Raw genomic sequence first — 56992 nt, forward strand, 5'->3', positions numbered from 1 at the left:
CCCGCGACGTGCTGGCGCTGGCGCTGTCCGCCGCCCTGAACGCCCCTATCGAGCCGAGCCGCTTCGGCGTGTTCCGCATGTAATCGGAGCTGTACCCATGAGCGATTTCAACACCCTCGAACTGATCACCGACCCCCGTGGCTTTGCCACGCTGTGGCTCAGTCGCGAAGCCAAGAACAACGCGTTCAACGCGCAGATGATCCGCGAACTGATCATCGCCCTCGACCACGTACAGGGCGACCCGTCCCTGCGCTTTCTGGTGCTGCGCGGGCGCGGCAAGCACTTCAGCGCCGGTGCCGACCTGGCCTGGATGCAGCAGTCGGCCGAGCTGGACTATCACACCAACCTGGACGACGCCCGTGAACTGGCCGAGCTGATGTACAACCTGGCCAAGCTGAAAATCCCCACGCTGGCGGTGGTGCAAGGCGCGGCCTACGGCGGCGCGTTGGGCTTGATCAGCTGCTGCGACATGGCGATTGGCGCGGATGACGCGCAGTTCTGTCTGTCGGAGGTGCGTATCGGCCTGGCGCCGGCGGTGATCAGCCCATTCGTGGTGCAGGCCATCGGTGAACGCGCGGCCCGTCGCTATGCCTTGACGGCCGAGCGGTTCGGCGGTCAGCGTGCGCGCGAGATCGGGTTGTTGGCGGAAAGCTACCCGGCCGATGCGCTGGACCAACAGGCAGACACGTGGGTCGCCAATCTGCTGCAAAACAGCCCGGCAGCGATGCGCTCGAGCAAAGACTTGTTGCGCGAGGTGGGCAACGGCGCCCTCACCCCGGCGCTGCGGCGCTACTGTGAAAATGCCATCACACGTATCCGGGTGAGTGCCGAGGGCCAGGAAGGCTTGCGCGCCTTTCTGCAAAAGCGCGCGCCGAGCTGGCAGTCCAAGGAGCCGCACCCATGACGACACTCACTACCGTATTGGTGGCCAACCGTGGCGAAATCGCTTGCCGGGTGATGCGCACCGCCAAGGCGATGGGGCTGACCACCGTGGCCGTGCACAGCGCGATCGACCGTGATGCCCGGCACAGCCGCGAAGCGGATATTTGCGTCGACCTGGGTGGCAGCAAGGCCACGGACAGCTACCTGCAGATCGACAAACTGATTGCCGCCGCCCACGCCAGCGGCGCCCAGGCGATTCATCCGGGCTATGGCTTCCTCTCGGAAAACGCCGGGTTCGCTCGGGCCATCGAAGCCTCGGGCTTGATCTTCCTCGGCCCGCCCGCCTCGGCAATCGACGCCATGGGCAGCAAGTCGGCGGCCAAGGCGCTGATGGAAACCGCAGGCGTGCCGCTGGTGCCCGGTTATCACGGCGAAGCCCAGGACCTGGAGACTTTCCGCGAGGCCTGTGCGCGCATCGGTTACCCCGTGCTGCTCAAGGCCACGGCCGGCGGTGGCGGCAAGGGCATGAAGGTGGTCGAGGAGGTCAGCCAGTTGGCAGAAGCCCTGGCCTCCGCCCAGCGGGAGGCGCTGTCGTCATTTGGCAACGGGCAGATGCTGGTGGAGAAATACCTGCTCAAACCGCGCCATGTGGAAATCCAGGTGTTTGCCGATCAACACGGCAACTGCCTCTACCTCAATGAGCGTGATTGCTCGATCCAGCGGCGTCATCAAAAGGTCGTGGAAGAAGCCCCCGCGCCGGGGCTCAGTAGCGATCAGCGCAAGGCCATGGGCGAAGCAGCGGTGCGCGCGGCGCAGGCTATAGGCTATGTAGGCGCGGGGACGGTGGAGTTTTTGCTGGATGCCCGCGGCGAGTTTTTCTTCATGGAAATGAATACGCGCCTGCAAGTGGAACACCCGGTCACCGAGGCGATTACCGGCCTCGACCTGGTGGCCTGGCAGATCCGCGTGGCCCAGGGCGAGGCGCTGCCGATCACCCAGGCGCAGGTGCCGCTGAGGGGCCATGCGATCGAGGTACGGCTGTACGCCGAAGACCCGGCCAATGATTTCCTGCCGGCGACCGGGCGGCTGACGGTGTATCGCGAGTCCAGCCCAGGTCCGGGTCGACGCGTGGACAGCGGCGTCGAACAAGGGGACAGCGTTTCGCCCTTCTACGACCCGATGCTGGGCAAGCTGATTGCCTGGGGCGAGGACCGTGAGCAGGCGCGACTGCGGCTGCTGAGCATGCTCGACGAATTTGCAGTGGGCGGGCTCAAGACCAACCTGGGCTTCCTGCGGCGTATCATCGGTCATCCGGCATTTGCCGCGGCTGAGCTGGATACCGGATTCATTCCGCGCTATCAGGAACAGCTACTGCCAGCAGTCGGTGCGCTGAGCGATGAGTTCTGGCAGGCGGCGGGTTCGGCCTTCATCCAGAGTTTGCCCAGCGGTGACGGACCCTGGGCCGCCACCCAGGGCTTTCGCGCCGGGTTGCCGGCGCAGGTCTCGCTGCATTTGAGCTGCAATGGGCAGGATCGGCTGGTCACGCTGACAGGGCCATCATTGCCACTCAAGGGTGAGCAACTAATGCTCGAACACCAAGGTGTACGCCGCTCACATCTGGCGGTGCGCAATGAGGAAACGGTGTACCTGCGCTGGGATGGCGAGATGCAGGCAATCAGCCTGTTCGACCCGATTGCGGCGGTCGATGCCAGCCACTCCCATCAGGGCGGTCTCAGCGCGCCCATGAACGGCAGCATCGTGCGGGTGCTGGTGGACATCGGGCAACGCGTGGAAGCCGGTGCGCAACTGGTGGTACTTGAAGCGATGAAGATGGAACACAGCATCCGCGCTCCCGAGGCGGGTGTGGTCAAGGCGCTGTTTTGCCAGGAAGGCGAGATGGTCGCCGAAGGCAGTGCGCTGGTGGAACTGGAAACGGCGGACTAGAACTTCGCCGTGGCTTGCACGACGACGCCAAGGATTCGGCAATCGTCGGTGAACAGCAGCTTGGGATAGGTCGGATTGAGCGGCGCCAGGTAAAGCTGGCCGCTGTCCGCCTGCAACTGGCGAAAAGTGGCCTGGGGGTTGTCGAGCCACTGCGCAACCACCAGTTTGCCGGGCTCGGCAGCGATGGCCGGGTCGACCAGGATCAACATGCCGGCGCTGATGCTCAGGCCGCTGGGGGCGGTCATGGCGTCGCCGATCACCGGCAGCCAGAAGGCTTCGCCGTGGGCGTGGTAATCGGTCAATTCGAAGCGTGCCGGCCCATAGCTGGCGCGTGCTTCACGCAGCTCGCACAGGCCGTTCCAATCGCTGACCGGGTAACGAAAATACGGGTTGTAGTGGTGCACCCGTGGCGCCTCTGCCTGCACCCTCTCGCGAATCTCCAGCGCCACCTCCAGGTCGCCCAGCCCCAGCTCCGCCAGCACCCGGTTCATGTCCGCAAGGCTCGGCACGCGGCGCTTGTTGAGCCAATGGCCCACGCCGCCCTGGGACATGCCCAGGCGCTCTGCCAGTTCATCCTGCGTGACCTTGCGGTCTTTCATGTTGGCTCGCACCAACGCTATCCAGTTATCCATGGCGCTGACAATACGTTGCGTATTTTTCAGGGCAATAAACAGTTTGTAGTAATCCATAAAACGACATAAATACGATACGTACTATCATCGACATAAGGTTTTCGACACCCACCCGGAGTACCCCGCCTTATGACGACAAGCCCGTATCACCTGCCTGAAACACCTGAACACACTGAGTTGAACGACCTGCGCTGCAGCGGCGCGGCTCAGCGCGCGCTCGACTATTACTTGAAAGAAGATATGTCTGCACCCGCTGCCGACGCGGCCTTCTTCACCATCAAGTCAGGCATCAGCCAGGAGGAAGCGCTGGTGCATGCCTCGGACCTGCTGCGCAGTGCCGCGGCAACCGCCTACGAGTCGGCAAGCAGCCATCAAGGCAACCATCGCGACCTGGCGTTTTCAGTGGTGTATTTGATCGATATGGCGAAGGCGATGGTGGAGCGGTCGTTACGAGCACCAGAGGCTCAGACCCAAGTGTGAGGCGCGCACGAAAAAAAATTCTATCGAGCGGCTAAAAACATTTGACTTGCAAATGATAATGATTATTATTGGACCCAGCTGATCGCGAGATCAGTCGATAGACCAAGAGACCTTAGGTCGGACTCTTGGAATATCTCCTCATCAGGCTAATCACGGTTTTTGACCCGGCTCTTTGGCCGGGTCTTTTTTTTGCCAGTCGTTCCTGGCATGGCTTCAGGCTAATGAAGACTGTGTGTTGCTTGATGGCGCGCATGGTAGCAAAAGACCATCGCGAAAAGAAAGACGCACCAAGGCTCTAGCCTGGATCTTTGCGATTTAGCGCTTGAGAATCAATCTCATAGACTCTAAGCTGCTGCGGCGTCACGGATGACGCCCCCCTCCCCCGCGCAATAATTTTGCTTCCAGAATTTACCTGCCGTCTGTGTAAGATAGCCGCCACATCCTCATATTCAGGCAACCAGACTATGACCGTGGCCTTGACTTCCATCAAGATCAGCACTGATTTCGACAGCGGCAATATCCAGGTACTGGATGCCAGCGATGCCTACCAGTTGTTGCTGGCAATCAAACCCGATACCCGTAGCCAACACTTCCAGTGGTTCCACTTCAAGGCCGAAGGCATGCATGTGGGTCACACCCATATTTTTCGCCTGAGCAACGCGGGCCGCTCATCTTACAAGCATGCATGGAGCGGCTATAACGCCGTGGCGTCCTATGACCATGTCAATTGGTTCCGCGTGCCGTCGCGCTTTGATGGCGAGATCCTGCACATCAGCCTCCAAACTCAAGAAAAGCACGCGTGGTTCGCCTACTTCGAGCCGTACAGCCGTGAACGTCACGACTGGCTGATCGAGCAGGCCTTGAAGTACGCCGGCGTGAAGCTGCTCGCCACCGGCAAGAGTGTCGAGGGTCGGGATATCCAGCTGCTGCGCCGTGGCAAAGGCGGCGAAGGTCGCCGCAAGGTGTGGATCATCGCCCAGCAACACCCCGGCGAGCACATGGCCGAATGGTTTATGGAAGGCGTCATCGAACGCCTGCAACAGGACGGTGACGCCGAATTGAAGAAACTGCTGGCGGTGGCCGACCTGTACCTGGTGCCCAACATGAACCCCGATGGCGCGTTCCATGGCCACCTGCGCACCAACGCCATGGGCCAGGACCTCAACCGCGCCTGGCAGAGCGCCAGCGAGGAACTCAGCCCGGAAGTCCTGTTCGTGCAACAGCAGATGGAGAAATACGGGGTCGACCTGTTTCTCGATATCCATGGCGACGAAGAGATCCCCTACGTCTTCACCGCCGGCTGCGAAGGCAACCCCGGCTACACCCCGCGTATCGAAGCCCTGGAAAAACATTTCCGCAGCCACCTGAGCCACTTGACCCGTGACTTCCAGACCACCCACGGCTATACCCGCGACCTGCCCGGCCAGGCCAATATGACCCTGGCCTGCAACGCAGTGGGTGAGAAGTACGATTGCCTGTCCCTGACCCTGGAGATGCCCTTCAAGGACAACGACGACGCGCCCAACCCGAAAACCGGTTGGTCCGGCGATCGCTCCAAGCAACTGGGCAAGGACGTCCTGAGCAGCGTGGCCGATATTATCGGCCACGTGCGTTAACCGTCGATCAAACGCCTGATCAGTGCCGGGTGCCCGTCATGCTTTGCAGCACGCCATCACGACGGATCAACCCATGGAACAGGGCGGCCGCCAAATGCACCAGCACGGTCAGGAACAGCAGGTAGGCAAGGTAACCGTGGGCCTTGCGCAACAGTGCAAATAACGGTGCATTCGCCGACACCAGTGCCGGCAGTTGCACCGAGCTGCTGAGCATGACCGGGTCACCGGCCGCCGAAATCATTGCCCAACCCAGCAATGGCAACACCAGCATCAGCCCGTACAAGACCACGTGGGAAGCCTTAGCTGCCAGCACTTGCCACAGCGGCAAGTCCGCTGGCAGCGGCGGTTGGCGCGTGGAAAAACGCACTGCCAGACGCACAATGACCAGCGCCAGAATGGCGATCCCCAGCGGCTTGTGCAGGTGAATCAGCCACTCGTGGCGCTCAGACACCGACGCCGCCAGGCCCGCGCCGATAAACAGCATGGCGATGATCATCAGCGCCATCAGCCAGTGCAGCAAACGCGCCAACGGGGCGAAAAACCTTGGTTGAACCTTCATGGCTTCGACTCCTGGGAGGCACTGTGCAACGGGCTGACTTCACCGGCACGGCGCAGATAAGAACTGGCATAGGCAGCTGAGCGTGCAGCCAGCAGCGGGTCATTGGAGGCCTCGATACCGCTGGGCAGAATCAGCGGGTCGAAGTTGATATCGCGGCAATCGCCATCAGCTTGCGGCTGGCTGCTCTGCAACACCAGGCTGCCGGCGTTGAGCACCTTGTGTTCACCGGTCCAGGTCTTGCTCGCGTCATCCAGTGGATCGCCAGGGTTGGCCAGCGTCATGTTCAGCTGCCAACGCAGAGGCCCGGCAGCCAGGCGCTGCACCAGGTCTTTTTCCAGGAAGTCGCCGCCCTCTGGCACGGTATCGCCTGCGGCGTCCTGGCTCTGCGGCACCACGGCCCAACGCACGGCCTGGCGCTGGCCATCGGCGCTCACCAGGTAAAACGCATTGATGCCGTTATAGGTCTCGGTCGCGTAACTGGCCGATGGCTTGGCGGTTTTAACCCATGCCAGGAACGGTGCCGTCTCAGGGTGTGCGGCAAAAAACGCCGGCATACTCGCCGGGTTCGGCTTGCCCGTGGCGGGGTCCGGTGCGCCGGCCTTGAGTAACTGGTAGAACGCCTCGGGCGTGCCCACCGGGAACACCGGCATGCTGTTCATCCCCGTACGCCATTGCTGGCCGTTGGCCTGGCTGAACTGTACGGCGAAACTGCGGATCGGCACGCTGCTGTCCGGTGCATAAGGGTTGCCGCTGGGCAACGCAAACCGCCCGATCACCGGGGTTTTTGCCTCGTTGAACAACTGGGCGCTGGAGTAAGGGCGCACCTCGGGGCTGCTCTCGAAATACCCGGCCACGCACACACCCTTGGCATGGTTACGTCGAAACCCGGGGTGCACGCCGTTATTGGTTTCCAGGGCATTGACCAAGGTTTTTGGGCGAAGGCGTTGTGGGTCAAGGGTGCCGTTGACGTAGGCAAATGCCCCGGCAACAACGGCAACCACGGCACCGATACCCACGAGCCGTGCGATCAGGCTCGCAGTGCTCAACGGAGGACGAGGCGGTGATGAGTGATCTACCATGAATGAACTCCAGGCCAGAGGCCTAAGGGGATGAAACACAAGGTCGGAGCATTGAGACGTACGCCGATAAGCTCTATTCCACGGCTGCGTTTTATTTCTTCAGCCCAAGGAATAACCTTTAGCGCCGGACGTCTCCCTAGTCCCAGCGTAGCGACCAGCCAGACGCCCATGCATGAACTCGACGAACCGTTACGTGAAATCATCCCCAGGCTGCGGCGCTTCGCCGTGTCCCTGACCCGTAACACCAGCAGCGCCGACGACCTGGTGCAGTCGACCCTGGAACGGGCGATCATCGCGTGGGCCGACAAGCGCATCGAAGGCGACCTGCGCGCCTGGCTGTTTTCGATCCTCTACCGGCAGTTCCTCGATGCCCATCGGCGCAGCCGACGCTACGCACGCATGCTCGAATTCTTCACCGGCCGCGACGATGCGCAGCCGTCGGTGGAACGCACGGTGATGGCCCAATCCACCCTGAAAGCCTTTGATCAACTCAATACCGAGCAGCGCGCACTGCTGCTGTGGGTGTCGGTCGAAGGTTTGAGCTACAAGGAAGTCGCCAACATTCTCGAAGTGCCCATCGGTACGGTGATGTCGCGGCTGTCCCGCGCCCGCCAGGCCCTGCGTCAACTCAGTGATGGCGAAATTGCCAGCCCTTCCCTGCGGATACTCAAATGATCAGCCTGCCCCCCAGCGAACGCGACCTGCACGCCTACGTCGATCACCAGTTACTGGACAGCGATCGCCGAATGCTTGAAACCTGGCTGGCGAGCCACCCCGACGTGGCCGCCCAGGTGCACGCCTGGCAACAGGATGCGCAGTTGCTGCGCGCCTCGTTAAGCGGTGCCCTGCAACAGCCGAGCAACCCGGCACTGGACCCGGCGCTGATTCGCCAGCGCATCAGGCAGCAGTCCCGCCGCCACCTCGCCACTGCGGCGCTGCTGCTGATTGCCGTCAGCCTCGGCGGGCTGGGCGGCTGGCACGCGCGCGAAGCCACCCAGCCGCCGCTGTTGCCAATGGCCGATGCCATGCAGGCATATCGCTTGTTTGCCCAGGACGGCATCATGCCCGCGGACTACAACGCCCAGGACCGCAGCACGATGCAAGCCTGGCTCGACCGCTATTTCAACCAGGCCCATCGCTTGCCCGACCTCAGCCAGGCCGGGTTCAAGCCGGTCAGCGGGCGCTTGCTCACCACCGATCAAGGCGCGGCGGCCATGGTGCTGTACGAAGACGCGCAAGGTCGTCGCATCAGCTTCTACATCCGTCCGCCTGGCCCGAACAACGGCTTCCTGCCGCGCGGCAGCCGCAGCGCCGACGGCTTGCAGGCCGACTACTGGTCGGGCGGTGGCTACAACTACGCGATGGTCAGCCCGGTCGATCAGGTCACCGCGCCACACATGGAATTCTAGAAGCCCACGTCCAGCACCACGTTGTCCACATAGGTGCCGGCGGGCGGCGTGGGCTGGTCGGTGTAGACCCGGGCGTTGTAGTTGTACACCTGGCTGCCCGTGCCCAAGCCATTGCCGGGATTGACCTCCGCCGTGGAACTGTCCCGCCGCGCCGCGCCAACGCTGCCCCAACGGGTGGTACCGGCACTTTTGAACAGGTCGTAGGCCAGGTAGTTGGCGCCGGAAATCATCCGCCGCCGCCCACCGACGCTGACCGGGTTCTGGCCGTCACTCAGCCCCACGGTGTAGGCACTGCCCTTGGTGCAGGCGATATTGATGGTCTGCCCGGTGACGGCGGTGAACCCGCTCACCACCGGCGCGCTGCCGAAGCTGACATTGGGGGCGGTGATCTGGCAGTCATTGGTCACGTTCATGCTCACCGTCAGTGAACCCGTGCCGCTGCCGATGTCACGTCCCAGGCAGATGCCGCCCAGGCCGATCCCCGAACAATAATTCCAGTTCCAGGCGATGCTCAGCGTCTCGGTATACAAACCCGCGGCAACATTGCTGCCGGTGATGCTGCTCACATACAGCGGCACGGTTTTCGCACCTGGCCCGGCAATCAGGCCGAGGATCTGCGCAATGCCGCCCGAGCCACCAAAATCGAACTGCGCGCCTCGGGTGATCGGGTAACTGGTGCTGTTAGTGCCGTAAATCGTGTAGCCAATCACATCACCGGTCGGCCCGACCATGCCGGTTTTGGTCGAGGTGATGGTGGCGTAGAAATGGTCAGTCGACACCAGCAGCGATATCAGCGCCGAGGTGCAACTGAGCCCGGCGTTGGTGGTGGAACTGGTCTGCGCGGCGGTGCGCACAGTCATCGAACTGATCGAGCCAAAACTGGCCGGCACCGTAGACACCACCGAACATGCCGCCATTGCCGGGCCCGAACACAGCAGCCCTATCCCATACAGCCATCCCTTGCCTCTCACTCGCACGCTCCCTGTGCATCCGCTCATTGACAGACTAACGGCCCGATCAGCGGCACGTCCTGTTGTTGCTCATCGATGGTGAAGGTCGCCTGGCAGGTGCGGCCCTCGCCCAGGGTCACCTGCAGCGTGTTGTGGGCGCTGAGGTTTTCCAGGTAAACCAGGCCATCCCACCCCACCACCGCCTGGGTGTTGCTCTGTTCATGCACCACCAGGCTGCCCAGCGGCAACTCCTGATGCTGGCTGTCGACCAGAGTGATGCTCGCGGCGAGCACCCGGCGCAGTGGAAACTCCAACAGGTAGCCACTGCCACGGCGTACCGACACGCGCTGTTCCACGTTCGGGCTCTGCACATTCGGCGGCAGGTTAAGCGGGTCGATTTCATATTTGGCGCGGTAGTAGGCGCTGCTCCACGGCACCAGCAAGTGGCCCTTGCTGTCGGTCTCGCCGACCAACTGGTTTTCATAGCGCACCGGAATCCCGGCGAACCCCTGGGTGCTCACCACCACAAAGGCATCGTTGATACGGTTGGCGGCGAAGACGTTACCGCCCATCCACACCAGCGAACCGCTGGCATCCGCCCAGCGCGTCTCGGCGTCGCTGCTGCCGTACACGCCGGCCTGCAATTGCACCGACTGCAAACGCCAGGTCAGGTCGGCCTGGCGATAGGTGGGGCCGTCGCCCTGGGCGTAGCCAAGGTTGTAGCCCACCCCGCCTTCGCTGGGCACCGCACGACTGTAGTTGATGCGCTGGCGACTGGCGCCGGCCTTGCTGCGCTCGGTGCTCAAGGCCAGGCTGCCATTGAGATCGAAGGGCACCACCAGTTGCGCCTGCATCGCCCAGTTGCTGTCACCGATTTCGCGGTTGGCCGACAGGTACACGCTGGAGTTGCGCCACAGCGGTTTGCTCCAGCTCAGGTTGAGCAGGCGCGTGCGCGAATCGTCCGCCGCCTGCACATCGAAATACCCCACGCCAAGGCTGCCGAACCGCTCCAGATTGAGGCTCAGGGTGACTTGTTCGCTGCGCTTGCTGAGGCTGGCGTACGGCGTGTCGACCAGGGTCAGGTCGGCATACGCGTCGCGCCGTTCGACGCGCTGATACATCAGGCTGTAGCGCGTACTGTTGTACTGATAGCCCAGGCTCAGTTGCTGGCCGCTGCGGCTGTCGAACTGGCTTTGGCTGACGGCGGTATTGAGCACGCCGAAATTGCCCAGGCGCAGGTTGCCGCCAAGCCCGCCGAGGGTCAGGTCACTGGACGCTTCGGCGTGGCTTTCCAAGGTCAGGTTGTCGGAATACCCATAGCGGAACGTACCGCTGGCCACACCCGGTCCGTAGCCGAAATCACGCACGGTGTAGTCGCGACGCAAGGTACCGGCAGCCACGGAAAAATCGGTCAGGCCTTGCTGCAACAAGGTGCTGGTGACATAGAACGGTACGGTGGTCGACACCTGGCGACCGAGGGCGTCGGTGGTGACCACCACGGCCTCGCCGGCACCATTGATAAAGGGAATGTTGGTCAGGGTATAGGGCCCGGGTTGCAGCTGCGCGCTTTCGGATTTATAGCCGTTGATAAACAGGTCGACCGACGAAGGCACCGCTGCCTCACCGGCAAATTGCGGCAAGGGGTACGTCACCAAGTCCGGGCGCACGGCAAAATCGCGCGACAGCTGTACTCCGCCCAGGCGCACCGAGCTGCTCCAGGGCAAGGCACCGCTGATCACATCCCCGGCTTCATAGGTGAGCAGTCGTTCATCATCGGAGAAGCGCCACGTGGTGTCGTAGCGCCGGTAACCGTTATTGAGCGTGCTGTCGCTGAGCCCACGGGTTAGGGTCTGGCGCAACTGCCCGGTGTTGGACAAGGTGCCCCAGTTATCGAACAGACGCACCTCGTTCCAGGCCGCGAGGTAGCTGCCGCCTTCGTCGGTGTCGTTGAAATACACGTCGTAGTTGAGCAAGGCGCCGAAGCTGCTCATGGCTTGGGTGCGCGGGTAGGTATTGCGGTTGCCGATAAATTGTTCCTGCAACCATCCCGGCGGCACATCCAGCAGCAGGCGCTGGCCGTTGCTGTCGTAATCGCTGTGCAGGCCAGGCACCTTGTCCAGCGCCACGCTGCCGTCGGGGTCACCGGGCAGCTTCATGCCCACGTCCTGCAAGGCGCTGGCCGGCACATAAAGCTGCCCGGCCCGTTGATCGACCGCGATGACACGGCCGGTGTCCATCTGGTTGACCACCAGTTGCAAAAACAGCTGTGCATCGGCGACCGCCTCCATACTGCTCGGCGGCGGCGGCAGGTCGCCCGCTACGGCAGCGCCCCACAGCCCGCTAGCCACTGCCACCGATGGCCATATACCACGAGCCCAACCACGACTCAGCATGGCGTTGCGTCCTTCAATGGACATCTCCATCCTGTCAAAACCCGGGCGTGCGCCCGTCCCGCGACACGCTGTTTAGCGTTTCGGCGCCAGGCTCTCCAACTGCGCTGCGCCGTTGACCCTGACCTGCAACGGCTGGTCGGCCGACACGGCGTCCGGCACCGGCCAACGCATGGTTGCGCCCGGCAGCACATAGCCGAGCAACCCCTCTACCAGCGGTCGCGTCTGCCCACTTTGTTTGAACGAGGCATCCGTCAACCGCGCATGCACGGCGCCCTGGTTATGTACCTCGATATAGCTGCGCCCGGCCACATTGACTTTGCGCCAGCTCAATTGCGGCTTGCCCGCGCCTTTGGGGTCGCGCTGGCGGGTCGCGTCGTCCTTGCTCCACAGGCCGGCGCCGTAGGCAAACAACGGCACCGAGTAGCGCATCTGGAAACGAATCGCCGCCGCCGTGTTCTTGCCTTCTGGTGGCGCGGGCACCTGCAGCGCCGAGGGGATTTCATCAATGATGATGCGATAGGCCAATTCCTGTCCGGGCGGCACTTCACGGGTACGGGTCAGGCGCACCAGTTGCTTCTGCCCCGGCTCGATCTTCGCCACCGGCGGGCTGCCGATCACATCGCGCTGGTTCTGGTATTGCTCGTCGAAGCCATTCTGGCTCCAGGCGAATACGCGCACCTGCAGGTTGGCCGTTTCGCTGCCACGGTTCTCCAGCCACAGCGCGCTGGCCTGTTGGTCGGCCTCCAGCACCGGGTCGATGGGCCAGATCAGCACCGAGCTGGCCGCCTGCGCGAGCCCGGCCGTGCCCAGGGCACTCAAGACAACACCCGCGGCCCACAACCGCCGGGAAGGTGAACGCATAAAACCACTCCTTATACCGATAGCCCTACCACGACAGCTGCACCTGCAGCGTGTCGCTGTATATCCCCCCAGGCTGATTGCCCGGTAGTACCACCCGCCCGTAAATCGGCAGGCTGATGTTGTTCGCATCGCTGTAGCTCACGCTGACGCTCTGGCTGATCCCCAGGCTCTGGCTGAACGCCGCATCGCGAAACAATTGGTAAGCCACCCGCGCGCTGCCGCTATTGAGCTGCAGGTTGCGCCCGGTGCTGCTGTGCAGCCCGCCGTCGACACTCATGCTCAACGCCACGCCCGGCGTGCATTGCAGCGTCACACCGGCGGTCAGCGCAGCGCTCACGGTGCTGGTGGCCAGGGCCGAATAACTGCCGTAGGCCAGCGCGCCGTAGTTGCTGCCGCCGCCCACGATCAGGCACCCCGGTGTGATGGTCGCGCTGACTTGGAAGCTCTGGCTGGTGACCGCCGACAACGGCAGCGGCAATGCCAGCCCGCAGGCCAGAAACAGTGCGCGCAGCTTCACTAGAACGTCAGTTCCACGGCGACGGTGTCGGTGTAGACGCCTGCCGGCAGCCCCGGCTTGCCCACTGCACGCCCATACAGGCCCACGGTTTGCGCCACACCGGTACTCGCGGCGAGGGTAATCACGCCGTCGATCGCCAGCAGCGAAGAGAAACCGCTGTCGGTGTAAAAGTCGTACGGCACAAAGTTACCCGCGCCATCGGCCAGTGCTCGAGTGCCGCCCGGGGACGCGCCATCATGGGCACCGGCGCGCACTTTGACGGCAGGCGTGGTGCCCGCCGAACACAGGATCGACAGCGCACCGCCCGTTCCGGTACCGCCCAGCAACTGGGCATTGGCACTGGTAAACAAGCTGTTGGTCGTACCGAAGTTGAGGCTACCGAAGTTCAACCCGGTGGCGGCACCAGAGCCGTTGACCTGGCAGCTGGCGATCAATGTCAGGCTGGAGCTGATCTGCCCGGTCACGGTGGTCGCGGCGTTGAGGCTGGAGGCCATCGCCAGGCCCAGGGCACAAACGCCTAATCGAGATACGAGTACATGCATGATATCCATCCTCATGGTTTACCAATCCAGAGTCACCGTCAGGGTGTCTGTATAGATGCCGGCCGGTAGGGCCCTGGTATTCGCCACCACGGAGCCAAATACCGGGATCGGTACCTGGGTGCCATGGGTCACGGCGAAATTGCGTTGCTGGCCGATGCTGTAGGTGCTGCGGCCCAAAGCATCGGCCGACAGCCGATACGGTATGGTGTGGCGGCCGTTACTCAAGCGCCGCGTGGTGCCGTCGCCATTGGCGCCACCGTCGATGGTCACGGTGAAACTGCTGACCACCGAGGGGTTGCAGGACACTGACAGCGGAGCCTTGTCGGTGTCGGAAATGGCCGCACCCAAGGTGTCATTCCAGGTCGGCCCTTGCTGGCCGAAATCCAGGCGCGCGGTGCCGCCCTCGGGGGTCACCGGCGCGGTTTCCATGCCCTTGCTGACTTCGCAGCTGGCGGTGATCACCAACCGTGCGTGGATCTGCCCGTTGACCGCGCCGGCCTGTGCGCCTTGCGCCAGCCACAGCAGGCTGCCCAGGGCCGTCGCGGCCAGATAGCGGCTTACCATGTGACCGTGACCTTGAGCAGGTCGGAATAGCGGCCGACGGCGGGAATGTCCTTGAGCGGTTCGATACGGCCATACAGCGGCAGGTCGACGGAACCGGTGTCCGGCACGCGGCCGCTGACGGGCACGTTGACCGGTAACGGAATCAACCGCGCGGCATCGGCATAGATGCGATAGGGAATGGGCTTGCTCGCAGGCGCTCCGTTGACCAGATAACGCACTTCGCCGACACCGCCATGCAGGCCGCCGTCAACGCGTATTTGGTAGGGCGTATCAGGGTTGCACTCCAGCCGCGGCTGACGCTGGCTGATCAGCGCTGCACTCAAAGGGCCTGCCGGGTCATCCAGACGCGGGACACGGCCGAAATCCAGAACCCCAAGCTGTTCGATACCCGCATCGCGCGTGGTACCGACCAACTGGCAACCGCGCTGCACGTCGATGCGCACCTCCACCTGGAGCTGCGCGGCAAACGCCGTGTTGCAGAGCATTGCGGCCATGATTGCCAGTACTGTTCGTTCCTTCACTGCCCCAAATCCTTATACAGGGGTGACTCCTTGGTACAAGGGTAGTCACTGGGAGCGATTCTGCCAGTCTGGTCAGGAAAACCCGTGCGTCATGCCTTTTTGAGATGGCTGGGCGCATCCTGGCTATTGGTCAAATCGCGGCGAGCATCCTAAAGTGAGCGACCACCGAAACAAGAGTGACGCGCTTTGACCGTGCTTTCCCTGATCCGGCGTCTGCTAGGCACTAGCCCCTCAAGCCCGCAAGACTCGCCTATTCCGGCATTCTTCCAGAACAAGGCCGAGCAACAGGGGTACACCCTGAGTGCCGGACAGACCCGTGCAATTGCCGCCATGGCCCGCGAAACCCAACACCTGCTAAATGGTGAGCCCACGCGCAGCCTGTACCTGCACGGCCCGGTGGGGCGCGGCAAGAGCTGGTTGCTCGACGGCTTTTTCCAGGCGCTGCCGATCAGCGCCAAGCAGCGCGTGCACTTCCACGACTTTTTCGCCGCACTGCACCGAGGCATGTTCCAGCATCGCGCACACGACGATGCGCTGGCCGTGACGCTGGACGAACTACTGGCGGGCTGCCCCCGCGTGCTGTGTTTCGACGAATTCCACGTGCACGACATCGGCGACGCCATGCTCATCAGCCGCTTGTTCAAGGCCTTGTTCCAGCGCGGCGTGCTGGTGCTGGTGACGTCCAACTACGCGCCCGAGGGCCTGCTGCCCAACCCGCTGTACCACCAGCGCTTCAAGCCAGTGATCGACCTGATCGCAGCGCGCATGGACGTGCTGGAAGTGAGTGCGCCCGAGGATTTTCGCCGCCTGCCCCAAGCCCATACGGAACAGCGCTTCAGCAGCGGCCTGTATGTCTGGCCAGGCAGCGTGGCGCAACGTGCGGCGCTTGGGCTGCCCGACGCGGATTGCCCGGCGTTGCCCCTGGCCGTCGGCAACCGGCAGCTGCAGTGCCGCCGCCATGAAGCGCGGAGCATCGCGTTCACCTTCAACGATCTGTGCGAACAGCTCACCGCCGTGATGGATTACCTGCTGCTGTGCCAGGACTTCGATCACTGGATCATCGACGGCCTGCCCCACCTTGCCGACTGCCCGATAGCCGTGCAGCAACGCTTTATCAACCTGATCGACGTGCTCTACGACCGCGACAAACACCTGATCCTGATCGGCGACCACCCGCTGGAGCAGGCCTTGAGTGGCAAGGCCATTGATCTGGCCCGGACTGCCAGCCGCCTGGGGCAATTGCAAGGGTACAGCACGCAACCTGCGCCCGACCCGGTATCATGAGCGCCTTTTCACGCCCCTTTGCCGAGTGACCGCGCCGTTGATCAATACCCTCGCCCAACTCAAGGCCGGCCAATTGGCCGGTGCCACACGCCTGGACCTGGCCTGCGGATTGACCGAATTTCCTCGGGAGATCTTCGAACTGGCCGACTCGCTGGAAATCCTCAATCTGACGGGCAACGCCTTGAGCAGCCTGCCGGACGACCTGCACCGCCTCAAGCACTTGCGCGTGCTGTTCTGCTCGGACAACGCGTTCACCGAACTGCCGGAATGCCTGGGCCAGTGCACCACGCTGAGCATGATTGGCTTCAAGGCCAACCAGATCCGCCACGTGCCTGCCGCCGCCCTGCCGCCCCAGTTGCGCTGGCTGATCCTCACCGACAACTGCATCGGCCAGTTGCCCGACGAGCTCGGCCAGCGCCCGTTGCTGCAAAAACTGATGCTGGCCGGCAACCAACTGACACAGTTGCCCCCCAGCCTGACCCACTGCGAAAACCTTGAATTGATCCGCATCGCGTCCAACCGCCTGACCCACCTGCCCGACTGGCTGCTGACGATGCCGAGCCTGACGTGGCTGGCCTATGCTGGCAATCCGGTGGAGACGGCCGTGGACGTGGCGGGCGATGACGCGACAGCCGATATTGCCTGGGCCGAACTGGAACTGGGCGAAGTGCTTGGTGAAGGCGCCTCCGGCATTATCCGCAAGGCGGTGTGGACGCCTCATGCGCTGCCGGTGGCAGTCAAACTGTATAAAGGCACGATCACCAGCGACGGTTCGCCGCTGCATGAAATGCAAGCGTGCATCGCCGCTGGGCTGCACCCTAACCTGATCAAGGTGCAGGGGCGTGTCGTCGGCCATCCGGATGACCAGGCCGCGCTGGTGATGGACCTGATCGACCCGAGCTACCGCAACCTCGCGGCGCTGCCAAGCCTGGCGTCCTGTACCCGGGATGTGTACGAGCCTGGCACGCGCTTGAGCCTCGACGTGGCAGTGCGCATGGCCCGTGGCATCGCCTCGGTGGCCGCGCACCTGCACCGGCATGGCATCACCCATGGCGACCTGTACGGCCACAATATTCTGTGGAATAGCGCGGGCGAGTGTTTACTGGGGGACTTTGGCGCGGCGTCGTTTCACACCAAGGCGGACACCCTGGAAACCAGGGCGCTGCAGCGCATTGAAGTGCGCGCATTTGGCGTGTTGTTGGGGGAGTTGCTGGAGCGGGTTGAGGGGGCAGCGGGAGACGATCTGATTGAGCTGCAAATTAGCTGTTGCCAACCCGATGTGCTGGCGCGACCGAGCTTCGCAGATATCGAACTCGTGCTTCAACCCATCCAACACCACTAACCAATGTGGGAGGGGGCTTGCCCCCGATGGCCATAGGTATCTACACAACTTTGTAGCAGCCTACGGTAACCACGATGCGAAGCGAGCCGCTCTTGATCTTGCTCTTGATTTTAGGCGCCCCGTTAAACCACGCTGGCCGCAATTCGACAGTGATTTGGGGGGTAAACCGGCAGGGATGCCGGTTTAGCCGCCCCGCGCCATGGATGGCGCGTGGCGGCGGCCCCCCAAATCACTGTCGGATTACGGGCACACCGAGCCTAGGCGAGGTGCCGAGTGGTGGGGCAAGAGCGTTTTGCTAACTTTTGCGCTTTTCAAAAGTGAGCCGCCGTCAGGGCGGAACCCTAAGTCGCCGTTACCGCAGCAACGGATATGGACGCGCTCTGATCCAACATCCAGGTCGGCTGTCAGGCCGCCATCGGGAGCAAGCCCCCTCCCACATTTGGATCGCGCGGCATCAGTCAGATAGCTATAGGCCGTCAGGTCGCCATCGGGAGCAAGCTCCCTCGCCACAGGTTCAGGTCTACGCCAAAGTTGTGTAGATACCTATGCCCCGATGGCGGTGTATCAGCCACATTCTCTGTGTCTGACCCACTGCTATCGGGAGCAAGCCCCCTCCCACATTTTGACACCCTGCATTCAGATACGAATCAGCCAGCCAGGCCGACGAACATATCCTGCACGTCATCATGGTTGTCCAGGCCTTCCAGGAAGGCTTCGACTTCCGCCATCTGCTCCTCGCTCAAGCCGGTCACCGGGTTCTTCGCGATGTAGCCCAGCTTGGCCGACAGCACGGTGAAGCCCTGTTCCGGCAAGGCTTTTTGCACGGCGTCCAGGTCGGTGGTTTCGGTGATGAACAGGCTGGTGCCTTCTTCTTCGCCGTCTTCGAAATCCTGGGCGCCGGCTTCGATAGCGGCCATTTCCGGGTCTGCGTCCGGAGTGTCCGGCGACGCTTCGATCAAGCCGACATGGTTGAAGTCCCAGGCTACCGAGCCGGAAGCCCCCAGTTGGCCCTTGCGGAACGCCACGCGGATTTCCGCCACGGTGCGGTTGATGTTGTCGGTGACGCATTCGACGATCAACGGCACCTGGTGCGGGGCAAAACCTTCGTAGGTCACGCGGTGGTACTGCACGGTTTCACCGAGCAGACCGGCGCCCTTCTTGATCGCGCGGTCCAGGGTTTCCTTGGGCATTGAGGCCTTCTTGGCCTGCTCCACCACCAGACGCAAGTGGGCGTTGGTCGAGGTGTCCGCGCCGTTGCGGGCGGCGATGGTGATTTCTTTCACCAGCTTGCCGAAAATCTTGCCCTTGGCATTGGCTGCCGCTTCTTTATGTTTGACTTTCCACTGTGCGCCCATGACTCACTCTCTGCTGTCCATCGCGCCGAAACGTCTACTGGCCGGCGCTTTGGGGGCAGAGTTTATAGCGCAAGAACGCATCGTTCCACCAAAAACCCTCAAGGCGCCAACTCGAAAAACGCCTGGATCAAGCGCAACGCCCGGCGCCGCTCCAGGCAGCCGAGGCTATGGCGATTCAGCAGGCCATCACCCAGGACCGGCACCGCCCGTACGCGCGGGTCCTGACTGACCTCCATCGACGACACCACGCCAACGCCCAACTCGGCGGCCACGGCCTCGGTCACCGCTTCCCGGCTGTCCAGTTCCAGCAGCACCTTGGGCCGGACCTGGGCGGCCAGGCACGCGTCGTCAAAGGTGCGCCGGGTGATAGAGCTGGGCTCGCGCAGCACCATGATCACCTCGTTCAACTTCGCCAGTTCAATGCCTTTGGCCTGCGCCGCCCACGGATGCGCCGCCGGTACCAGCGCACACATGCGTGACTCGCCCAGGGGCTGCAGGTGCAGGCCATTGCGCGGCTCAACTTCGGTCAGCACCGCCACGTCGGCATGTTCCGACAACAACGCCGCGAGGGTTTCTTGGGCGTTGCCCAAGCGCAGGTTCACCGTGATGCCGGGATAGCGTGCGCGCAGGCGAGCAATCATCGGCATCACCAGGTGCGGGCCATCCGCCGCCACTTCCAGGCGCCCGGTGAGCAATTGGCGGTTGGCTTCGAGCATGGCCTGCGCCTCGTCCACCAAGCCGAATATCGCGCGAGTGATCGCCGCCAGGCGCGCGCCTTCTTCGGTCAACTCCACCCGCCGCGCAGTGCGGCGCAACAACGGAATCTGGTAGTGCTCTTCCAGGGCCTTGATATGCCCGGTCACCGCCGGCTGGCTGATGAACAGCCGGGCCGCCGCACGGGTAAAACTGCCCTCGCGGGCCACGGCATCGAATGCGCGCAGTTGGAACAGGTTCATAGCTATCGGCCTCACTGATAGCTCGCATAACAACAAACAATTTGATTGATAACAAGCCAAACTGCAATTTAGGCGCCGTAGAGTCGACCCGTTGTTTTGCGAGGACCCGAGATGAACCCTGCCGCGCCACTGCTGCTTACCCCCGGCCCCCTGACCACTTCACACCGCACCCGTCAGGCGATGATGGTGGACTGGGGTTCGTGGGATGAGCGTTTCAACCAACTCACCGCCAGCGTTTGCGAACAGCTGCTGGCAATCATCCATGGCGCCGAGCACCACCATTGCGTGCCGTTGCAAGGCAGCGGCACCTTCGCCGTCGAAGCCGCCATTGGCACCCTGGTGCCGCGCAATGGCAAGGTGCTGGTGCTGGTCAATGGCGCCTATGGCAAGCGCCTGGCGAAGATTTGCGAAGTGCTCGGCCGCGCGTTCAGCACCTTTGAAACCCTGGAGGACGAACCCACCGCCGCTGCCGATGTGGACCGCCTGCTGCACGCCGACGCGTCCATCACCCATGTCGCGCTGATCCACTGCGAAACCAGCACCGGCATCCTCAACCCGCTGGCGCAGATCGCCGAGGTGGTCAAACGCCACGGCAAGCGCCTGATCATCGACGCGATGAGTTCGTTCGGCGCATTGCCCATCGATGCGCGCGAAGTGCCCTTCGACGCGCTGATCGCCGCCTCCGGCAAATGCCTGGAAGGTGTGCCGGGCATGGGCTTTGTGTTCGCTGACAAAACCGCGCTGGCCGCCAGCCGGGGCAACTCTCACTCCCTGGCGATGGACCTGTTCGACCAGCACAGCTACATGGCCCAGACCGGTCAATGGCGCTTCACCCCGCCGACCCACGTGGTCGCCGCCCTGCACGAAGCGCTGCTGCAATACCACGAAGAAGGCGGCCTGCCCGCCCGCGCCCAACGCTACGCCCACAACTGCCAGACGCTTCTGGACGGCATGGCCGAACTGCGTCTGCGCAGCTTCCTGCCGGCGGCAATCCAGGCACCGATCATCGTCACGTTTCACGCACCGAAGGACCCGCGCTACCAGTTCAAGGCGTTCTACGAACAGGTCAAGGCCAAGGGTTTCATCCTGTACCCGGGCAAGCTGACCCAGGTGGACACGTTCCGCGTGGGCTGTATCGGCCAGGTCGATGCCGCAGGCATGCAAGCTGCGGTCAGGGCTATCGCCGAGGTGCTGCAGGACATGCACGTGCTGGACATCTGATCTTCCCCCTACCGACAGGATTTGCACCATGAACTATCAGCACCCCACCGCCCTCCAGGCCGTCATCCTCGATTGGGCCGGCACCGTGGTCGACTTCGGCTCGTTTGCGCCCACGCAGATTTTTGTCGAGGCCTTCGCCGAGTTCGACGTAGAGGTTTCCATCGAAGAAGCCCGCGGCCCGATGGGCATGGGCAAGTGGGACCATATCCGCACGCTGTGCGACCAGCCACCGGTTGCCGAGCGCTACCGCAAGGCGTTCGGCCGCACGCCCACGGACGACGACGTAACGGCGATCTACCAGCGCTTCATGCCGTTGCAGATCGAGAAAATCGCCGAACACTCGGCCTTGATTCCAGGCGCCCTCGATACGTTGGCCGGGCTGCGCGCGCAAGGTCTCAAGATTGGGTCCTGCTCCGGCTACCCCAAGCCAGTGATGGACAAGGTGGTCGCCCTGGCCGCGAGCAACGGCTACATCGCCGACCACGTAGTCGCCACCGATGAAGTTCCCAACGGTCGCCCATGGCCGGCCCAGGCCCTGGCCAACGTGATCGCGCTGGGCATTGACGATGTGGCGGCGTGCGTGAAGGTCGACGACACCGTTCCGGGCATCCTCGAAGGCCGACGCGCCGGCATGTGGACCGTGGCGCTGACCTGTTCCGGCAACGCCCTGGGCCTGACCTACGCGCAATTTTGTGCGCTGGACAGCGCCACCCTGGCCAGCGAGCGCCAGCGTATCGAAGCGATGTTCGAAGGTTCACGCCCGCACTACCGGGTGGACACCATCGCCGATCTGCCGCAGGTCATCGCCGACATCAATGCGCGCCTGGCGCGAGGGGAAATGCCGCAGAGCCACTGATTGAGGTCAAGGCCACGGCAATTGCTACAGGCGAAGCGCTTGAAACAGGCATACAGTTAACTCACTCCGTCAAAGAACGGAGGCATGCCCTGACAAGTGAGGAACCCAGCGATGCCGTGGAAAAATTCCGATACGCGCTACAGCACCATGTCGATTGCGTTGCACTGGTTGATGGTGGTGCTGCTGGCGGTGGTGTACGCCTGCATTGAACTGCGCGGGCAGTTCCCCAAAGGCAGCGGCGCACGCACGTTGATTGTGGAAATGCACTTCATGCTTGGCCTGACCGTGTTCGTGCTGGTGTGGTTGCGCCTGTTTGCCCGCAGCCTGGGCGTTGCGCCGAAAATACTGCCGGCACCGCCGCAATGGCAGAGCCTGCTGGCAACGCTGACGCATGGGGCGCTGTACGCCCTGATGATCGGCATGCCGATTGCCGGCTGGCTGATCGTCAGCGCCGAGGGGCATTCGGTGATGTTCTACGGCATGGAATTGCCGCCGTTGATTGGCGAGAACAAAGCATTGGCCAAGCAGATCGAAGGCTGGCATGTGTGGTTTGGCAAAGCCGGCTATTGGTTGATCGGGCTGCATGCGCTGGCCGGGATCTTTCATCACTACGTGCTGCGCGATAACACCGCATTGCGCATGATGCCAGGCAGGAGCGGGCACTGAGCTAGGCCTCAAAACCTCGGCGGCCTTGCAAGCCGCCGGTGTGGATGAAGATCAGCCGGGTGCCGACCGCGAAGCGTCCGGCCTCGATCTGCTGCTTCAGCGCCAGCAACGCCTTGGCGGTGTAGAGCGGTTCCAGGGGAATGCCGCAGGCCTGTTGCGTGCGGTCCATGAACTCAAGCAACAGCGGGTCGACCTTGGCAAAGCCGCCACGGCTGGCGTCCAGCAAGTGATAGCCGTGTTGCACGATGGCGCTGACGTTCTGCGCCACGCCGTGATCATCCGGCACCGCCATTGCCCCGTACACCGCATGCGCACCCGCCTCGGCCAGCACCAGGCCGGCCAGGGTGGTTCCGGTGCCGGCTGCCAGCCACCAGGCGTCGTAATCCGCCCAGCCCAGGTTAACCAGTTGCGCCCGCGCCTGTTCCAGCAATACGCCGCAGCCGATGGCCCCCGTCAATCCGCCACCACCTTCAGGCACGGGATACAACTGCGGATATTGCTCGCGCCAGGGCAGCCAGAACCCCGGCGCATGCCGCTCGCGATAACCGCCATACCCCAGCCAGTGCAGGTGCATGCCGAAGGCTTTCAGGTCGAGTACGGTGGGCGTGTCCTGGGGATGGCCGCGCAACAGGCCGACGGTGGGGAAACCAAAGCGCTTGCCCGCCGCCGCCAGCGCGTGCAGATGGTTGGAGTAGGCCCCGCCGAGGCTGATGATGCCGCCGGCGCCGGCCTGCTGAGCCTGGGCCAGGTGGCCGCTGAGCTTGAACCATTTGTTGCCGCTGATCAGCGGGTCGATGCGGTCCAGGCGCAGTACGGCCAGCTCCACCCCCTGCAGCCAGTCCAACTGCAGGGGTTCAAGCGGGGCGTGGGGCAGCCAATCGAAAGGACCCATGGGGGCGCATCTGCATGAAAAAGGAGCGGCAGTCTAGCACCGCTCCTTCTCTTCACAGCTCGGCGGCGAGGCGCGAGCCCTGATTGATGGCGCGCTTGGCGTCCAGCTCTGCCGCCACATCGGCACCGCCAATCAGGTGCACGTTCTGCCCGGCGGCGACCAGGCCGTCATGCAACTCGCGCAGCGGGTCCTGGCCGGCGCAGATGACAATGTTGTCCACCGCCAGCACCTGAGGCTCACCCTCGGCACCGATGCGAATGTGCAGACCTTCATCATCGATCTTCAGGTATTCGACGCTGTTAAGCATCTGCACCTGTTTGTTCTTCAAGCCGGTACGGTGGATCCAGCCGGTGGTCTTGCCCAGGCCGTCGCCGACCTTGGACGCCTTGCGTTGCAGCAGGAACACCTCACGCGCCGGCGCATGCCGCTCGGGCTTGATCCCGGCGACGCCGCCACGGGCCTCAAGCTGGGTGTCGATGCCCCACTCTTTCCAGAACGCTTCACGATCCAGGCTGGTGGACACGCCCTGATGCACCAGGAATTCCGACACGTCGAACCCGATGCCGCCCGCGCCGATCACCGCCACACGCTTGCCAACCGGTTTGCGCTCGAGGATCACGTCGAGGTAACTCAGCACCTTGGCGTGCTCCACGCCTGGGATCGCCGGGGTGCGCGGCGCGATACCGGTGGCCAGGATCACCTCGTCATACCCGCCCGACACCAGTTGCGCCACGTCCACACGGGTGTTGAGGCAAAGCTCGACATGGGTGGTCTGCAGTTTGCGCTTAAAGTAGCGCAGGGTTTCGAAAAACTCTTCCTTGCCCGGCACGCGCTTGGCGATATTGAACTGGCCGCCAATCTCGCTGGCCGAATCGAACAGCGTCACCTGGTGGCCGCGCTCGGCAGCCACTGTGGCCGCCGCCAGGCCTGCGGGACCGGCGCCGACTACCGCGATTTTCTTGATCTGCTTGACCGGCAGGTAGTTGAGCTCGGTTTCATAACACGCCCGCGGGTTGACCAGGCAGGTGGTCAGCTTGCCGCCAAAGGTGTGGTCCAGGCACGCCTGGTTGCAGCCGATGCAGGTGTTGATCTCGTCGGCACGCCCGGCCGCCGCCTTGTTGACGAAGTCCGGGTCGGCGAGAAACGGTCGCGCCATGGAAACCATGTCGGCATCGCCTTCGGCGAGGATCTGCTCGGCGATTTCCGGGGTGTTGATGCGGTTGGTGGTGATCAGCGGAATCTGCACCGCGCCGCGCAACTTGGCGGTGACCTTGCTGAACGCACCACGCGGCACCTTGGTGGCGATGGTCGGGATGCGCGCTTCGTGCCAGCCGATACCGGTGTTGATCAGGGTCGCGCCGGCCTGCTCGATGGCCTTGGCCAGCTGTACGACTTCTTCCCAGACACTGCCGCCTTCGACCAGGTCCAGCATCGACAGGCGGAAAATAATGATGAAATTCGGACCTACCGCTTCACGCACCCGGCGCACGATTTCCACGGCCAGGCGCATGCGGTTTTCAAAGCTGCCACCCCAACGGTCGGTGCGGTGGTTGGTGTGGGCGGCGAGGAACTGGTTAATGAAATAGCCCTCAGAGCCCATGATTTCGACGCCGTCGTACTCGGCGACCTGGGCCAGCAGCGAACAGGTGACGAAATCCTGGATCTGCTTCTCGATGCCTTCCTCATCCAGCTCCCTGGGCTTGAACGGGTTGATCGGCGCCTGGATGGCACTCGGCGCCACCTGCTTGGGGCTGTAGGCATAACGCCCGGCGTGCAGGATCTGCATGCAGATCTTGCCACCGGCCTCGTGCACGGCCTGGGTGACGATCCGGTGCTTTTGCGCTTCTTCCTCGGTGGTCAGCTTGGCCGCGCCGGCATACACGCCGCCCTCGTCGTTCGGGCCGATGCCGCCGGTCACCATCAGGCCCACACCGCCACGCGCACGCTCGGCGAAATAAGCCGCCATGCGTTCGAATCCACCGGGCTTTTCTTCCAGGCCGGTGTGCATGGAGCCCATCAGGGTGCGGTTGCGCAGGGTGGTAAAACCCAGGTCCAACGGGGCCAGCAAGTGCGGGTAGGCAGCAGCGGTCATGGTACAGCTCCACAACGGATCATCACGGGACGTGGAGCGCTCGAATGGCACCCCATCGGTTTATGTCCCACAGACTAAGAGGCGATCAGCTACCGCTCAATGACCGAAACTGACAACTTATTGATCCAAATGCACAGCGCCCCTTGGCAAGCCGGGCCATGGGCCCTACCCTGTCGCGAACCCTGTCTCCGGTCTGTTGTCTGTTGCCCCATGCGCAAATTACTCGTGTTCACCGTCACCATGGCCCTGTTTGCCGCCCTCGCCGCGTATCTGGTCTGGACCCAGGAGCGCCCCGTGGCGCATTACCTGTCGGACCTGCGCATCACCCTAGCCGTCAATGAAGGCCAACCGGCCGACCGCGGCAACCTGCTGGGGATCCAGCCGGAGCTGTTTCCCGCCGACTACCAGAGCCTGGAACGTCTGCACCTGAAGCTCTCGGCCTATCTGCAAAAGGCCCGTGATATGGGCTTGATCAACGACAAGACCGTCGTAGTGCTGCCGGAACACATCGGCACCTGGCTGATGCTGGCCGGCGAGAAAAACGAGCTGTACCAGGCTACCCATCTCAAGGACGCCATGAACTGGCTGTCGATCAGCAACCCGGTGCCGTTCATGCGTGCCTGGATCAGCGCCACCGGCGACAACCGCATGGACGATGCGTACCTGCGCATGAAAGCGCCGGGCATGGCGCGCGATTATCAAGTGCTGTTCGGCGGGCTGGCCAAGGAGTTCGGCGTGACCCTGGTGGCCGGCTCCATCGCCCTGCCCAACCCCACGGTGAGCCAGGGGCAACTGCAGGTCGGCCACGGCGCGCTGTACAACGTCAGCCTGGTGTTCGCCGCCGATGGCCTGCCCTTGGGCCAGCCGCAGCGTCAGCTGTACCCGATCTACGACGAACGCGGTTTTATCGAACCCGGCGATGAAAACGTCGTCAGCGTGGTCGACACCCCGGCCGGGCGCCTGGGCATCCTGATCGGCAGCGACAGCTGGTACCCGGACAACTACCGCAAGCTCAACGAACAATCAGCCCAGCTGATTGCAGTACCGGCCTACGTGACCGGGCGCGACACCTGGGAGCGTCCTTGGCGCGGCTTCAAGAGCGTGTCGACCCCGCCTGAAGTCAGCCTCAAGCCCGAAGAAACCAGCGAGGGCGAAGCCTGGCGCCGCCTGACCCTGATCAGCCAGCCGCCCATCAGCCAAGCCACGACGGGCATGAGCGTGTTCTTGCGCGGACAGTTTTGGGACCTGGGCAGCGCCGGGCAGAGCTTTCTGAGCCGCAACGGGCAGCTGTTCGCCGACGGCGATGCCCGTGGCGCGCGCCTGCTGAATATCTGGCTGTAACTGCGTGAAGCCGGTGCGCCTGGGGGATTTGTCGGTGGGCTTCGTGCACACCTTGGCCGATGCCATCCATAGCCACGGTCTGGACCCGCAACCTCTGTTGCTGCAATACGGCCTGGACCCTGCACGCCTGGCTGAAGCGGGGGCGCGTTTGTCGATCCCGCGCTATATGCGCCTGGGCCATGCGGCCATTCAACTGACCGCCGATCCGGGCCTGGGCCTGCGCATGGGCCAGCTCAGTCGCCTGAGCCAAGCCGGGCTCGCCGGTGTCACCGCCGCCCAGGCGCCGAATGTGCGCGAAGCTGCGCGCACGCTGACACGTTTCGAACCTCTGTATGGCTCCAATTACCGTGGGCAGTCGAGTTTTCATGAAGACGCTGAAGGCGCCTGGCTGAGGTTCTATTCCATCAGTCCCTACAATGCCTACAACCGCTTTGTGGTGGACTCGATCATCGCCGGCTGGCTGCATCAACTCTCAAGCCTGGCGCAACAGCGCGTGCAGGCCCAACGCATCGAGATCGAGTTCCAGGCGCCGGAGTACAGCGAGCTGTATGGCGTGCTGGGGGACGCACCGGTGCAGTTCGGCGCCGAGAACAATCAACTGCGCCTCAGCCAACCCACCCTGGCCCTGCGCAACCCGCAACACTGCCCAAGTACCTGGCAGCTTTTACTGCAGCTGTGTGAACGGGAACTGGAGCAACTGACCCGCACCCGCAGCCTGCGCGAGCGCATTACTCGCTTGCTCGGGCCGATGCTCAATGGTGGCCGGGAACCCGACCTGGAAGAAGTGGCGGCACGCTTGAAGCTGCCCACCTGGACACTGCGGCGCAAACTGGCCGACGAGGGCACCCAGTTCCGCGCGATTCTCAACGACACCCGCCGCGACCTGGCCATGACCTACATCCGCGACACGGAGCTGGCCTTTGGCGAGATTGCCTACTTGCTCGGTTTTGCCTCGGCCCAAGCCTTCCAACGCGCCTTCAGGCGCTGGAACAACCAGACCCCAGGGGAATTTCGCCGCAGCCAGCGGCATTCCGCCTGACGTCGGGGTTACAGCTCGGTGGCATCGTCGACCGGATCCAGCGGGTCGAATTCGAATGCCTGGTACTCCAGCAGTTCTTCCTGGTAATCGTCCATGGGGGACTCCTTGTTGAGTTAAATTCGGCCGCACGATTAATGACCTGCACCCGCAGCGTAAAGTGCCGTCATGACGAAAAAATGTCTGCGCCGTGACATTCCTGCCTTTGAAGATTAAACGTGTCAGGGCCACGCTGATTTAAATGGCGATTTTTTAGATGCACTTGCAATCATTGCAATTGCAATCATTAACCGGACTCCGTTAGGGTAGGCACACCTGTCGTCTGGAGCCACGCCCATGCCCGCCTCTACCGCAAACGCCGCGCAGTGGTGCATCGACGCACTTAGCACCTGCGCAGACTCGCGCAGCTCGCCGCTGTACACGGTCATGACCATGGCCAGCGCGTTGGAATTCAGCCGGCACGCCTGGGTGATTCGCGGCCAGTCACGCAGCCGACGCGCAGGCAACTGGCCCACGTGGTTTGCGCGCAACACCGGCGAGAAACCCATGCTCTACCTGCACAGCGTGACGTCGTCCGCACAGCTGCGCGCATTGTCAGACTGCACCGCCCAACGCGGCATCTTGTGCAATGACAGCGAAACACAGCCATCCCCTTGGCCGAAGGGCGCGCACCCGTCGCTGCCATTGTGGCTGTCGACCGATCCACGCTGCACACCCTACGACCCAGCCTCGGGCGAAGAAGCACGCACGATCGTATTGGCCGGGTTGCGCACGTTATATGTCGATGGCAAGCCAGGGTTTTATTACCTGGCGCTGCATGATCAGGAAAGCGCCATTGCACCTCAGGCGCTGGATCCTGAAGGCACGATCAAGGGCATGTATCCGGTTCGGCAACCAGGCAGCGTGGAGGCTGTGAGATTGCTCGGCGCCGGCCGGGCCTTGGCGGAGGTGCTGCACGCCGCGCAGTTGCTGGAGCAGGAATGGGGCATCACCGCGCACGTATGGAGTTGCCCCAGTTACACACGGTTGGCCCGCGAGGCGGCGGCCGCTGAGCACTGGAACCGCCTGCATCCGCTGGCGCCCAGGCGTAGCTGCCATTTGCGCGACTGCCTGGCGGGGAGCCGAACCCCGGTGATTGCCGTTACTGGCTACCCACAGACGGTCGTTGACCCGTTGGCGGCGCATGTGGACACGCGCTTCGTGGCGCTGGGCGCAGGCTCGGTGCAGGCAGCAGCACCGAACCGTTATTGGATTGCAACCTTGGCGCTGAAAGCCTTGGCCGATGACGGGCATCTGGACACACAGAAAGTGGCAGACGCCCTGCAACGCTATTGCCTGAAATGAGCTGGGATGCAGCAGCTTGCGCACTCAGCTTTTGCGTCGACCACGGGTTTGCACACCCGCATCCATCGCCAGCCCCGCCGTGCGCTCCAGCGCATCGGCAAAGGCCTGGCGCTGCTCAGGCTCGATCTGCGACAAGAACAGCTCGTCAACGGTGCTTTCGTAGATTTTCCACATCTTTTTGCGCAGGGTGCGGCCCGCCTCGGTGATCGAGGCAAACGCCGCTCGGCCATCACCGTCGGAACGCGAGCGCACCACCAGACCGTCTTTTTCCAGGCGGTCGACCAGACGGGTGAGGTTGTAACGCTCAATGGCCAGCACATCGGCCAGTTCATGCATGCGGCGAGTGCCTTCAGCGCCGCTTTCCAGCCCCCACAACGCGTCGTACCAGGCATACGGCGGCAGTTGCGCCTCGGCCAACCGGCGCTCGATCTCACGGATGACCGTCCTGTGGGCCCTGACAAAACGGAACCATACATCAGGCTCTTTCGACGACATGCAACACCATCCGGGGATTTTCAAGAAGGTTGCAATAGTAGCTCATCCCAGGCTAAATTCCGGCATGTCATTGCAATTGCAACTACATTGCACCACGCCCACAAGGAGTCCGCCGCCTGGAATCCGCCTACCCTGGAGCCTTTTATGAACCCCAATAACGCAGCATCTCTGGACAACGATCCACAGGAAACCGCGCGAGTGGCTGGACTCCATCGAATCGGTGCTGTCTGCCGAAGGCCGCCCGCGCGCCCATTACCTGATCGACCAGTTGCTGGATTTCGACGTAGCGCGCCACGGCGACTTTTATGGACGGGTGACCACCCCTTACGTCAATACCATTGCCGTCGATCGCGAGGCGCCCTACCCCGGCAATCTCGACATCGAACGCCGGACCAATGCGTTTATCCGCTGGAACGCCATGGCGATGGTATTGCGTGCCGGCAAACACTCAGGCGTAGGTGGGCATATCGCGACCTATGCGTCAGCCGCGGTGCTCTACGACGTAGGCTTCGACCATTTCTTCCGTGGCCGAACCGATACGTTCGACGGCGACCTGGTGTACATCCAGGGCCATTCCTCCCCAGGCATTTACGGTCGCGCTTATCTGGAAGGCCGTATCAACGAAGCCCAACTGGATAACTTCCGCCGCGAGGCCGGTGGCGAAGGTCTGTCTTCCTACCCTCATCCACGGCTGATGCCGGACTTCTGGCAATTCCCAACGGTGTCCATGGGGCTCGGGCCGATCACTGCCGCTTACCAGGCGCGCTTTATGCGTTACCTGGAATTTCGCGAGCTCAAGCAATACCAGGATCGCAAGGTCTGGGCGTTCCTCGGTGACGGCGAAATGGACCAACCGGAATCACTGGCGGCCATCTCCCTGGCGGGGCGCGAAAAACTCGACAACCTGATCTTCGTCGTCAACTGCAACCTGCAACGCCTGGACGGCCCGGTGCGCGGTAACGCCAAGGTGATCCAGGAATTCGAAAGCGTGTACCGCGCCGCCGGCTGGAATGTGATCAAGGTGATCTGGGGCGGTGGCTGGGACGCGTTGCTGGAAAAGGACCACAGCGGCCTGCTGCGCCAACGCATGATGGAATGTGTGGACGGCGACTACCAAAATTACAAATCCCAGAATGGCGCCTACGTACGCGAACATTTCTTCGGCAAGTATCCGCAGCTGTTGGCACTGGTTGCAGACATGTCCGACGACGATATCTGGAAACTCTCACGGGGTGGGCATGACCCGGCCAAGGTCTACAACGCCTACGCCGCCGCGGTACGCCACAAGGGCCAGCCCACTGTGATCCTGGCCAAGACCGTAAAGGGCTTTGGCATGGGCGAGGCCGGCGAAGGCCAGAACATCAATCATCAATTGAAAAAGATGGGTGCCGAGGCGGTAAAAGCCTTCCGCGATCGCTTCGGGCTGGACGTGGCCGATGACCAGCTCGACGCGATTCCTTACCTAAAACCCGCCGCCGACAGTGCAGAAGCCCACTACTTCAGCGCCCGGCGCCAGGCCCTGGGCGGGTACGTGCCGGCTCGGCACAGCAGCGTAGCTCCTTTGACGATCCCGCCCCTGTCCGCATTCGCCACTCAACTCAAGGACACCGGCGAGCGCGCTATTTCCACCACCATGGCGTTCGTCCGCATTCTCGGCACGCTGCTCAAGGACCCGCACCTGAGCAAACTGATCGTACCCATCGTGCCGGATGAGTCGCGCACCTTCGGTATGGAAAGCCTGTTCCGGCAGATCGGCATCCACTCTGCCGTTGGCCAGCTATACACCCCACAGGACGCTGGGCAACTGAGCTACTACAAAGAGAGCAAAGACGGACAGATCATGCAGGAAGGCCTGAATGAATCCGGTGCCATTTCTTCATGGATCGCGGCGAGTACGTCCTACAGCAACCACGGCCTGATGACCGTGCCTTTTTATATCTTCTACTCGATGTTCGGCTTCCAACGCGTCGGCGATCTTGCCTGGGCGGCGGGTGATGCACGCGCCCGCGGCTTTCTGCTGGGCGCCACGGCCGGGCGCACCACCCTGATGGGTGAAGGGTTGCAGCATGACGATGGGCACAGCCATATCCTGGCGTCAGTGATTCCTTGCTGCGTGGCCTATGACCCGACCTTTGCCTACGAGCTGGCGGTGATTATTCGCGAAGGCATGCGACGCATGTATGTCGAGCAGGAAGACATTTACTACTACATCACCCTGCTCAACGAAAACTACCCGCACCCGGCAATGCCCGAAGGCGTCGAGACTGGCATTCTCAAGGGTATGTATCCGTTGAGCACCCACCGCCAATCAAGCGTGCAACTGATGGGCAGTGGTTCGATTCTGCGTGAGGTGATCGCCGCAGCTGCGCTGCTTGAGCGGGACTTCGCCGTGCACAGCGATGTCTGGAGCGTCACCAGCCTGACTGAACTGCGCCGCGACGGGCACGCGATGGAACGCTGGAACCTGTTGCATCCGAGCGATGAACCGCGCCTGAGCTATGTGGAACAGTGTCTCGCCGACAAGACCGGACCGGTGGTGGTCGCAACCGACTACATGAAACTATTCGCCGACCAGATTCGCCCCTTCGTACACGGCCGCCGCTTTGTGGCGCTGGGCACGGATGGTTTCGGGCAGTCGGATACACGCGAAGCGTTGCGCGAGTTTTTTGAAGTGGATCGACATTTCATCGTGCTGGCGGCCCTGAAGGCCTTGGCAGATGACGGCGTGATCGGCCGTGACAAGGTCGTGGACGCCATCAGCCGCTACGGGATCAATGCCGACAAGGCAGATCCCGTAACGGTCTGAGCTACTGGGCTGGGGTCGGCAGGGGTGGAATCGCCTCTGTCGGCGCGGGCAGGTTCGGATTGGTCGGCGCAGGCGCGGGTTCTGTTACCGGTGTCGGTGCCGTCTCCGGGACGGGCTCTACGCTTGGCGCGATGGGCGCGGCTTCGGGCGGCGGTGCGAGCGGCTGTGCAGCGGAAGGCGTGACAGGCGTTTCCTGAGGCGTCTCGACCTTCTCGGTTGCCGGCGCAGCTTTCTGCTCGGGCATGCCAAGCTCGTCCTTTGGCTTCTCGGGAATATGCGCCGCCTGCTTCACTTCCTGGGGCAGGAACACATCCACCAAGGCAAAGTAACGCTCATAGAACTTGGGCGCCGAGACGGTCTCGCTCGCCACCTTGACCATCGAGTCATCGGTGGAGCCGATGGGCATCGACACCGAGCCCAATACCCCAACCCCGAGGCTCGCGGAATTGTTGACCTTCTTCAGCGCATAACGGTCCTGCAAGGCGTTGGCGAACATCGTCGAGTGATTGCTGCCTTTGCCATCTGCGGCACACACCACGTTGAAGCTGATCTGCAGATGGGTCTCGCCGGTCTGCTGGAAACTCTTGTTGCCGGCCACCAACTTCGGATCGCTGCTGGTGATGATATAGCCCTGGCTGAGCAGCGCACGACGCGCCGCTTCACAGGCCGCCACATCGCTCACCGGGTAATCGCGGGAAAAGGTACCGGAGTCGTCGAAATTCTCATGTTCATAAATAGCGGTCTTGGGTGACGAGCAACCCGCCGCGCCCGCCAGCACCAGCGCCAACCCTAGGTTTCGCAAGTGAAATGATGTCGACATCGAAAATCCTGAGAAAAACAGTCCGGGCGGTATTGTGCAACAGAACGAGGCCTTGGCGCGCGCATTCCTGTCGGTAAAACGTCACAAGCTCATAAGGCTGGCGCTGCCAACTATGACAAGTTTGTTTACAACTTATTCCCCAACTTCCTATTATCGCCCTGGGTGCGCTGCTGCATACGGCACAGCGCAGGTTAAAGGATAGCGTTGGTCGGGCCGCCAATGGAGATAGGTCGTGCCTGATAAATACCCAGCCATCCCCCGCCCGCAGCGGTTGACCGAGGGCGCACTCTCTGCCCTTGGGCGCTTTTCGGACATTGAAGCCGTCAGCGGCATCGTCCTGTTATTGGCCGCCATTGTCGCCTTGATCTGGGCCAACAGCCCGGCGGCCGACACCTACGAGCACTTCTGGAACACCCCGATCACCCTGGGCCTGGGCGACTACAGCGTATCGCGCTCCCTGCACTTTCTGGTCAATGACGGCCTGATGACCATCTTCTTTCTGGTGGTGGGCGCGGAGATACGCCAGGAAATCAAGGACGGCGCACTCGCCAACCTGAAGCTGGCCACACTGCCACTGGGCGCTGCGCTGGGTGGCGTACTGATGCCGGCGATCATTTACACCGTGCTCAACCACGGCACCGCCGCCGCCAGTGGCTGGGCCGTACCTACCGCAACGGACATCGCCTTTGCCGTCGGCGTGCTGGCACTGTTGGGCAGGTCGATTCCCAGCAGCGTGCGTATCTTGCTGCTGGCCTTGGCGATTATCGATGACATCGTGGCGATCCTGATCATTGCTGTTTTCTTCACCGCGAGCCTTGATTACATGGGGCTGGTGATCGCCGTTGGCGGGCTGGCACTGGTGCTGGTTTTCCAGCGCATGGGCATCGGCAAGGCCGCTGTCTACCTGCTGCCCGGGGCAATCGTGTGGTTCGGCCTGCTCAAGACCGGCGTTCATCCAACGCTCGCGGGCGTGATCCTGGGGCTGATGACGCCGGTCAACTCCAAGCCCACCACCGAGCGCCCGCTGGACACCATAGGCCGCACGTTCAACGAATTGATGGAGCGCTTCTCCCAGTCCCATGAAGACCCGGAGCACGTTACGCAGCCACTCAAGCAATTGCGCGAAGCGCAGCGCGAAATCTTACCGCCAGTGCAGCGGGTCCAATCGGCCTTGCACCCGTGGGTGGCATTCGGCGTGATGCCGCTGTTCGCGCTGGCCAACGCCGGTGTCAGCCTGAGCGGCTTCAACCTGGACGACCCCCTGCCCCACGGCGTGTTCATGGGGGTCATCTTCGCCCTGGTGCTGGGCAAACCGTTGGGCGTGATGTTGGCCAGTGTCACGCTGGTCAAGCTCAACCTCTGCCAGCTACCGGACGGCGTCACCTGGTCGGGTGTCGGCCTGGTGGGTCTGCTCGCGGGGATTGGTTTCACCATGTCGATCTTCATCTCGTCCCTGGCGTTCTCCGACCCGGCCTTGCTGTCGGCGGCCAAGCTGAGCGTATTGACGGCTTCGACCCTGGCGGCGGTCATTGGCCTGACCTGGGGCAAGCTCAAGTTCTCGGGCAAGCAATCTGAGAGCTAAGCGCCACCGCCATAAGCATGCGGCGTACAAAGCGGCCAACCGGCGCTCCGAACGACGTCAATCGCGGTAGCGCAACGCATCCACGAGGAGGCTGAACGCTTGTGTGGGTTGGCGTCGACTTGGGTAGTACAGGTGATATCCGGAAAACGGCGGGCACCAGTCCTCTAGAACTCGAATTAAGCTGCCGTGCTCGATGTCCGGTTTCACCTGCTCTTCAGGTAGATAGGCGAGACCCTGACCTGATCGAGCCCCCATCAAAATGAGGGACGCAGATCCAACAACAAGCTGACCGTCTACATGGACGTTTACAGTTCGGCCGTCCTTCTCGAACTCCCAAGCGTACAGTCCACCATGTGTAGGAAGCCGCAGGTTGATGCAGTTGTGAAACGTCAAGTCGGAGGGCGCCCGCGGCTGTCCGTACTGCTCGAAGTACACGGGCGTACCGACTACCGCCATGCGCATGTCTGGCCCTATCCGGGTGGCTATCATGCCTTGCGCTACCGTTTCGCCAGGTCGAATGCCAGCATCGAAACGCCCGCCTACGATATCTGTCAGCCCTACATCTACGACAATTTCAATTTTGATTTCTGGGTACAGAGGAAGGAATTTCTCCAGCTTGGGCCAGAGCACCGTGGCCGCGGCGTTTTCGGTAGCCGCGAGGCGCAGAGTACCTCTGGGATTTTCGCCCAATGCAGTCACCGCCTCTAACTCCGCATCGACCTCCGCGAACCGTTGACCGACGGTTTGCAACAGGCGTTCGCCGGCATGAGTGGGTGACACGCGTCTGGTCGTCCGAGTGAGGAGCCTTACGCCTAAGCGCGTCTCTAATGCCCGCATCGTTTGGCTCAGCGCTGACTGGGAGACACCCCGTTGCTTCGCTGCTTTGGTAAAGCTTTGTTCTTGTGCAACCACTAAAAACGCGACGAGGTCGGCAGCGGTCTGCTTGTGCATTGATAAGCCTCCCTTATATATCTAATCAATTTTAAGCACGTTATCAGAAGCAATCGTGGCTGTTAATTTAGTTTCTGATCCAGCGCGGCCTCGCGCGGAGTGAAAGGAGGGAAATTCTGATGGCATACGAAAAAGGTACAGCCCACAAGGCTTTTGGCGATGTTGCTCCGGCGCTTGCCGAATACACCGATAACCTGCTGTTCGATGATGTGTGGAAACGGCCCGGTCTCTCACCTCGTGACCGCAGCCTTGTAACCATCACCACCCTCATTGTGCTTTACCGTCAAAACGAGTTGCCGTACCACCTTAAGCTTGCCCTTGAGAATGGCGTGACCCGTGAAGAAATCATCGAAACGATCACCCATCTGGCGTTCTATGGCGGCTGGCCCGTCGCGGCGACCGCACTGAATATCGCACGCAAGGTGTTCGAGGGGACCGGCAAATAAGCAGGGCCTGTGAATATTTTCCGCAAGGCAGGTGCCCACCGACGTGGCAGTTGCCGCCCACTATCGGTGGCGCAATGCGTGCTCAAGCCACCCGCGACTCAGAGAGAATTCCATGAGTGATTCAGACCTAACCATCATCCGCAACGCAAGCAACCCATCTGCAAAGGGCCCTGATACTTGGTTCACTGGCTCGGTTCGTATCGACACTATGTTCCAGGCGACAGCGCCTGGTCGAGCAACGGGCGCCATCGTCACGTTTGAGCCATCCGCGCGCACCTTCTGGCACTCTCATCCGGCGGGTCAAACGCTAGTGGTATTGACGGGTGTCGGCTGGGTTCAATGCGAAGGTGGCCAGCGAACCGAGATTCGCGCGGGCGACGTCGTCTCCTGTGCTTGCGGAAAACGGCATTGGCACGGCGCTGCTGCGACGACTGCGATGTCCCATTTCGCAGTCACCGAAACGATCGATGGCAAGAATACTGACTGGATGGAGCCGGTGACCGACGAACAATACCTGGGCGGTGCGCTCGTAAGCTGATCACGTTGGCGTCGATGCTGTGATGGATGGCTACGTAGACAAAATCGTCGCCCCGGATTGCAGGTATCACGGGTCGACCTGAGCTTTAAGCGGCGCAAAAAAAGACCCCGGCCTCTTCAGGACGGGGTCTTTTTATTCAGGCCGCATCAGAACTTCTTGATGTCTGCCTGGGTTTCCAGCTGCTTGCGGTAGGCTGCAAAGTCCTGCTGGCCAATGCGCGAAGCAAGGGCGCGACGGTATTGCGCCTTTTCTTCGTCCGTAGGCGCAGCCGCTTCATTGACGCCGTTCAAGCGCACGATCACCAGGCTGCCGTCGCGCAGAGCGACGGTGGTGAAGGTCGGCTTGTCCTTCGCCGCAGGCTTGGGCATGCGGAACAGCGCTTGCAGCACGGCAGGATCGATCGCTTCCTGGCCACGGGTAGCGGCTTCGGTGACCTTCCAGGCCTGGCCGTCAATCGGCTGGTTCAGCGCGGTCTTGCCATCACGCAGGCTGGCGATCAACTCGTCGGCATGGGTTTTGGCGGCGGCGCTGGCACGCTCCTTGGTCATCTGTGCGCGAATCGGCGCAGCAACCTGTTCCAGCGGCAGCTGGGCAGGTTTGCGGTGCTCTTTGGCACGCAGCACGATGATGGTTTCCGGGTCCAGCTCGATGGCGGTGCTGTTGGCACCTTCATCCAGCACTTCCGGGCTGAACGCGGCGGTGACCACGGCACGGTTGGCCGCGACGCCTTCGCCACCTTCACGGCCGAACGGCGCGGAAGTGTGCACGGTCAGCTTCAGATCGGACGCCGGCTGGGCCAGGTCGGAGGCTTCGAATGCCGCATCTTCCAATTGCTTGGTCGCTTCGACAAAGCGCTGTTCAACCTGCTGGGTCTTGAGCTCGCGGGTCAGCTTGTCTTTCAGGCTGGCGAACGATGGCACTTGTGGTGCCTCAACGCCCAGCAGCTTGATCAAGTGCCAACCGAACGTGGTGCGCACCGGCACCGACACCTGGTCTTGCTTCAAGCCGTACAGAGCCGTCTCGAAGTCCGGATCGTAGACGCCAGGACCGGCAAAACCAAGATCGCCACCGTTATTGGCCGAGCCCGGATCCTGAGAGAACTCCTTGGCCAGGGCTTCAAACTTTTCGCCCTTGGCCAGGCGCGCCTGGATGTCTTCGATCTTGGCCTTGGCTTGCGCCTCGGTGACCTTGTCGTTGACCTCGATCAGAATGTGCGCCGCACGCCGCTGTTCAGCGAGGTTGGCGGTTTCTTTCTCGTAAGCAGCCTGCAGCTCATCGTCCTTGACGGTGACCTGGTCGAAGAAGGACGACTTCTTCAGCTCCAGGTAGTCGATGACGACTTGGTCAGGGGTCATGAACTCCTTGGCATGCTGGTCGTAGTAGGCCTTGACTTCGTCGTCGGTGAGTTTCACCGCTGCCGGGTCAGCCTTGATGTTGACGGTGGCGAAATCGCGGGTCTGTTTTTCCAGACGGGCGAATGCGAGCACCTCGGCGTCGGTCACGAAACCACTGCCGGCGATGCCTGCGCGAACCTGGCCGATCAGCATTTCCTGGGTCAGCATCTGACGGAATTGCAGGCGGCTATAGCCCAACTGACGGATCACCTGGTCAAAGCGTTCAGTGTTGAACTTGCCGTCCACCTGGAACTCCGGCGTCTGCAGGATGACCTGGTCCAATGCCGCTTCCGAGAAGCCGAATTTGGAATCAGCAGCGCCTTGCAGCAGCAGCTTGCGATCGATCAGGCCCTTGAGGGCCGCGTCGCGCAGCAGTTTTTCGTCCAGCAGCGAAGCATCGAAATCCTTGCCCAGTTGTTGCATCAGCTGGCGCCGTTGCATATCGACGGCCTGGCTCAATTCGGTCTGGGTGATTTCCTCACCGTTGACCTTGGCCACGTCCTGCTTGTTATTACCCGAAGCCTGGAAAATAGCCTCGATACCGGTGAACGCCATCAACGCGACGATGATCCCGATAATGGTCTTGGCAATCCAGCCTTGTGAATTGTCCCTGATATTTTGCAGCATGCGTCCCCCAGAAACGGTTGAACATCAAAAATAGGCAACCGTGGAGCGTGGGTAGAATCCGGATAGAAGAAAGGCGCATCCGAGGATGCGCCTTCTCGTAACTGGCGGAGCGGACGGGGGTTTGAACTCTGACCCCCGGCGTGGCGACCCAATGGATGCGTGGGTCAGCTACCGCTCCGCTGCCAGGCCAGACCTGCGTCTGACCCGGGTAAGCAAAGGCTAGATCGAAGCTTAGTTAACGGCTTCTTTCAGGGCTTTACCGGCTTTGAAACCTGGTTTCTTGGCAGCAGCGATTTGCAGTGCTTTGCCGGTCTGTGGGTTACGGCCAGTGCGAGCTGGGCGGTCAGTCACAGAGAAAGTACCGAAGCCTACCAGTACCACGGAGTCGCCGGCCTTCAGAGCGCCAGTGACGGATTCGATTACTGCGTCCAGCGCACGGCCGGCAGCAGCTTTCGGGATATCAGCGGATGCAGCGATAGCATCAATCAGTTCCGACTTGTTCACTCTAAGTCCCCTTATATATCTATGAGTATGATTCTAAGTTTTTTGGTAAAAAGCAAAAGCCAGTGTTGAATGGCCTACAGAACACTTAAGAGCCGCTTTATAACAAGGGCTCTAAAAAGCTGTCAAGGAAGCCCCCAGGCTTAAACACATTAATGCGTGCTAATTCTTTCCTTGGAATCCGACTCGCGTTTTTCGTCCTTCGCGACTATCTCCGGAGCCACATCCGGCAAGGGTTCCGGCGCGTATTGCAGCGCAATTTGCAGGACTTCGTCAATCCATTTAACCGGTTTAATCTGAAGATCTTGCTTGATATTGTCAGGAATTTCCTTCAAGTCGCGGACATTCTCTTCAGGAATGATCACCGTCTTGATTCCACCCCGGTGTGCCGCGAGCAATTTCTCTTTCAGCCCGCCGATCGCCAATACCTGACCGCGCAGGGTAATTTCCCCGGTCATCGCCACATCGGCACGCACCGGAATGCCAGTCAATGCCGACACCAAGGCCGTGCACATGCCTACGCCCGCGCTCGGGCCGTCCTTCGGGGTCGCCCCTTCCGGCATATGGATATGGGTGTCGTGCTTCTCGTGGAAGTCCAGGGGGATGCCCAGGCTCTTGGCGCGGCTGCGCACCACGGTCTGCGCGGCGGTGATCGATTCGACCATCACATCACCCAGCGAGCCGGTCTTGATCAACTGACCCTTGCCCGGGATCACGGCCGCTTCAATGGTCAGCAACTCGCCGCCCACTTGCGTCCACGCCAGGCCAGTCACCTGCCCTACCTGATCCTGCTGCTCGGCCAGGCCGTAGCGGAATTTACGCACGCCCAGGAAATGCTCCAGCGAGTCGGCAGTCACCTTTACCGAGAAGCGTTTTTCCAGCGCATGCTCCTTGACCGCCTTGCGGCAGATCTTCGCGATCTGACGCTCAAGGCCCCGTACACCGGCCTCGCGGGTGTAATAGCGCACGATGTCACGGATCGCTTCGACTTCAAATTCGATCTCGCCTTTCTTCAGGCCGTTGGCCGAAGTTTGCTTGGGCGCGAGGTATTTGACCGCGATGTTGATCTTCTCGTCTTCGGTGTAGCCCGGCAGACGAATCACCTCCATCCGGTCCAGCAATGCTGGCGGAATATTCATGGAGTTGGAGGTGCACAGGAACATGACGTCGGACAGGTCGTAATCGACTTCCAGGTAATGGTCGTTGAAGTTGTGGTTCTGCTCGGGATCGAGCACCTCGAGCAATGCCGACGCCGGGTCGCCACGCATGTCGCTGCCCATCTTGTCGATTTCATCGAGCAGGAACAGCGGGTTGCGCACGCCCACTTTCGTCATCTTTTGAATCAATCTTCCTGGCATCGAACCGATGTACGTCCGGCGATGGCCACGAATTTCGGCTTCGTCACGCACGCCACCGAGGGCCATGCGCACGAATTTGCGGTTAGTGGCGCTGGCGATCGACTCTGCCAGGGAGGTTTTACCCACACCAGGAGGACCGACCAGGCACAACACCGGGCCGCGAATTTTCTTCACGCGCTTTTGCACAGCGAGGTATTCGAGAATGCGTTCCTTGACCTCTTCGAGGCCGTAGTGGTCGGCGTCGAGGATTTCTTCAGCGCGGGTCAGGTCCAGGCGCACCTTGGTCTGGGCCTTCCACGGCACTTGCACGAGCCAATCGATGTAGGAGCGAACCACGGTGGCTTCGGCCGACATCGGCGACATTTGCTTGAGCTTGTTCAGCTCGGCCGTTGCCTTGGTCAGCGCGTCTTTGGGCAGGCCAGCGGCATCGATACGCTTCTTCAGCTCTTCGATCTCGTTGTGCCCTTCCTCGCCGTCGCCGAGTTCTTTCTGAATGGCCTTCATCTGCTCATTCAGGTAGTACTCGCGCTGGCTGCGCTCCATTTGTTTCTTCACACGGCCGCGAATGCGCTTCTCAACCTGCAGCAGGTCGATTTCGCCATCCAGCAGTGCCAGCACATGCTCGACACGGGCCGACAAATCGATGATTTCGAGGATGTCCTGCTTCTGCTCGATTTTCAGCGCCATGTGCGCAGCCATGGTGTCGACCAGACGGCTTGGCTCATCGATGCTGTTGAGGGACGACAGCACCTCAGCCGGGACTTTCTTGCCCAGCTGCACATACTGCTCGAACTGCGAAAGCAGGCTGCGCACGAACACTTCGGATTCACGCTCAGGGGCTTCGACTTCGTCGATCAGCGCCACTTCGGCGCGCAGGTGGCCGTCCACCTCCATGAAACGTTCTACTGCGCCGCGCTGCTCGCCTTCCACCAGAACCTTGACGGTACCGTCGGGCAGTTTGAGCAATTGCAGGACAGTTGCAACGGTGCCGACGCGATACAGGGCGTCTTCGCCTGGATCATCATCAGCAGGATTCTTCTGGGCCAACAGCAGGATCTGCTTGTCGCCCGTCATCGCGGCCTCGAGGGCTTCGATAGACTTCTCGCGCCCCACGAACAGCGGGATAACCATGTGCGGATAGACGACGACATCACGCAACGGCAGGAGAGGCAATTCGCTGGTTGTCTTCATGATTTCGCCTCTATGACAGTTGAAAAATAAGCTTGAAACCAAGATGGGGGTTGCATGCAAAAAAAACAAGCTCAATGCCAGCACTTAAACGCATGAATAAACGCGATTTAATCGGCCGGCCCGCAAAAACACCCCAAAAAAAACAAGGGGCCTCGAAAGGCCCCTTGCTTGTACCACCACTGCAAAGACGCTTAGGCGTCAGGTGCAGCCTTGGCCGCCGGCTCACTGTTTTCGTAGATATACAGTGGCTTGGACTTGCCTTCGATAACGCTTTCGTCGATCACCACTTTACTCACCTCGGACTGCGAGGGGATTTCGTACATGGTGTCGAGCAATACGCCTTCGAGGATTGAGCGCAAACCACGTGCACCGGTCTTGCGCTCCAGTGCCCGCTTGGCCACTGATTTGAGCGCGTCGGTACGGAACTCGAGGTCCACGCCTTCCATCTCGAACAACTTGGCGTATTGCTTGGTCAGGGCGTTTTTCGGCTCGGTGAGGATCTGAATCAAAGCCGCCTCATCCAGCTCGTCCAGCGTGGCCAGGACCGGCAGACGACCAACGAATTCCGGGATCAGGCCGAACTTGACCAAATCGTCAGGTTCAACTTCACGCAGGGACTCGCCAACCTTCTTGCCTTCTTCCTTGCTACGCACTTCCGCGCCGAAACCGATGCCGCCGCGGGTGGAACGCTGCTGAATAACCTTTTCCAGCCCGGAGAACGCACCGCCACAGATGAACAGGATGTTACGCGTATCGACCTGCAGGAATTCCTGCTGCGGGTGCTTACGGCCGCCTTGTGGTGGTACCGAAGCGACCGTGCCTTCGATCAGCTTCAACAGAGCCTGCTGTACGCCTTCACCGGAAACGTCCCGAGTGATCGACGGGTTGTCCGACTTGCGCGAAATCTTGTCGATTTCGTCGATGTAGACAATACCCATCTGGGCCTTCTCTACGTCGTAGTCGCACTTCTGCAGCAGTTTCTGAATGATGTTCTCGACGTCTTCGCCCACATAACCAGCCTCGGTGAGGGTGGTAGCGTCGGCGATGGTGAACGGAACGTTCAGCAGGCGCGCGAGGGTTTCCGCAAGCAAGGTTTTACCCGAGCCTGTAGGACCGATCAGCAGGATATTACTCTTGCCGAGTTCGACTTCGTCGCCTTTCTTGTCACGCTGGTTCAAGCGCTTGTAGTGGTTGTATACCGCTACGGCCAGAACCTTCTTTGCACGCTCCTGACCAATCACATACTGATCAAGGATGCCGCTGATTTCTTTCGGCGATGGGAGTTTGTGCGCACTGCTCTCGGCCTGGGCTTCCTGCACCTCCTCGCGGATGATGTCATTGCACAGGTCGACGCATTCGTCGCAGATAAACACCGAGGGGCCGGCAATCAATTTGCGTACTTCATGCTGGCTTTTGCCACAGAAGGAGCAATAGAGCAGCTTGCCGTTGTCCTCGCCGTTGCGGGTGTCAGTCATTCGTTCGATCCAAATCCGATAGGCTTGCAACACAAGATGAAGGCTTATGCGGGCTTTTTCAAGCCCGCCAGTGGTCGGACATGCCGACCAGCCCTATTTTGAGCGGCTTATATTAAGCGGGGCGCTTTTCGATCACTGCGTCGATCAACCCGTATTCACGGGCCGCTTCAGCGCTCATGAAGTTATCACGGTTGGTATCACGCTCGATTTCTTCAAGTGTGTGCCCGCTGTGCTTGGCCATCAGCGTGTTGAGGCGCTCACGAATGAAGAGGATTTCCTTGGCATGGATTTCGATGTCCGACGCCTGGCCCTGGAAACCGCCCAGCGGCTGGTGAATCATCACGCGTGAGTTAGGCAGGCAGTAACGCTTGCCCTCGGCACCGGCGGTCAGCAGGAATGCACCCATGCTGCAGGCCTGGCCAATGCAGGTAGTCGACACGTTTGGCTTGATGAACTGCATGGTGTCGTAGATGGACATGCCCGCAGTCACCGAACCACCCGGCGAGTTGATGTAGAGATGGATGTCCTTGTCCGGGTTTTCCGCTTCAAGGAACAGCAGCTGCGCACAGATCAGGTTAGCCATGTAGTCCTCTACCGGGCCAACCAGAAAGATCACTCGCTCCTTGAGCAGGCGCGAGTAGATGTCATAGGCGCGTTCGCCACGAGCGGACTGCTCGACAACCATCGGGACCAGGCCGCCTGCGGCCTGGATATCAGAGTTCTGCTGAATATAGGAATTACGGAACATGCTCTGCAGTTACTCCCAAATAGTCATGTCTTGAAAACGCATAAGCCAGCGCGAGGCTGGCTTATGGTTGAATTTCCAACGAGTTGGACAATCAGTCGGCTTGTGCTGCTTCCGCCGGCTTGACTGCTTCTTCGTAAGAGACCGCTTTATCGGTCACCTTAGCCTTCTGCAGAACAGTATCCACAACTTGTTCTTCCAGCACAACCGAACGTACTTCGTTCAGCTGCTGGTCATTCTTGTAGTACCAAGCCACGACCTGCTCAGGCTCCTGGTAGGCCGAAGCCATTTCCTGGATCATCTCGCGAACGCGGTCTTCGTCTGGCTTGAGGTCGAACTGCTTGACCACTTCAGCCACGATCAGGCCCAGCACAACGCGGCGCTTGGCTTGCTCTTCGAACAGCTCGGCCGGCAGTTGGTCAGGCTTGATGTTGCCACCAAACTGCTGAACAGCTTGAACGCGCAGACGATCCACTTCGTTGGACAGCAGAGCCTTGGGCACTTCGATCGGGTTGGCGGCCAGCAGACCGTCCATGACCTGGTTCTTGACCTTGGACTTGATGGCCTGACGCAGCTCACGCTCCATGTTCTTGCGAACTTCGGCGCGGAAGCCCTCGATGCCGGTCTCCTTGATGCCGAATTGAGCGAAGAACTCTTCGTTCAGCTCTGGCAGCTTAGGCTCGGATACGCTGTTGACGGTCACGGTGAACTCGGCGGCTTTGCCGGCCAGGTCCAGGTTCTGGTAGTCAGCAGGGAATTCCAGGTTCAGCACGCGCTCTTCGCCGGCTTTGGCGCCAACCAGGCCGTCTTCGAAGCCCGGGATCATGCGGTTGGAACCCAGCACCAGCTGAGTGCCCTTGGCGGAGCCGCCAGCGAATACTTCGCCGTCGACCTTGCCTACGAAATCGATGTTCAACTGGTCTTCGTTCTGGGCGGCACGGTCGACCACTTCGAAACGGGTGTTCTGCTTGCGCAGGATTTCCAGCATGTTATCCAGGTCCGAATCAGCCACTTCGGCGCTCAGGCGCTCGATAGTGATGCCGTCGAAACCCGCCACTTCGAATTCCGGGAACACTTCGAATACGGCTACGTATTCCAGGTCCTTGCCAGCTTCCAGGGACTTGGGTTCGATCGAAGGCGAGCCAGCCGGGTTCAGCTTCTGCTCGACAACGGCTTCGTAGAAGGAAGCCTGGATCACGTCACCTACAGCTTCCTGGCGCGCATCGGCACCAAAACGACGCTTGATTTCGCTCATTGGCACTTTGCCTGGACGGAAACCAGCGATCTTGGCCTTTTGGGCAGTCTGCTGCAGACGCTTGTTGACCGCAGTCTCGATACGCTCTGCCGGCACGGTGATGCTCAGGCGGCGCTCGAGAGCAGTAGTATTTTCAACAGAAACTTGCATGGATATTCCTCGTTGCACAGACATTAGCCGGCCATTTCCGACCCCAATCAAGGGCATGCATTCTAGTGGGTCGAACTCAAGAAGTCACCCTACTGAAAATACACCTGGAAACAGCCGGCAATTTATCGGTACGAAGGCACTGAAGTACCTCGCCCCGGTGACAAATACAGCCAATTGCGCCAGGGCTCTGCGCCGCCCCTCTATATATAGAAGAAACAGCCAATCATCTCCCTGACGGCCCGCCCCGCGAACGTGGCGACCAGGCAACGCGGCATCATCGAGATACATAAATACGATGAAACGCCCTGCCGATGCAGCCCAGTACCTGGGACCACCGAAATTCAAACCGCCAAAACCAAAAAAGGCGCCAGACTGTTAAATCTGGCGCCTTTCGAATATGGGGTGGACGAAGGGGATCGAACCCTCGACAACGGGAGTCACAATCCCGTGCTCTACCAACTGAGCTACGCCCACCATATTGCGTTAACAAAGAAACCAAACTACTTCTTTGTTGAACCTTGCCCCGCCTGACAGCCGAACAAGGTTTTATTTGGTGCGGATGAAGAGACTCGAACTCTTACGCCTCGCGGCGCTGGAACCTAAATCCAGTGTGTCTACCAATTCCACCACATCCGCGCTTGAAGCTCTTAAAGCAAAGGCGCCAGACGATTAATCTGGCGCCTTTTCAAAATATGGGGTGGACGAAGGGGATCGAACCCTCGACAACGGGAGTCACAATCCCGTGCTCTACCAACTGAGCTACGCCCACCATCTAGCGCTACTTGTGCCAAAGCTGCCTAATGGCGCACCCGGCAGGACTCGAACCTGCGACCATCCGCTTAGAAGGCGGATGCTCTATCCAGCTGAGCTACGGGCGCCTGATTAATCTGTACTCTTGGAGGATTACAAACTAAGTGTTTCCAGCCTTGCAACACAACAATTCTGCTCGACCTTCTAACCAGTGCTAGGCTGTGCCCGACAAGTGCGACGAATAGTATAGAGGGTCCTGAAACCCGTCAAATCTTTTTTGAAAAAAACTGATTTTATTTAAGGGGTTAGGGCAATTTGCAGACCAAGCGCCTTTGCCCTCGCGCCTTGGCATGCGAGAATGCGCGCACTTTTCTTCCCCCTCTCGATGGTTAATCACGCGTAATGACTGCACAACTTATCGACGGCAAATCAATCGCCGCCAGCCTGCGCCAGCAGATCGCCAAACGCGTCACCGAGCGTCGCCAGCAAGGCCTGCGCACGCCCGGCCTCGCGGTGATCCTGGTCGGCAGCGATCCTGCCTCTCAGGTTTATGTCTCGCACAAGCGTAAAGACTGCGAAGAGGTCGGCTTTATCTCCAAAGCCTACGACTTGCCTTCGCAAACCACTCAACAGGCCCTGACCGACCTGATTGACAGCCTCAACGATGATCCGAACATGGACGGCATCCTGCTCCAGTTGCCGCTGCCCGAACACCTGGATGCCTCCAAGCTGCTGGAACGTATCCGCCCGGACAAGGACGTCGACGGTTTCCACCCTTATAACGTCGGCCGCCTGGCCCAGCGTATCCCGCTGCTGCGCCCTTGCACCCCCAAAGGCATCATGACCCTGCTGGAAAGCACCGGGGTTGATCTGTATGGCCTCGACGCGGTGGTGGTCGGCGCGTCGAACATCGTCGGTCGGCCGATGGCGATGGAGCTGCTGCTGGCCGGCTGCACCGTCACCGTCACCCACCGTTTCACCAAGGACCTCGCCGGCCATGTAGGCCGCGCTGACCTGGTGGTGGTCGCCGCCGGCAAGCCGGGCCTGGTCAAGGGTGAGTGGATCAAGGAAGGCGCCATCGTCATCGACGTCGGCATCAACCGCCAGGATGACGGCAAGCTGGTGGGCGACGTGGTCTACGAGACCGCCCTGCCCCGCGCCGGCTGGATCACACCGGTCCCAGGCGGTGTAGGCCCGATGACCCGAGCATGCCTGCTGGAAAATACCCTGTACGCAGCGGAAACCCTGCACGGCTAATAACCAGGCGTACTGAAAAAGCCCTGCCTTATCGCAGGGCTTTTTATTGCCCGAAGAAAATCTGTTTTTTCATAGTTTTTAAGCACTTTCGTCTGGTTCTGGAAGAACATTCGACAGTTTCTGATCCATACTCCTAAAATGTAACGTCATTTATCATCAAACCCGTTACCCAACGGTATTTCCTTACTTTTTAGCGAGTTCATCCGCGTGAAAATTCGTCTTTCCATCGTCAGCCTGTTTTTTGCTCTGACAGGCACCTTCGCCCACGCCGCCGAAACCACCCTGGCCCCGCGTGACGCCTCCAAGCTGCACATCGCCTCCGGCAGCGCCATGCTGGTGGATTTGCAGACCAACAAGGTCATCTATTCCAGCAACCCCGACGTGGTCGTGCCCATCGCTTCCGTCAGCAAGCTGATGACCGGCCTGATCGTGCTGGAAGCCAAGCAGAACATGGATGAATACATCGACATCAACATCACCGACACCCCGGAGATGAAAGGCGTGTTCTCCCGCGTGAAGATCGGCAGCCAGATGCCGCGCAAGGAGATGCTGCTGATCGCGCTGATGTCCTCGGAAAACCGCGCCGCCGCGAGCCTGGCCCACCATTACCCGGGCGGCTACTCGGCGTTCATTGCCGCGATGAACGCCAAGGCCAAGGCGCTGGGCATGACCAGCACCCATTACGTGGAGCCTACGGGCCTGTCGATCCATAACGTGTCGACCGCCCGCGACCTGAGCAAGCTGCTGGCCTACGCGCGCAAATTCCCGATGTTGAGCCAACTGAGCACCACCAAGGAAAAGACCGTGGCGTTCCGCAAGCCCAACTACACCCTGGGTTTTTCAAACACAGACCACCTGATCAACCGTGCCAACTGGGACATCAAGCTGACCAAGACCGGCTTTACCAACCAGGCCGGGCATTGCCTGGTGCTGGTGACCAGCATGGGCAACCGTCCGGTGTCGCTGGTGATCCTGGATGCGTTCGGCAAATTCACCCATTTCGCCGATGCCAGCCGTATTCGCAATTGGGTCGAGACCGGCGCAAGCGGTTCGGTGCCGGATGTGGCACTGCGCTACAAGGCTGACAAGAATCTGAAAAATCGCGCGGGTGCGACGGAAGTCCGTCGCTGAACAACACCGCAGAACCCATGTGGGAGGGGGCTTGCCCTAATTTGTAGGAGCGAGCTTGCTCGCGAAGAACTCAGGGCCCCCGCGTTTATCCAGAATGAACGCGTTGCCTGGGCGTTTTTCGCGAGCAAGCTCGCTCCTACAGTGAACCACTTCAGGGCTTGCCCCCTTCCATATTTTTATTTGTGTTCAGCTAGCACCTTGAGTGCCTGGGCCGCCGACTGCTCTTGCCCGGACTGGGCAGTAGCATTCGCCGCCTCCCGCCAGCGCTGTGCCTCCACATTCGCCGGCAACTGGCTCGGCCGCTGAGTGAGAATCGCCCAGTTACCCGCGCTCTTCCACGCCGACTCAAAGTCGCTGAAGCTCATCATCAAGCGCCGTTCCCTGCCGGAACGCAGCAGCACCGTGCTCTTCTGTTGATTGAACCCCACCACCACGACATAGCGTGGCCCCGACCAGAAGCTTGAGTCGATGCGCGCCATCACCGGGTAGCCCGCCGCCACCTGCGCCAGCACCGCGGTCAGCTTGGCGTCCAGTGGGTACACCATCAGCCCGTACTCACGCGCCAACTTTTGCATGTTGCGCTCAAGGTCGGCCTCGGCGCCCGGCAAGTGCAGCGGCTTATCGAGTAACCCCGGTGTCATGACAATGCCTTGTTGCGACAGCATGCTGGCCAGAGCCGTAGGACCACTCTGATAAGCCTCGCTGCGAAAGGTCGGTACGCCATTGAGTTCAACCCGCTCCGGCAGACCGGGGAGTTTCGAAGGCTGGCTGGAACAGGCCACCATCCCCAGCGCGCAGGCCAGCAGGAAGGATGCTTTAAGGTTTGACCGTAAGCGCAATTTTGTACTCTCTTGATCAACTGCCGGTGAGGGCCACGATCATAGGATGCTCTTGGGCGGGGGTATAGCCTCCAGTGTCGGTAAAGCGCCTGCCATAGAGCAAACAAGTTGGAAGACACGACCATTGGTCAACAGCAGGCAACCGCCAGCTAGCTAGACTGTCCATTGAGAAGACTGTGTGTACCCCGGACGGGGTGAAGGGAGGCCTGAATGAGCCTTGCAACGACGATGTTCCTGTTGATCTGCGGTTGGCTGGCGGTGGCCGCCGCCATGCTGTGGGGGGTCATGCGCGTGACGCGCCGCCATCATCACCCCCACGTCAAACCCGCTGCGCCCGCCAAGCCGCGCAAGGCGACGGCGCATCACGCCTAGCCGGGCATGCAGGTGAAATTCTGCGTGGCGGCGACTTCCTTGCCGTGCCCATCCTTGAGCGCTGCGCGCACGGTGGTACCCAGACTCGACTCCTCCAGCGTGTAATGCTCACCCGCCTTGAAATCCTTGTACTCGACCCTGCCCTGGCAGTCCTGCTGGTTGTTATCGCCGGCCTCTTCCTCAAATAGCGTCACGTCCAAGCGGTGTGCCCCGGGGCTCACTTCAAAGTAGCGCCCATCATCCACACGCTGACCGTCGACGCGCTCGGCCATCAGGTCGTTAGGTGCTTCTTCTGTCAAGCCGATCCAGGCTTCGCTCGGGTCCGCCTTGGGTATCGGGCCAGCACACGCCGACAACAAGAAGACAGCCGCAAGGGTGGGGATCAACAACAGGGTTTTCGGTGACATGGCAGGGCTCCAAAGCACATCAGTAAAAAAGCGGTATTCGATGGCTGACAAGCTTGAAGAGCTGCCGTTTGTAGAACAAATGAATACAAATGAAACGATCTTCAGCCGTTACCTAAATGTTCCTTCACCTGGCTGAAAGGTGCGTGTTAGGTGGGTCGGGCAAGACTGCCGGGGTTTGCAATCCTGCTCTTTTGGAGATCCACGCATGCTCGGGCTGGTAAAGACCGCACTGCACAAGCCGTACACGTTCATCGTGTTGGCCATATTCATTTGCATCATCGGGCCCATGGCGGCCCTGCGTACGCCCACGGATGTTTTCCCCGATATCGGTATCCCCGTGGTCGCGGTGGTCTGGCAGTACAACGGCCTGTCGCCAGACGCCATGGCCGGCCGGGTGATCTACACCTATGAACGCTCCCTGAGCACCACGGTCAACGACATCGAACACATCGAGTCGCAATCGCTGCCCGGCATGGGCATCGTCAAGATTTTCTTCCAGCCCGGCGTGGATATCCGCACCGCCAACGCCCAGGTCACGGCGGTGTCCCAGACCGTGCTCAAGCAGATGCCACCGGGCATCACACCGCCGCTGATCCTCAACTACAGCGCGTCCACCGTACCGATCCTGCAAATGGCGTTTTCCAGCCCGAGCCTGTCTGAAGCCCGGATTCGCGATCTGGTGCAGAACAACATCCGCCTGCCCCTGAGCGCCCTGCCCGGCCTGGCGATGCCCACGCCGATGGGCGGCAAGCAGCGCCAGATCACCCTCGACCTCGACCCCCAGGCCCTGGCCGCCAAAGGCTTGTCAGCCCAAGACGTCGGCAATGCCCTGGCACTGCAGAACCAGATCATCCCGGTGGGCACCGCCAAGCTCGGCCCCAACGAATACACGATCCTGCTTAACAACAGCCCCAAAGCCATCGATGAGCTCAATGACCTGCCGATCAAGAGCGTCGACGGCGCGATCATCACCATCGGCCAGGTCGCCCACGTACGGGACGGCTCGCCGCCGCAGACCAATATCGTGCGCGTCGACGGCCACCGCGCCGTACTGATGCCGGCGTTGAAGAACGGCAGCATTTCGACCCTGTCGATCATCGACGGCATCCGCAACATGCTGCCGCGCATCAACGAAACCCTGCCGCCGTCACTGAAGACATCGCTCTTGGGCGACGCCTCGGTGTTCGTCAAGCAATCGGTGGGCAGCGTGGCCCAGGAAGGCATCATCGCCGCCCTGCTGACCAGTGCGATGATCCTGCTGTTTCTCGGCAGCTGGCGCTCGACGCTGATCATTGCCGCATCGATTCCCCTGGCGGTGCTGTCGGCCATCGCGCTGCTGGCGGTCAGCGGGCAAACCCTGAATGTGATGACTCTGGGCGGCCTGGCCCTGGCGGTGGGCATCCTGGTGGACGACGCCACGGTGACCATCGAAAACATCAATTGGCACCTGGAACAAGGCAAGGCGGTGAAGACGGCGATCCTCGACGGCGCCGCACAAATCGTCGGCCCGGCGTTCGTCTCGCTGCTGTGCATCTGCATCGTGTTCGTGCCGATGTTCCTGCTGCAAGGCATCGCCGGTTATCTGTTCCGGCCGATGGCGCTGGCGGTGATCTTTGCCATGGCCAGTTCGTTCATCCTCTCGCGCACCCTGGTGCCGACACTGGCGATGTTCCTGCTCAAGCCCCACACACCGGAGCCAGGCCCGGGCCATCATCCGGAAGATCAATTCATCAACCACCATGAGGGCGAACAGCACACCAAGCCGCGCAACGCCGTGCTGCAATCGGTGCTGAACTTCCAGCAGGGATTCGAGCGGCACTTCTCGAATATCCGCGACACCTACCATGGCTTGCTGACGCTCGCACTGGGCGCGCGCAAGCGCTTTATCGTCGGCTTTCTCGCCTGCGTGCTGGCCTCGTTCGCGTTGCTGCCGAGCCTGGGTCAGGATTTTTTCCCGGCGACCGATGCCGGTGCACTGGCGCTGCATGTGCGCCTGCCACTGGGGACGCGTATCGAGGAAAGCGCCGCCGCGTTCGACCGTATCGAGACGCGCATTCGCGAGGTAATTTCGGCGCAGGAGCTGGACACGATTGTCGACAACATCGGCATCCCCCTCAGCGGTATCGACATGGCCTACAGCAGCAGCGGCACCATCGGCCCACAGGACGGCGATATCCAGGTCACGTTGAAAAAGGACCACGCGCCCACCGCCGACTACGTCAAAAAACTGCGTGAAGCCCTGCCGCAAAGTTTCCCCGGCAGCCACTTTGCGTTCCTGCCAGCGGACATCAGCAGCCAGATCCTCAACTTCGGCGCGCCGGCACCGCTGGACGTGAAAATCTCCGGGCGCAGCGACGCAGAAAACCGCGCCTATGCCGTGGAGCTCGAACGCCGTTTACAACACGTACCTGGTATCGCCGACCTGCGCATCCAGCAGTCCACCGGCTACCCGTCGCTGCAGGTGAATGTGGACCGCCTGCGCGCCAATGGCCTGGGCATCACCGAGAAAGACGTGACCAACAGCATGGTCGCCTCCCTCGCCGGCAGCTCCCAGGTGGCGCCGACGTTCTGGCTGAACCCGGCCAATGGCGTGTCCTACTCGATCGTGGCCGCAACCCCGCAATACCGCCTCGACAGCCTGCCCTCGCTGGAGGCCCTGCCGGTGACCGGCGCCGATGGCCAGTCACAAATCCTCGGCGGGGTGGCGAGCATCTCGCGGGTACAAAGCCCGGCGGTGGTGACGCACTACAACATCGAACCCACCCTGGACCTGTACGCCAACGTGCAAGGCCGCGATCTTGGCGGCGTGGCCCGGGATGTGCAGAAAGTGCTGGATGACACCGCGTCCATGCGCCCCAAAGGCGCGACGATCAGCCTGCACGGGCAGATCGATGCACTGCATGAGGCGTTCAGCGGGCTGAGCTTCGGCCTGCTCGGCGCCGTGGTGCTGATCTACCTGCTGATCGTGGTCAACTTCCAGTCATGGGCCGACCCCTTTGTGATCATCACCGCGTTGCCGGCGGCACTGGCGGGGATCGTGTGGATGCTGTTCCTCAGCGGCACCTCATTGTCGGTGCCGGCCCTCACCGGCGCGATTCTGTGCATGGGCGTGGCCACCGCCAACTCGATTCTGGTGGTGAGCTTCTGTCGTGAGCGCCTGGCCGAGCATGGCGATGCGTTGAAAGCCGCGATGGAGGCCGGTTACACACGCTTTCGCCCGGTGTGCATGACCGCCCTGGCGATGATCATTGGCATGCTGCCCCTGGCGCTTTCCGAGGAGCAGAACGCGCCGCTGGGTCGCGCTGTGATCGGAGGCCTGATCTTCGCCACCATCGCCACTTTGTTGTTTGTTCCCGTGGTCTTCAGCCTGGTCCACGGCCGTCACCCTACTCGCGCAACTGCTGGAGAAATGCCCCATGTCGTCTGATCACAAACCCTCGCGCAAGCGTCTGATGCTCCTGGGTGTCGGCGGCCTGACCCTGGCCGCCCTGTTGGTCGCCAACGGCTTGCACGCCCGCACGCTGCATGAACAATCGGTCACCGCCTGGACGGAAACCGCCGCCATCCCGCAGGTGCTGGTGTTCCAGCCCCAACAGAATGCGGCTGGCGATACGCTGCGCTTGCCGGCGCACCTGGAGGCCTGGAGCAAAGCGCCGATCCATGCACGCGTCAGCGGCTACTTGAAAGACTGGAAAGTTGATATCGGCAGCCAGGTCAAGGCTGGGCAGGTTCTTGCGCAAATCGACAGCCCGGACCTGGACCAGCAACTGGCGCAAACCCACGCTCATCTGATCCAGGAACAGGCCAACGCGCGCCTGGCCGCCACCACCGCAACGCGCTGGCAAAACCTGTTGGCCAGCCATTCCGTGTCGCGCCAGGAGGCCGACGAGAAAACCTCGAATGCCGCCGCCGCCAAAGCCAATGCCGACGCGGCCGCCGCCGACTATGCGCGGCTGTGCGCACTGGAAAGCTACAAGACCATCCGCGCGCCCTTCGCCGGCACCATCACCGCGCGCAACACCGACATTGGCCAGTTGATCAAGGCCGACACCGACAGCGATCCGGAACTGTTCAGCATTGCCGACACCCACCAGTTGCGCCTGTACGTGCCGGTGCCACAGAACTACGCGGCGGTGATCCACCCCGGCCTCGAAGCCGAGCTGAGCGTGCCTGAGCACCCGGGCGAACACTTCAAGGCGCACTTGATCGGCGACTCCACGGCCATTGACCGACGCTCCGGCACCCTGCTCGCGCAATTCGTCGCCGACAACCCGAACGGTGAGCTGCTGCCCGGCGACTACGCCGAAGCCAGCTTGCCGATTCCGGCCGACACCCACGGCGTGAGCATCCCGGCCAGCGCGTTGATCTTCCGTGCCCAGGGCACCCAGGTCGCGGTGCTGGATGGGCAAAACCATGTGCACCTGCAAGACATCCATATCGGCCTGGACCTGGGCGAACGCCTGGTGATCGACCAGGGCCTGAAACCCGCCGACCGCATCATCGACAACCCGCCCGACGCCCTGCGCGAAGGCGACCCGGTGCAACTGGCAGCCGCCACTGGGGGTACCCATGCGCCCAAGGCTTAAACCTGTGGCGGCACTCATGTTGCTGGCGTTGCAAGGGTGTTCCATGGCGCCCACCTATCAGGTGCCGTCGGTTGACTTGCCGGCGGGTTATCGCGAACAGACCAGCGATGGCCCATGGCACAGCGCGCAACCGTCCGATCAACTGGCGCCTCAATGGTGGAAACTCTATAACGACGCGAAGCTCGATGAGCTGCAGCAACACCTGCTCAAGGCCAACCCGGACTTGGCCGCGGCGCTGGCGCATTTCGATGCGTCCCAGGCGTATGCCAGCCAGTTGCATGCGGGGCTGTTTCCACAAATCACCGCCAGTGCACAACCGTTGCGCCAGCGCCAGTCGGATTCGAAACCGTTGCGCGGCAGCTCGCAGCCGTCGGTGTACAACAGCAACACCGCCAATTTTTCGTTGAGTTACGACCTGGACCTGTGGGGCAAAATTCGTAACCAGGTCGCAGCCGGCGACGCCCAGGCGCAAGCGTCCGGCGATGACTTGGCGGTGGCGCGCCTGAGCCTGCAACATCAATTGGCAACGCTGTATGTGCAACTCAATGGGCTGGATGCGCAGAGCCGGATTCTGAACCGCTCGCTGGACGATTTCAGCCAGGCACTGCAACTCACCCGCAGCCGCTATGAAGGCCAGATCGCCTCTGAACTGGACCTGACCCGTGCACAAAGTCAACTGGCCGAGGCCAAGGCACAACTGGATGAAGTGCGCGGGCAGCGCAACCTGACCGAGCACGCCATCGGCGAACTGGTGGGCGCGGCGGCCAGTGATTTCTCACTGCCGCCCACCCCGCAATTGATCACCTTGCCCGGCATTCCATCGCAACTGCCGAGCCACCTGCTGCAACGCCGCCCGGACATCGCGGCAGCGGAACGCCGAGTGTTTGCGGCCAATGCCAACATCGGTGTCGCCAAGGCGGCCTGGTATCCGGATTTCAGTCTGACCGGGTTGATTGGCGGCCAGACCCAGGGCGTGGGCAACCTGCTTTCGGCGCGGAACCGGTATTGGGCGCTGGGCCCGTTGATGAACGTGCCCATCTTCGATGGCGGACGCCTGAGTGCCAACGAACGCCAGGCCAAGGCCGAGTTTGAAGAGGCTTCGGCGCAATACCGCAGCCGAGTGTTGAAAGCCGTTCGCGAGGTGGAAGACAACCTGGCGCAACTGCGCGATTTGCAGCAGGAGGCGCAGGATGAACAAGCGGCGGCGGATGCGGCGCAGCACACCCAGGCCCTGGCAATGAACAGCTATCAGGCCGGTGCGGTGAGTTACCTGGATGTGGTGACCGCACAGACGGCGGCGCTGCAGGCACAGCGGACGTTGCAGGCGGTGCAGACAAGGCAGTTGCAGGCGAGTGTGGGGTTGGTGACAGCGTTGGGGGGTGGCTGGCGGCCGGGTGCCTGATACCTGCTCGACAATGGGGTCGGCGGCGTCAGCTCCGGCGCCATCGGGAGCAAGCCCCCTCCCACATTTGGATGTGGGCCAGACACACAATGTATGAACACTGCCGGCCCCTGTGGGAGGGGGCTTGCTCCCGATAGCGCCCCTCCAGACACATCCAGCCAAAAGCCTGCACACCACCTTCGGCCCACCCCATCTAGCCTCTCGGAATCCACTTAGCAGAGAGGCCAAGGAATGCCTGACTTACCCGCTTCACACCGCCTGCGCATCGGTCGGTACAGCGAACCGAACCGCATCTACTTGATTACCACCAATACCCATGAACGAGTTCGCCTATTCAGCGATTTCCACCTCGGGCGCCTGGTCGTCTGGCAATTTCGGATCGCCCAATACCAAGGGCTGGCGAACTCCCTGGCCTGGGTAGTCATGCCTGACCACTTTCACTGGCTGCTTGAACTGAAAAAAGGCACGCTGGCGGATTTGATGTGCCAAGTAAAATCCAAAAGCACACGAACCATCAACGGCGCGACCGGCCGCAAAGGCCGGCTCTGGCAAGAAAGCTTCCACGACCGAGCACTGCGCA

50 protein-coding genes, 4 tRNA genes and 1 pseudogene (2 of these 55 only partly in view) are annotated in these 56992 nt (G+C 61.4%); 26 read left to right on the forward strand and 29 right to left on the reverse strand.

Going from position 1 to position 56992, the window contains the following annotated elements; genetic code table 11:
- The 3 genes in view from QF045_RS18700 to QF045_RS18710 are tightly spaced (at most 14 nt apart) and all read left to right on the forward strand, a layout consistent with a single transcriptional unit that may run on beyond the window.
- A protein-coding gene (locus tag QF045_RS18700) for a carboxyl transferase domain-containing protein (RefSeq protein ID WP_306493527.1) crosses the window boundary here: on the forward strand, window positions 1–83 show its 3' portion. The gene continues 1522 nt to the left of window position 1, outside the view; 83 of the gene's 1605 nt are visible here — the last part of the coding sequence; its start codon lies off the left edge, out of view; its stop codon occupies window positions 81–83.
- Window positions 84–97: 14 nt separating this feature from the next.
- Window positions 98–904, forward strand: coding sequence for a gamma-carboxygeranoyl-CoA hydratase (locus tag QF045_RS18705; protein WP_306493528.1), 807 nt, complete (start codon window positions 98–100; stop codon window positions 902–904).
- Window positions 901–2826, forward strand: a complete 1926-nt coding sequence (locus tag QF045_RS18710; protein ID WP_306493529.1) for an acetyl/propionyl/methylcrotonyl-CoA carboxylase subunit alpha — start codon at window positions 901–903, stop codon at window positions 2824–2826. Before QF045_RS18705 ends, QF045_RS18710 begins: the two co-directional genes overlap by 4 nt.
- Here the strand turns inward: QF045_RS18710 and QF045_RS18715 are convergent.
- Entirely contained in the window at window positions 2823–3458 is a 636-nt protein-coding gene (locus QF045_RS18715) for a LexA family transcriptional regulator (protein WP_306494921.1), read from the reverse strand. The two genes, QF045_RS18710 and QF045_RS18715, sit on opposite strands and share 4 nt — an antisense overlap.
- A 129-nt stretch (window positions 3459–3587) precedes the next feature.
- On the opposite strand from QF045_RS18715, the gene QF045_RS18720 reads away from it, so the two are divergent.
- Both QF045_RS18720 and QF045_RS18725 read left to right on the forward strand, forming a co-directional pair.
- On the forward strand, window positions 3588–3938 hold the full coding sequence (locus tag QF045_RS18720) for a DUF6124 family protein (protein WP_306493530.1): 351 nt from the start codon (window positions 3588–3590) through the stop codon (window positions 3936–3938).
- A 464-nt stretch (window positions 3939–4402) separates the two neighbouring features.
- A complete protein-coding gene (locus tag QF045_RS18725; protein ID WP_306493531.1) occupies window positions 4403–5554 on the forward strand; it encodes a M14-type cytosolic carboxypeptidase in 1152 nt (383 codons plus the stop codon).
- Between the two features lie 19 nt (window positions 5555–5573).
- Here QF045_RS18725 and QF045_RS18730 read toward each other — a convergent pair whose 3' ends face one another.
- Complete coding sequence (locus QF045_RS18730) at window positions 5574–6113, reverse strand: cytochrome b (RefSeq protein WP_306493532.1); 540 nt, start codon at window positions 6111–6113, stop codon at window positions 5574–5576.
- Window positions 6110–7192, reverse strand: coding sequence for a catalase family peroxidase (locus QF045_RS18735; protein WP_306493534.1), 1083 nt, complete (start codon window positions 7190–7192; stop codon window positions 6110–6112). The genes QF045_RS18730 and QF045_RS18735 overlap by 4 nt, the downstream gene beginning before the upstream one ends.
- 168 nt (window positions 7193–7360) lie before the next feature.
- On the opposite strand from QF045_RS18735, the gene QF045_RS18740 reads away from it, so the two are divergent.
- Together QF045_RS18740 and QF045_RS18745 are read left to right on the forward strand one after the other, a co-directional pair.
- Window positions 7361–7867: a sigma-70 family RNA polymerase sigma factor gene (locus tag QF045_RS18740; protein WP_306493535.1), complete on the forward strand. Its 507-nt coding sequence runs from the start codon at window positions 7361–7363 to the stop codon at window positions 7865–7867.
- Entirely contained in the window at window positions 7864–8601 is a 738-nt protein-coding gene (locus tag QF045_RS18745) for an anti-sigma factor (RefSeq protein WP_306493536.1), read from the forward strand. Before QF045_RS18740 ends, QF045_RS18745 begins: the two co-directional genes overlap by 4 nt.
- Here the strand turns inward: QF045_RS18745 and QF045_RS18750 are convergent.
- The 7 genes from QF045_RS18750 to QF045_RS18780 all read right to left on the reverse strand — a co-directional run bounded on the left by QF045_RS18750 (window position 8598) and on the right by QF045_RS18780 (window position 14913).
- Window positions 8598–9518, reverse strand: a complete 921-nt coding sequence (locus QF045_RS18750; RefSeq protein WP_306494922.1) for a spore coat U domain-containing protein — start codon at window positions 9516–9518, stop codon at window positions 8598–8600. The genes QF045_RS18745 and QF045_RS18750 overlap by 4 nt on opposite strands.
- Window positions 9519–9595: 77 nt before the next feature.
- Window positions 9596–11944, reverse strand: a complete 2349-nt coding sequence (locus QF045_RS18755) for a fimbria/pilus outer membrane usher protein (protein ID WP_306494923.1) — start codon at window positions 11942–11944, stop codon at window positions 9596–9598.
- A gap of 72 nt (window positions 11945–12016) precedes the next feature.
- Window positions 12017–12805: a molecular chaperone gene (locus QF045_RS18760; RefSeq protein WP_306493537.1), complete on the reverse strand. Its 789-nt coding sequence runs from the start codon at window positions 12803–12805 to the stop codon at window positions 12017–12019.
- Window positions 12806–12830: 25 nt separating this feature from the next.
- Window positions 12831–13322, reverse strand: coding sequence for a spore coat U domain-containing protein (locus QF045_RS18765; RefSeq protein ID WP_306493538.1), 492 nt, complete (start codon window positions 13320–13322; stop codon window positions 12831–12833).
- Complete coding sequence (locus QF045_RS18770; protein ID WP_065894984.1) at window positions 13322–13864, reverse strand: spore coat protein U domain-containing protein; 543 nt, start codon at window positions 13862–13864, stop codon at window positions 13322–13324. The genes QF045_RS18765 and QF045_RS18770 overlap by 1 nt, the downstream gene beginning before the upstream one ends.
- Window positions 13865–13882: 18 nt before the next feature.
- Window positions 13883–14428, reverse strand: a complete 546-nt coding sequence (locus tag QF045_RS18775) for a spore coat protein U domain-containing protein (protein WP_306493539.1) — start codon at window positions 14426–14428, stop codon at window positions 13883–13885.
- Entirely contained in the window at window positions 14422–14913 is a 492-nt protein-coding gene (locus QF045_RS18780; RefSeq protein WP_306494924.1) for a spore coat U domain-containing protein, read from the reverse strand. The genes QF045_RS18775 and QF045_RS18780 overlap by 7 nt, the downstream gene beginning before the upstream one ends.
- A gap of 222 nt (window positions 14914–15135) precedes the next feature.
- On the opposite strand from QF045_RS18780, the gene zapE reads away from it, so the two are divergent.
- The gene (gene zapE / locus QF045_RS18785; protein WP_306493540.1) at window positions 15136–16233 is read left to right on the forward strand and encodes a cell division protein ZapE; all 1098 of its coding nucleotides are present in this window, start codon (window positions 15136–15138) and stop codon (window positions 16231–16233) included.
- Between the two features lie 40 nt (window positions 16234–16273).
- Window positions 16274–17575: a protein kinase gene (locus tag QF045_RS18790; protein WP_306494925.1), complete on the forward strand. Its 1302-nt coding sequence runs from the start codon at window positions 16274–16276 to the stop codon at window positions 17573–17575.
- Window positions 17576–18222: 647 nt separating this feature from the next.
- On the opposite strand, the gene QF045_RS18795 is transcribed toward QF045_RS18790, so the two are convergent.
- Together QF045_RS18795 and QF045_RS18800 are read right to left on the reverse strand one after the other, a co-directional pair.
- Window positions 18223–18930, reverse strand: coding sequence for a YebC/PmpR family DNA-binding transcriptional regulator (locus QF045_RS18795; protein ID WP_306493541.1), 708 nt, complete (start codon window positions 18928–18930; stop codon window positions 18223–18225).
- Between the two features lie 98 nt (window positions 18931–19028).
- On the reverse strand, window positions 19029–19886 hold the full coding sequence (locus tag QF045_RS18800; RefSeq protein ID WP_306493542.1) for a LysR substrate-binding domain-containing protein: 858 nt from the start codon (window positions 19884–19886) through the stop codon (window positions 19029–19031).
- 111 nt (window positions 19887–19997) lie between these two features.
- On the opposite strand from QF045_RS18800, the gene QF045_RS18805 reads away from it, so the two are divergent.
- The 3 genes from QF045_RS18805 to QF045_RS18815 all read left to right on the forward strand — a co-directional run bounded on the left by QF045_RS18805 (window position 19998) and on the right by QF045_RS18815 (window position 22629).
- On the forward strand, window positions 19998–21107 hold the full coding sequence (locus tag QF045_RS18805; RefSeq protein WP_306493543.1) for a 2-aminoethylphosphonate--pyruvate transaminase: 1110 nt from the start codon (window positions 19998–20000) through the stop codon (window positions 21105–21107).
- 28 nt (window positions 21108–21135) lie between these two features.
- Window positions 21136–21963 (forward strand): phosphonoacetaldehyde hydrolase, encoded by an 828-nt coding sequence (gene phnX, locus QF045_RS18810; RefSeq protein WP_306493544.1) that lies wholly within the window; start codon window positions 21136–21138, stop codon window positions 21961–21963.
- A 111-nt stretch (window positions 21964–22074) separates the two neighbouring features.
- The gene (locus QF045_RS18815; protein ID WP_306493545.1) at window positions 22075–22629 is read left to right on the forward strand and encodes a cytochrome b; all 555 of its coding nucleotides are present in this window, start codon (window positions 22075–22077) and stop codon (window positions 22627–22629) included.
- 1 nt (window position 22630) lies between these two features.
- On the opposite strand, the gene QF045_RS18820 is transcribed toward QF045_RS18815, so the two are convergent.
- Together QF045_RS18820 and QF045_RS18825 are read right to left on the reverse strand one after the other, a co-directional pair.
- The gene (locus tag QF045_RS18820; protein ID WP_306493546.1) at window positions 22631–23521 is read right to left on the reverse strand and encodes a 1-aminocyclopropane-1-carboxylate deaminase/D-cysteine desulfhydrase; all 891 of its coding nucleotides are present in this window, start codon (window positions 23519–23521) and stop codon (window positions 22631–22633) included.
- A gap of 52 nt (window positions 23522–23573) precedes the next feature.
- Window positions 23574–25613, reverse strand: coding sequence for an NADPH-dependent 2,4-dienoyl-CoA reductase (locus QF045_RS18825; protein ID WP_306493548.1), 2040 nt, complete (start codon window positions 25611–25613; stop codon window positions 23574–23576).
- 210 nt (window positions 25614–25823) lie between these two features.
- Between QF045_RS18825 and QF045_RS18830 the strand changes: the two genes are divergently transcribed.
- From QF045_RS18830 to QF045_RS18840, 3 genes are all read left to right on the forward strand, one after another.
- Complete coding sequence (locus QF045_RS18830) at window positions 25824–26954, forward strand: carbon-nitrogen hydrolase family protein (RefSeq protein ID WP_306493549.1); 1131 nt, start codon at window positions 25824–25826, stop codon at window positions 26952–26954.
- Window positions 26955–26958: 4 nt separating this feature from the next.
- Window positions 26959–27993, forward strand: coding sequence for an AraC family transcriptional regulator (locus QF045_RS18835; RefSeq protein ID WP_306493550.1), 1035 nt, complete (start codon window positions 26959–26961; stop codon window positions 27991–27993).
- A gap of 333 nt (window positions 27994–28326) precedes the next feature.
- Window positions 28327–29334, forward strand: coding sequence for a pyruvate dehydrogenase (locus tag QF045_RS18840; protein WP_306493551.1), 1008 nt, complete (start codon window positions 28327–28329; stop codon window positions 29332–29334).
- Window positions 29335–29358: 24 nt separating this feature from the next.
- Here QF045_RS18840 and QF045_RS18845 read toward each other — a convergent pair whose 3' ends face one another.
- The gene (locus tag QF045_RS18845) at window positions 29359–29829 is read right to left on the reverse strand and encodes a MarR family winged helix-turn-helix transcriptional regulator (RefSeq protein ID WP_306493552.1); all 471 of its coding nucleotides are present in this window, start codon (window positions 29827–29829) and stop codon (window positions 29359–29361) included.
- 144 nt (window positions 29830–29973) lie between these two features.
- On the opposite strand from QF045_RS18845, the pseudogene aceE reads away from it, so the two are divergent.
- Window positions 29974–32635: pseudogene (gene aceE / locus QF045_RS18850) on the forward strand (pyruvate dehydrogenase (acetyl-transferring), homodimeric type).
- 1 nt (window position 32636) lies between these two features.
- On the opposite strand, the gene QF045_RS18855 reads toward aceE, so the two are convergent.
- A complete protein-coding gene (locus QF045_RS18855) occupies window positions 32637–33455 on the reverse strand; it encodes a DUF2242 domain-containing protein (RefSeq protein ID WP_306493553.1) in 819 nt (272 codons plus the stop codon).
- Between the two features lie 232 nt (window positions 33456–33687).
- Here QF045_RS18855 and nhaA point away from each other — a divergent pair, with 232 nt between their 5' ends.
- Window positions 33688–35037 (forward strand): Na+/H+ antiporter NhaA, encoded by a 1350-nt coding sequence (gene nhaA, locus QF045_RS18860; RefSeq protein ID WP_306493554.1) that lies wholly within the window; start codon window positions 33688–33690, stop codon window positions 35035–35037.
- 57 nt (window positions 35038–35094) lie between these two features.
- Here nhaA and QF045_RS18865 read toward each other — a convergent pair whose 3' ends face one another.
- Window positions 35095–35988 (reverse strand): LysR family transcriptional regulator, encoded by an 894-nt coding sequence (locus QF045_RS18865; protein WP_306493555.1) that lies wholly within the window; start codon window positions 35986–35988, stop codon window positions 35095–35097.
- A gap of 119 nt (window positions 35989–36107) precedes the next feature.
- Here QF045_RS18865 and QF045_RS18870 point away from each other — a divergent pair, with 119 nt between their 5' ends.
- Both QF045_RS18870 and QF045_RS18875 read left to right on the forward strand, forming a co-directional pair.
- On the forward strand, window positions 36108–36434 hold the full coding sequence (locus QF045_RS18870; RefSeq protein WP_306493556.1) for a carboxymuconolactone decarboxylase family protein: 327 nt from the start codon (window positions 36108–36110) through the stop codon (window positions 36432–36434).
- Between the two features lie 112 nt (window positions 36435–36546).
- On the forward strand, window positions 36547–36972 hold the full coding sequence (locus QF045_RS18875; protein ID WP_306493557.1) for a cupin domain-containing protein: 426 nt from the start codon (window positions 36547–36549) through the stop codon (window positions 36970–36972).
- Window positions 36973–37118: 146 nt separating this feature from the next.
- Here the strand turns inward: QF045_RS18875 and QF045_RS18880 are convergent, their stop codons facing one another.
- The 10 genes from QF045_RS18880 to QF045_RS18925 form a co-directional block, all read right to left on the reverse strand.
- Window positions 37119–38993, reverse strand: a complete 1875-nt coding sequence (locus QF045_RS18880) for a SurA N-terminal domain-containing protein (RefSeq protein WP_306493558.1) — start codon at window positions 38991–38993, stop codon at window positions 37119–37121.
- A 231-nt stretch (window positions 38994–39224) separates the two neighbouring features.
- Window positions 39225–39497: an HU family DNA-binding protein gene (locus QF045_RS18885; RefSeq protein ID WP_003174819.1), complete on the reverse strand. Its 273-nt coding sequence runs from the start codon at window positions 39495–39497 to the stop codon at window positions 39225–39227.
- Between the two features lie 149 nt (window positions 39498–39646).
- Window positions 39647–42043, reverse strand: coding sequence for an endopeptidase La (gene lon / locus QF045_RS18890; protein WP_306493559.1), 2397 nt, complete (start codon window positions 42041–42043; stop codon window positions 39647–39649).
- A gap of 191 nt (window positions 42044–42234) precedes the next feature.
- Window positions 42235–43518: an ATP-dependent Clp protease ATP-binding subunit ClpX gene (gene clpX / locus QF045_RS18895; RefSeq protein ID WP_017136464.1), complete on the reverse strand. Its 1284-nt coding sequence runs from the start codon at window positions 43516–43518 to the stop codon at window positions 42235–42237.
- 112 nt (window positions 43519–43630) lie between these two features.
- Entirely contained in the window at window positions 43631–44266 is a 636-nt protein-coding gene (clpP, locus tag QF045_RS18900) for an ATP-dependent Clp endopeptidase proteolytic subunit ClpP (RefSeq protein WP_003174822.1), read from the reverse strand.
- A 91-nt stretch (window positions 44267–44357) separates the two neighbouring features.
- Window positions 44358–45668 (reverse strand): trigger factor, encoded by a 1311-nt coding sequence (tig, locus tag QF045_RS18905; RefSeq protein WP_306493560.1) that lies wholly within the window; start codon window positions 45666–45668, stop codon window positions 44358–44360.
- 398 nt (window positions 45669–46066) lie between these two features.
- Window positions 46067–46142, reverse strand: a tRNA-His gene (locus tag QF045_RS18910).
- Window positions 46143–46219: 77 nt separating this feature from the next.
- Window positions 46220–46304: transfer RNA gene (locus tag QF045_RS18915), tRNA-Leu, on the reverse strand.
- Window positions 46305–46361: 57 nt separating this feature from the next.
- A tRNA-His gene (locus tag QF045_RS18920) sits at window positions 46362–46437 on the reverse strand.
- A gap of 32 nt (window positions 46438–46469) precedes the next feature.
- Window positions 46470–46546: transfer RNA gene (locus QF045_RS18925), tRNA-Arg, on the reverse strand.
- A 274-nt stretch (window positions 46547–46820) separates the two neighbouring features.
- On the opposite strand from QF045_RS18925, the gene folD reads away from it, so the two are divergent.
- Complete coding sequence (folD, locus tag QF045_RS18930) at window positions 46821–47675, forward strand: bifunctional methylenetetrahydrofolate dehydrogenase/methenyltetrahydrofolate cyclohydrolase FolD (protein WP_306493561.1); 855 nt, start codon at window positions 46821–46823, stop codon at window positions 47673–47675.
- Between the two features lie 207 nt (window positions 47676–47882).
- Window positions 47883–48806 (forward strand): D-alanyl-D-alanine endopeptidase, encoded by a 924-nt coding sequence (gene pbpG, locus QF045_RS18935; RefSeq protein WP_306493562.1) that lies wholly within the window; start codon window positions 47883–47885, stop codon window positions 48804–48806.
- 176 nt (window positions 48807–48982) lie between these two features.
- Here pbpG and QF045_RS18940 read toward each other — a convergent pair whose 3' ends face one another.
- Entirely contained in the window at window positions 48983–49645 is a 663-nt protein-coding gene (locus QF045_RS18940) for a peptidase C39 family protein (RefSeq protein ID WP_306493563.1), read from the reverse strand.
- Window positions 49646–49855: 210 nt separating this feature from the next.
- On the opposite strand from QF045_RS18940, the gene QF045_RS18945 reads away from it, so the two are divergent.
- On the forward strand, window positions 49856–50017 hold the full coding sequence (locus QF045_RS18945) for a hypothetical protein (RefSeq protein ID WP_306493564.1): 162 nt from the start codon (window positions 49856–49858) through the stop codon (window positions 50015–50017).
- On the opposite strand, the gene QF045_RS18950 is transcribed toward QF045_RS18945, so the two are convergent.
- Window positions 50014–50424, reverse strand: a complete 411-nt coding sequence (locus QF045_RS18950) for a hypothetical protein (RefSeq protein WP_306493565.1) — start codon at window positions 50422–50424, stop codon at window positions 50014–50016. The genes QF045_RS18945 and QF045_RS18950 overlap by 4 nt on opposite strands.
- Window positions 50425–50629: 205 nt before the next feature.
- Between QF045_RS18950 and QF045_RS18955 the strand changes: the two genes are divergently transcribed.
- The 4 genes from QF045_RS18955 to QF045_RS18970 all read left to right on the forward strand — a co-directional run.
- Complete coding sequence (locus QF045_RS18955) at window positions 50630–53851, forward strand: efflux RND transporter permease subunit (RefSeq protein WP_306493566.1); 3222 nt, start codon at window positions 50630–50632, stop codon at window positions 53849–53851.
- Window positions 53841–55010, forward strand: a complete 1170-nt coding sequence (locus QF045_RS18960) for an efflux RND transporter periplasmic adaptor subunit (RefSeq protein WP_306493567.1) — start codon at window positions 53841–53843, stop codon at window positions 55008–55010. Before QF045_RS18955 ends, QF045_RS18960 begins: the two co-directional genes overlap by 11 nt.
- The gene (locus QF045_RS18965) at window positions 54994–56412 is read left to right on the forward strand and encodes an efflux transporter outer membrane subunit (RefSeq protein WP_306493568.1); all 1419 of its coding nucleotides are present in this window, start codon (window positions 54994–54996) and stop codon (window positions 56410–56412) included. Before QF045_RS18960 ends, QF045_RS18965 begins: the two co-directional genes overlap by 17 nt.
- A 231-nt stretch (window positions 56413–56643) precedes the next feature.
- On the forward strand, window positions 56644–56992 hold the 5' portion of the coding sequence (locus tag QF045_RS18970; RefSeq protein WP_306493569.1) for a transposase. The gene runs 110 nt beyond the window's last position; the window shows 349 of its 459 coding nt (coding positions 1–349); the start codon lies at window positions 56644–56646; the stop codon falls past the right edge of the window.

Origin of the sequence: Pseudomonas sp. W4I3 (genome assembly GCF_030816195.1) — a bacterium.
GTDB lineage: Bacteria > Pseudomonadota > Gammaproteobacteria > Pseudomonadales > Pseudomonadaceae > Aquipseudomonas.

Bases quoted from the DNA above. Each gene is read 5' to 3' on its own strand.
- QF045_RS18705 (WP_306493528.1), top strand. From the start codon at position 98: ATGAGCGATTTCAACACCCTCGAACTGATCACCGACCCCCGTGGCTTT.
- QF045_RS18960 (WP_306493567.1), top strand. From the start codon at position 53,841: ATGTCGTCTGATCACAAACCCTCGCGCAAGCGTCTGATGCTCCTGGGT.
- QF045_RS18800 (WP_306493542.1), bottom strand. From the start codon at position 19,886: ATGAACCTGTTCCAACTGCGCGCATTCGATGCCGTGGCCCGCGAGGGC.
- QF045_RS18825 (WP_306493548.1), bottom strand. From the start codon at position 25,613: ATGACCGCTGCTGCCTACCCGCACTTGCTGGCCCCGTTGGACCTGGGT.
- QF045_RS18710 (WP_306493529.1), top strand. From the start codon at position 901: ATGACGACACTCACTACCGTATTGGTGGCCAACCGTGGCGAAATCGCT.
- QF045_RS18780 (WP_306494924.1), bottom strand. From the start codon at position 14,913: ATGCTCTGCAACACGGCGTTTGCCGCGCAGCTCCAGGTGGAGGTGCGC.
- QF045_RS18805 (WP_306493543.1), top strand. From the start codon at position 19,998: ATGAACCCTGCCGCGCCACTGCTGCTTACCCCCGGCCCCCTGACCACT.
- QF045_RS18950 (WP_306493565.1), bottom strand. From the start codon at position 50,424: ATGTCACCGAAAACCCTGTTGTTGATCCCCACCCTTGCGGCTGTCTTC.
- QF045_RS18840 (WP_306493551.1), top strand. From the start codon at position 28,327: ATGCCCGCCTCTACCGCAAACGCCGCGCAGTGGTGCATCGACGCACTT.
- QF045_RS18745 (WP_306493536.1), top strand. From the start codon at position 7,864: ATGATCAGCCTGCCCCCCAGCGAACGCGACCTGCACGCCTACGTCGAT.
- QF045_RS18775 (WP_306493539.1), bottom strand. From the start codon at position 14,428: ATGGTAAGCCGCTATCTGGCCGCGACGGCCCTGGGCAGCCTGCTGTGG.
- clpX (WP_017136464.1), bottom strand. From the start codon at position 43,518: ATGACTGACACCCGCAACGGCGAGGACAACGGCAAGCTGCTCTATTGC.
- QF045_RS18750 (WP_306494922.1), bottom strand. From the start codon at position 9,518: ATGGCGGCATGTTCGGTGGTGTCTACGGTGCCGGCCAGTTTTGGCTCG.
- folD (WP_306493561.1), top strand. From the start codon at position 46,821: ATGACTGCACAACTTATCGACGGCAAATCAATCGCCGCCAGCCTGCGC.
- QF045_RS18870 (WP_306493556.1), top strand. From the start codon at position 36,108: ATGGCATACGAAAAAGGTACAGCCCACAAGGCTTTTGGCGATGTTGCT.
- QF045_RS18945 (WP_306493564.1), top strand. From the start codon at position 49,856: ATGAGCCTTGCAACGACGATGTTCCTGTTGATCTGCGGTTGGCTGGCG.
- QF045_RS18865 (WP_306493555.1), bottom strand. From the start codon at position 35,988: ATGCACAAGCAGACCGCTGCCGACCTCGTCGCGTTTTTAGTGGTTGCA.
- QF045_RS18845 (WP_306493552.1), bottom strand. From the start codon at position 29,829: ATGTCGTCGAAAGAGCCTGATGTATGGTTCCGTTTTGTCAGGGCCCAC.
- QF045_RS18955 (WP_306493566.1), top strand. From the start codon at position 50,630: ATGCTCGGGCTGGTAAAGACCGCACTGCACAAGCCGTACACGTTCATC.
- QF045_RS18725 (WP_306493531.1), top strand. From the start codon at position 4,403: ATGACCGTGGCCTTGACTTCCATCAAGATCAGCACTGATTTCGACAGC.
- clpP (WP_003174822.1), bottom strand. From the start codon at position 44,266: ATGTTCCGTAATTCCTATATTCAGCAGAACTCTGATATCCAGGCCGCA.
- QF045_RS18730 (WP_306493532.1), bottom strand. From the start codon at position 6,113: ATGAAGGTTCAACCAAGGTTTTTCGCCCCGTTGGCGCGTTTGCTGCAC.
- QF045_RS18740 (WP_306493535.1), top strand. From the start codon at position 7,361: ATGCATGAACTCGACGAACCGTTACGTGAAATCATCCCCAGGCTGCGG.
- QF045_RS18820 (WP_306493546.1), bottom strand. From the start codon at position 23,521: ATGGGTCCTTTCGATTGGCTGCCCCACGCCCCGCTTGAACCCCTGCAG.
- QF045_RS18760 (WP_306493537.1), bottom strand. From the start codon at position 12,805: ATGCGTTCACCTTCCCGGCGGTTGTGGGCCGCGGGTGTTGTCTTGAGT.
- phnX (WP_306493544.1), top strand. From the start codon at position 21,136: ATGAACTATCAGCACCCCACCGCCCTCCAGGCCGTCATCCTCGATTGG.
- QF045_RS18735 (WP_306493534.1), bottom strand. From the start codon at position 7,192: ATGGTAGATCACTCATCACCGCCTCGTCCTCCGTTGAGCACTGCGAGC.
- QF045_RS18770 (WP_065894984.1), bottom strand. From the start codon at position 13,864: ATGCATGTACTCGTATCTCGATTAGGCGTTTGTGCCCTGGGCCTGGCG.
- QF045_RS18720 (WP_306493530.1), top strand. From the start codon at position 3,588: ATGACGACAAGCCCGTATCACCTGCCTGAAACACCTGAACACACTGAG.
- QF045_RS18965 (WP_306493568.1), top strand. From the start codon at position 54,994: ATGCGCCCAAGGCTTAAACCTGTGGCGGCACTCATGTTGCTGGCGTTG.
- QF045_RS18855 (WP_306493553.1), bottom strand. From the start codon at position 33,455: ATGTCGACATCATTTCACTTGCGAAACCTAGGGTTGGCGCTGGTGCTG.
- QF045_RS18715 (WP_306494921.1), bottom strand. From the start codon at position 3,458: ATGGATAACTGGATAGCGTTGGTGCGAGCCAACATGAAAGACCGCAAG.
- lon (WP_306493559.1), bottom strand. From the start codon at position 42,043: ATGAAGACAACCAGCGAATTGCCTCTCCTGCCGTTGCGTGATGTCGTC.
- tig (WP_306493560.1), bottom strand. From the start codon at position 45,668: ATGCAAGTTTCTGTTGAAAATACTACTGCTCTCGAGCGCCGCCTGAGC.
- QF045_RS18815 (WP_306493545.1), top strand. From the start codon at position 22,075: ATGCCGTGGAAAAATTCCGATACGCGCTACAGCACCATGTCGATTGCG.
- QF045_RS18795 (WP_306493541.1), bottom strand. From the start codon at position 18,930: ATGGGCGCACAGTGGAAAGTCAAACATAAAGAAGCGGCAGCCAATGCC.
- QF045_RS18875 (WP_306493557.1), top strand. From the start codon at position 36,547: ATGAGTGATTCAGACCTAACCATCATCCGCAACGCAAGCAACCCATCT.
- QF045_RS18830 (WP_306493549.1), top strand. From the start codon at position 25,824: ATGCGCAAATTACTCGTGTTCACCGTCACCATGGCCCTGTTTGCCGCC.
- QF045_RS18880 (WP_306493558.1), bottom strand. From the start codon at position 38,993: ATGCTGCAAAATATCAGGGACAATTCACAAGGCTGGATTGCCAAGACC.
- QF045_RS18755 (WP_306494923.1), bottom strand. From the start codon at position 11,944: ATGCTGAGTCGTGGTTGGGCTCGTGGTATATGGCCATCGGTGGCAGTG.